The following is a 57,671-nucleotide window of genomic DNA, read 5'->3' on the forward strand; positions in this document are numbered from 1 at the left end:
CCTCCTCCTCTGCGCCCCGGCCCCACCCCACCCAACACACCCCCCCCCCACACCCCCCCCACGGACCGAAGTCACGAGCCGCGCTGTGCAACGGACCGAACTCACCAGCTCGGCGACGGCTACGCGGGACCTCCGTGGCGCGTGCTCAGCTCGCCACGGCGATCCGCCGTCGGGCCGCGGGCAGCCTGCTGACCAGACCGTGGCGCGGGCTGAACAGGTAGACGAGCAGGAACGCGGCCCCCTGGACGAGGACGACGAGCCCGCCCGAGGCGGCGTCGAGCCAGTAGCTGAGGTAGATACCCACCACCGAGCAGGCGGCCGACAGCACGGGGGCGATCACGAGCATGCGCCCGAACCGGTCGGTGAGCAGGTGCGCGGTGGCGCCGGGGATGATCAGCATCGCCACGACCAGGATCACACCGACCACCTGGAGGGCGACGACGGCGGTCAGCGCGAGGAGCCCGAGCAGCAGGGCACCGAGGAACCGGGGCGAGAGCCCTATGGCGTGGGCGTGCATGGGGTCGAACGCGTACAGCGTCAGGTCGCGGCGCTTGAGGACCAGGATCACGAAGGCGATCGTGGCCAGGACGGCGATCTGGACGAGGTCGGGGTTGGAGACGCCGAGGATGTTGCCGAAGATGATGTGGTTCAGGTCGGTGTTGCTCGGCGTGACCGAGATGAGGACGAGGCCGAGCGCGAAGAGGGTCGTGAACACGATCCCTATCGCGGCGTCCTCCTTGATCCGGCTCGTGCCGCGGATCGCGCCGATGAGGGCGACGGCGAGGAACCCGAACACGAGGGCCCCGAGCGCGAACGGCGCACCGAGCACGTAGGCGATCACCACACCGGGCAGGACGGCGTGGGAGACGGCGTCACCCATCAGCGACCAGCCGACCAGGACCAGCCAGCACGAGAGCAGCGCGCAGACGATCGCGGCGATCACCGTCGTCACGAGGGCGCGGACCATGAAGTCGAACTGCAGCGGCTCCAGCAGGAGGTCGAGGAGGCTCATGCGGATCCCTCCCGGTCGAAGTTCCTGTCGCGGTCCCTGTCAAGATCCCTGTCCGAGTCTCTGTCCGAATCTCTGTCGAGCACGTCCAGCCCGAACGCGCGGGCGAGGTTGTCCGGCCGTAGCGCCTCCGCGACCCCGCCGTGGAACAGGACCCGGTGCAGCAGGAGCACCGCCTCGTCCGCGAGCCGGGGGAGGGCGTGCAGGTCGTGGGTGGAGACCAGGACGGTCCGGCCGTCGTCGGCGAGCTCCCTGAGCAGCCGCACGATGGTGGCCTCCGAGCGTTTGTCGACGCCGGCGAAGGGTTCGTCCAGCAGCAGGATCCGGGCGTCCTGCGCGATGCCGCGGGCGACGAACGCACGCTTTCGCTGCCCGCCCGAGAGCTGCCCGATCTGCCGGTCGGCGTAGCCGGTGAGCTCCACCCGCTCGAGAGCCTCGGCGACGGCGGCGTGGTCGGCGTGCCGGGCCCGCCGGGTCGGGCCCTGGCGGCCGTAGCGGCCCATCATGACCACGTCCCGGACGGAGACCGGGAAGGCCCAGTCGACGTCCTCGCTCTGCGGCACGTACCCGACCAGGCCCTGCTTGCGGGCCGCGACCGGGGCGGCGCCGTCGATCAGGACGGTCCCGGTGTCGGGGCGGACCGTCCCCATGATCGCCTTGAACAGCGTCGACTTGCCCGACCCGTTCATGCCGACGAGCCCGGTCACCCGGCCGGGGGCGACGCCGAGGGACACGCCGTCAAGGGCCACCACCTCGCCGTAGCGGACGACGACGTCGGACACCTCGATGGCTGGAGTCTGGTTCGCAGTCGTCACGAGTCGCTCCCGGTGAGGGCGTCGACGATCGTCGTGGTGTCGTACCGGATCAGGTCGAGGTAGGTCGGCACCGGCCCGTCGGCCGCGGAGAGCGAGTCGACGTAGAGCGTGCCGCCGAACGCAGCGCCGGTCGCCTCCACCACCTGCTGCATGGGCTTGTCGGAGACCGTCGACTCGCAGAACACGGCCGGGACGTCGTTGGCCTGGACGAACTCGATGGCCGAGGTGATCTGCTGCGGGGTGGCCTGCTGCTCGGCGTTCACGGGCCAGATGTACTGCTCGGTCAGCCCGGCGTCGCGGGCGAGGTAGGAGAACGCGCCCTCGCAGGTCACCAGCGCCCGCTGGTTCTCAGGCAGCGCCGACAGCCCCGTGACGAGCTCGTCCTGCACCTTCTGCAGCTCCGCCTGGTACGCGGCGCCGTTGGCCTCGAAGTCGGCGGCGTGGGCCGGGTCGAGCTCGGCGAACGCGTCGACCATGTTGTCGACGTAGAGCTGGACGTTCACCGGGCTCATCCACGCGTGCGGGTTCGGCTTGCCCGCGTAGGCGTCCTCCGTGATGTCCAGCGGCTCCACGCCGTCGGACACGACGACGTGCGGCACGTCCACCGACTCCACGAACTGCCCGAACCACGACTCGAGGTTGAGCCCGTTGTCCAGGATCAGGTCGGCCTCGGACGCTTTCGCGATATCGCGCGGCGTCGGCTCGTACCCGTGGATCTCCGCACCGACCTTGGTGATCGACTCCACCCGTAGATGGTCGCCGGCCACGTTCTGCGCGACGTCCGCGAGCACGGTGAACGTGGTCAGTACCACCGGCCGGTCGTCGGACCCCGAACCCTGTGCCGAGGCCGCACAGCCTGACATGGCCCCCGCGGCCACGACCAGGGGGAGCGCGAGGCGGACGGCGGCGGCGCGGCGAGTGCTGGGCATGGCATGACCCTAAAAGTTCGGACACCCGAACACAAGCACGCGCAGGCCCAAACTTCTGCCGAATGTTGCTCTCCGCGCTCCTCGTGCCGACCTCCCGCCTGCCTCGCGCGAACGGTCCGGGCGGAAAGTTAGGTTAACCTCACAACGCCCGCGGGCACAGATCAGGCAGGCCCCGGGATCTCGCCCGAGCCGCGCACGATGAGGCGCGTCGGCACCACGACCTGCCGCGCGGCGCTGGTGTCGCCCTCCAGGTGCGCGAAGAGCCGCTCCGCCGCGAGGCGGCCGATGCGGTCCGGGTCCTGCGCGATGGTCGTCACCGCAGGCTTCATGAGGTCGCCCGTCTCGACATCGTCGAACCCGACCAGGGCGATGTCATTCTCCCGGCCGAGCTGCTGCAGGGCCCGGATGGTGCCGATCGTGATCAGGTTCTGGCTGGAGAAGATCGCGGTCGGCGGATCGGGGAGCGCGAGGAGCGTACGGACGACGGCGGTGGCGCTCGCGTCGTCGTGCAGGCCGAGCACCATCAGGGCGGGGTCTGCGTCGATCCCGGCCGTGGCGAGCTCGGTCAGGTAGCCCTCGCGGCGCAGGCGCGCCGTCTCGATGCGTTCGAGGTCGCCGAGGAACGCGATCCTCCGGTGCCCGTACGAGGCCAGGTGGCGGACGGCGTCGCGTGCGCCGTCGACGTTCCCCGTCACCACGCAGTCGGTCTCGATGCCGTGCGGCGTCCGGTCGACGCACACCAGCGGCGTCCCGCGGTCGACGTGCACCCGCAGGTACGACTGGTCGTCGCGGACCGGCGTGACGATGAACCCGTCGACCCGGCGCCGGGCGAGCGCGGTGACCGCCCGCAGCTCCGCGGCCGGGTCGTCCTCCAGGCTCGCCGCGAGCACCGCGTAGCCGTACTCGGTGGCCACGCGTTCGATCGCGCGGTGCACCTGCGCGGCGAACGGGTTGGCCACGCTGGAGACGAGGAGACCGAGGGTGCGGGAGCGGCCGTCGGACCGGCGCAGGTTGCCTGCCTGCAGGTCCGGCTCGTAGTGCAGGTCGGCCGCGGCGCGGTTGACGCGTTCGGCGGTCGCGGGGGAGACGTTGGGCTCGCCGTTGATGACCCGCGAGACCGTCTTGATGCCGACGCCGGCGACACGCGCCACGTCGCGCATGGTCGGCCGCCGGTGGCGCACCGTCGGCGAGGAATCGTCTGACACCGATGTCATATCTGGGCCGCTCCTTTGCGTTGTTGCCTTGACCCTACCGGGAGTTTCGGTTAGACATGGACCTGACAACGTTGTCGGGCAACCGGCCCCACGAAGGAGTTCGACGGTGAACACACTGACCAATGACCGACCCGCGCTGCGGCGCGGTATCGCGCTGACCGGCGCCATCGCACTCGGGGCGCTCGGCCTCACCGCGTGCGGCGACAGTGACAGCGGTGACAACGGTGTCGGCGTCTCGCTGATCGTCAAGACGACGACGAACCCGTTCTTCGTCGCGATGCAGGACGGCGCGGAGGCCGCCGCCGTCGACCACGACGTGAACCTGACCATGGCCGCGGGCAAGGCGGACGGCGACGAGGAGACCCAGATCCAGGCGATCGAGAACGCGATCGCCCGGGGTGACGCGGGCATCCTCATCACGCCGAACGGCCCGTCCGTCGTGGACGCGCTGAAGAAGGCGCGCGATGCGGGGCTGTACGTGATCGCCCTGGACACGCCGCCGGACCCCGCCGACGCCGTCGACATCACGTTCGCCACCGACAACCGCCAGGCCGGCGTGCTGATCGGCGAGTGGGCCGCCGCCCAGCTGGACGGCGAGAAGGCCACGATCGCCCTGCTCGACCTCTTCGACGACAAGGTCGTCTCGGTCGACTACGACCGCGACCAGGGGTTCCTCGAGGGCATGGGGATCGACGTCGCCGACCCGGCGGTCAACGGCGACGAGGCCCCCACCGGGACCTACAGCGGCGGCGACTACGAGATCGTGGGCAACGAGGCGAGCCAGGGAGCCGAGGACGGCGGGCGCACCGCGATGGAGAACCTGCTCACCAAGAACCCGGACGTCAACGTCGTCTACACGATCAACGAGCCGGCTGCCTACGGCGCGTACCAGGCCCTGGAAGCGGCGGGCCGCGAGAAGGACGTCGTCCTGGTCTCCGTCGACGGCGGCTGCGCGGGCGTCGACAACGTGAAGGAAGGCGTCATCGGCGCCACGAGCCAGCAGTACCCGGTGAAGATGGCCGAGCTGGGCGTCGAGGCGATCGCCGAGCTGGCCGAGTCGGGTACCAAGCCCGAGACCACCGAGGGGCTCGACTTCTTCGACACCGGCGTCGCGCTCGTGACGGACACACCCGCCGACGGCGTCGAGTCCATCGACTCGGCCGCCGCCGCCGACCTCTGCTGGGGCTGACGATGAGCACCTCCACCCTGCCCGCCGCCGCTCACGAACCGGCGCACGAAGCGGCCGCCCAGTTCCTCGACCGCCGGACCCCGCTCGAACGCGCACGCGGCGTGCTGCACCGCTACCCTGCGCTGAGCCCGGCGATCGTGCTCGTCGTGTCCGTGATCGTCTTCGGCCTGCTCAACGACCGGTTCTGGGCGCCGGCGAACCTGTCCCTGATCACGCAGCAGGTGGCGGTGGTGGGCACCCTCGCCGTCGCCCAGACGCTCGTGATCCTCACCGCGGGCATCGACCTGTCGGTCGGCGCGACGATGGTCCTCGCCTCCATGGTCATGGCCCAGATCACGACCGCGGCCGGGGCGTCGCCCGTGGTGGCGCTGCTGCTCGGGCTGGTCGTCGGCCTCGCCGCGGGCGGCCTCAACGGGCTGCTCGTGACCCGCTTCAAGCTGCCTCCGTTCATCGCCACGCTGGGCACGCTCAACATCTACCTCGCGGTCACGCTCCTGTACTCGCACGGGGCCACCGTGCGCGGCGGCGACATGCCCGCGGCCCTGACGTGGACGGGAACCACCTTCCCGGTGTTCGGCGTGCGGATCTCCACCGGCGTGATCCTCATGCTCGCCGCCTACCTCGTGGTGGCGTTCGTGCTCTCGCGCACCGCGTGGGGTACGCACGTCTACGCCGTCGGCGACGACCGTGACGCCGCCCGGCTGTCGGGCATCAGCGTCCACCGCGTGCTGGTCAGCGTGTACCTCGCCGCCGGGGCGATCCTGGCGCTCGCCGCCTGGATCCAGATCGGGCGGGCCAACGCCGCGAGCCCCAACGTCGGCATCGACATGAACCTCGACTCGATCACCGCCGTCGTCATCGGCGGGACGAGCCTGTTCGGCGGCCGGGGCACGGTCTGGGGCACCCTGCTCGGCGCGCTGATCGTCGGGGTGTTCCGCAACGGGCTGTCGCTCGCCGGGCTCGACGTGCTCTACCAGACCCTCGCCGTGGGCATCCTCGTGATCGTCGCGGTCTCCCTCGACCAGTGGATCAGGAAGGTGCGCAAGTGACGACCACCGACGCTGACGCGGCCCCCGACACGACAAGCACAGCGGCCGGCGGGCCGCCCGCGGACGAGCGGAAGCCCGTCCTCCAGGCCCGCGGCCTCGTCAAGACCTTCGGCCATGTGGTCGGGCTCGACGGCGTGGACATCGAGCTCTACCGCGGCGAGGTGCTCGCGATCATCGGCGACAACGGCGCCGGCAAGTCGACGCTCGTCAAGTGCCTGACCGGCGCCGAGGTCCCCGACCGGGGCGAGGTCCTCCTCGACGGCGAGCCGGTGCACTTCAAGCGGCCGCAGGACGCGCGGGCGGCCGGGATCGAGACCGTCTACCAGACGCTCGCCGTCGCCCCGTCGCTCGATGTCGCCGCGAACCTGTTCCTCGGCCGCGAGGTGCGGCGCAAGGGCCCGCTCGGCTCGGTGCTGCGCATGACCGACCGCGCGGGGATGCGGGACCGGGCCCGTCGTGAGCTGCGCGATCTCGGCATCTCGACGCTGCAGGACGTGACGGTTCCCGTCGAGAACCTGTCCGGCGGGCAGCGTCAGGCGGTCGCCGTCGCGCGGGCAGCGGCCTTCGGCTCGAAGGTCGTCGTCCTCGACGAGCCGACGGCGGCCCTCGGCGTCCGTGAGTCGGGTCAGGTGCTGGAGCTGGTGCGCACCCTGCGCGACAAGGGTGTGCCGGTGATCATCATCAGCCACAACATGCCGCAGGTCTTCGAGGTCGCGGACCGGATCCACATCCAGCGGCTCGGCAGGCGTGCGGCGACGATCACGCCGCAGTCGCACACGATGACCGAGGCGGTGGCGATCATGACGGGCGCCGCGGAGGGCTGACGGCGTGGCCCGGGGGCGGTGGCCGGACGTGCGGCCACCGCCCCCGGGCCACGCCCGTGCGGACCGGAGTCGTGGCTCACACCGCGGCGGTGTCCGTGGCCGGGACTTCCGTGGCGGGGATGTCCGTGGTCGTGGCGAGCTGACGGCCGGCCGCGAACTCGTCGGCCAGGCCCTGGAGGCGGGCGTCCGCCAGGGACACGGAGTCCGAGCCGAGCAGCTGGTGCAGCGGCGCGTCGCCGGTGGTCGCGACGGTGATGATCGCCGTAGCGGCCTTCGCGGGGTCGCCGAGCTGTGTCCCCGGCATGTCCAGGTGCTGCTCGACCATCTCGCGGACGGCGGGGTATGCGTCGCTGGTCGACGCGGGCAGGCCGAGCGAGACCGGGCGCAGGAAGTCCGTGCGCATGTAGCCCGGCTCGACGGTGTTCACCCGGATGCCGTAGCCCGCGACCTCCGTGGCCAGGGACTCCGAGATCGCCTCGAGGGCGAACTTGCCGGCGCCGTACAGGCCCCAGCCGGGGAACGGGACCAGCCCGACGATCGACGACACGTTGATGATGTGGCCGCTGCGGTTCGCACGGAAGCCCGGCAGCACAGCGCGCAGCACGTTCCAGACGCCGAAGACCTGGACGTCGAACATCGTGCGGGCGTCGGCGTCGGAGACCTCCTCGACGGCGGCGAGGTAGCCGTACCCGGCGTTGTTCACGACGACGTCAAGGGTGCCGAAGCGCTCGGTGGTGGCGGCGACCGCCTGCGCCACCTGGCTCTCGTCGGCGAGGTCGACCGTCAGGGGCAGCAGCCGGGACGTGTTGGTGCCCTCGAGGGCGCTGGTCAGACGCTCCGTGGAGCGGGTGGTCGCCGCGACGTTGTCGCCGCGCCGGAGCAGCTGCCGGACGAGCTCGAGCCCGAGGCCGCGCGAGGCGCCGGTGACGAACCAGGTGGCGGGTCGGTCGGTGGGGTAGGTCATGGTGATCTGGTCTCCTCAGGAGTCGGGTGGTGAATCGAGGCGGGATACGCCGGCTCGGTGTGCCGGCACCTCAAGACTCCGTCCGGGAAGGCCGCTCCAGGCCGTCATAGCTGGCCCCCCTCGTCCTGGACCGGCCGTGACCAGGACTCAGCGGTCCACCCAGGACAGGTGCGCCGGGGCGAGCCGGTGCCCAGAATGAAGGCATGTCGGAGAAGAACACGGAGCTGTCGGACTTCCTGCGCCGGGCGCGTGGACAGGTCGATGCGTCCCGGGCCGGCCTGCCCGCGGACGGCAGGGTGCGCCGGGTGCCGGGCCTGCGCCGCGAGGAGGTCGCGTTCCTGGCCGGCGTCTCCACCGACTACTACGCGCGGCTGGAACAGGGCCGGCGCATCGTGCCGTCGCCGTCGGTGGTCGACGCCATCGGCCGGGCGCTGGGCCTGGACGAGGCGGGACGCGCCCACCTCGCGGACCTGATCGGCCTCGGCACCGCGACGCCGTCACCGCGCACGCGTCCCGTCCAGCGGGTCCGCCCGGGCCTGTACCAGTTGCTCGACGCCCTGGCCGACGTACCGGTGCTGGTGCTGGGACGCCGCGCCGACGTGCTCGCGCAGAACCGGCTGGGCAAGGCGCTCTTCACCGACTTCGAGCGGTTCCCGGCCCCGCGGCGCAACTACGCGCGCTGGATGTTCCTCGACGACGGCGCGCGGTCGCTGTTCGTCGACTGGGAGGAGCAGGCGCGCGTCGCCGCGCAGAGCCTGCGGCTGGAGGCAGGGAACGACCCGGCGGACCGCGCGACGGCGGCGCTGGTCGCCGAGCTGCGGGAGTCCAGTGCCGAGTTCGACAGGTGGTGGGACGAGCACCGGGTCAACCAGCGCACGCACGGGTCCAAGCGGCTGCGGCATCCGCTGGTCGGCGACCTCACGGTCGGGTACGAGACCCTGCAGCTCCCGGGCGACCAGGACACGACGCTGTACGTCTACTCGACCGAGGCGGGCTCTCCGTCGCAGCGGGCACTGAGTCTTCTCGCGAGCTGGTCGCTGACGGGTGAGGATGCCTCGGGGGTCAACGCACCACGGCGGCAGTAGGCTTCCCGACCCGGCCGCGGGCCACTATCGCGGCGGCCGTCCCTGCGACGACGAACAGGGCGGCCAGACCCAGCCAACCCACCGTCCCGTGCTCGATCGCGGTGGCCGTCACGAGCGCGGGGGCGACCATCGACGCGACGGCGTAGCCGGTCTGGCTGAGGCCCTGGTACGCGCCGGCGTGCTGGGGGTCGGCGAGCTCGAACGCCATGCCCCAGCCGCCCGCCTCGCCGAGGATCTCGCCCAGGGAGTGGGCGAGCGCCGCGACCACCAGCAGGGCGCAGGCGGCGGCGAGGTTGCCGTACCCGGCCAGTGCGTACAGGACGCAGGCCGCCGCGAGCAGCCAGGACGCGCGCCGGACGGTGACTCCCGCGTGGCGGACGTCGTGCGTCCCCCGCGACGCGCGCACCTGCAGCGAGGCCACCACCACCGTGTTGAGGACGAGCAGCACCGCGACCATCGCCGTCGGGGCCTCTGTGGTGGCCACCCAGAGCGGGACGCCGACGGTCTGGAGACCGAAGTGCATGGCCACGACGGAGTTGCAGGCCACGGCGGCGACGTACCGGCGGTCCCGCCACGGCGAGGATCCGCGCTGCGGGCCCTGCTCGTCGGTGGGCTGCTCGGTGGCTGCGTGCTGGACCATCCTGGCGGCGAGCTCGGGGACCTGGCGGCCGAGCCGCGCGAGCGGCAGGGCGGCCAGGAGGAGCAGGACGCCGACGGCGAGCATCGCCGTCCGATAGGCGGCAGGGGTGTCCACCAGGAGGGCGGCCGCGGCGGCCACCGTGCCCAGACCGATGAACACGTTGGTGACCACGCGCATGCGGGCGCGGACCTCGACGCGCTCCGGCCCGGTGTACCACCGTGCGAGCATCGCCTGCTTGGACGAGCCGCTCGCCGAGCGCATACCGATGGCGAGGCACGCGACCAGGGTGAACACGACGGCGTCGGACGCGAAGGTGTAGGCGAGCATCGCCAGCCCGTTCAGGCCCGTGGCCCAGGCCTGGACGTGATGGGCGCCGACCCGGTCCGACAGCCACCCGGCCGTGTAGGCGGCCAGTACTCCCACACCACCCGCTATGCCCAAACCGAGGCCCACCGTCGTGGCGCCGAGCCCGATGACGCGCGTGAAGTACAGGGCGCTGACGGTGTAGAAGACGCCGCTGGACAGGGCGAACGCCATGGTGCTGAGGGTCAGGGAGCGCGCGACACGGTCGCTGGGGAAGAAGGTCTGCTGCACGCCCCTTTGTCCGCCGCGCGGGGTACCCGGATCAATTGATGTAGCGTCCGGCTACATGGAACGTCAGCGGTCCGGCGGACTGATCGAGTACGAGCTCGCCGGGATGGACGTCGCTGACGTGCGCTTCGCGGTGTCGCCGCTCACCGAGCTCACCCTGTCCCTGCGCACCTTCCGTGACCCCGGCCGCTACCCGGTGCACCTGCCCTGGCTCCAGCGCACCGAGCGGGCGCGTTCCGCGCTGGACCTGTCGCTGCTGCGGGCGCTGACCAACTCCGTGCTGTGGACGCCCGACTACCTCACGCCCCGGCCGTACAGCCCGCTCACCCGCATCGGGGACGAGCTCGCCGCCGTCGAGAACGTCCACCTCCCACGGATGCTCGACGACCTGCGCGCCGTCCACCCCGACGTGCTGCCCGCGCCGCTGCGCGGCAGCCCCGAGACGGTCCGCGATCGCATCGCGACGGCCCTGCGCACGTACTGGGACACCTGCTTCGAGCCCTGGTGGCCGCGCATGCGCGCGGTTCTCCAGGCCGACGTCGTCCACCGCGGGCAGGTCATCTCCGCCTACGGGACGGCGGCGATGTTCGCCGACCTCAGCGACCGCGTGCGGCTGGTCGACGGCGTCGTGCGCGTGCGCCTGGGCACCGACGCCCGGTTCCGGCGGCCCACCACCGGCGAAGGCCTCACTCTCGTGCCGACGCTGTTCACCCGCGGGGCGACAGCCCCGATCTCACCGGAGGAACCGCCCGTCGTCATGTACGGCGCGCGCGGCGTCGGGACGCTCTGGCAGGCCGAGCCCCGGCGCGCGCCCGCGGCGCTCGCGGGTCTGGTGGGTGCGCCGCGGGCCGGGCTGCTCACGGTCCTGGCGGCGCCGGCGTCGTCCACCGAGCTGGCGGGCCGGCTCGGGGTGACCACGTCCGCCGTCAACCAGCACCTGCGGGCGCTGCGCGATGCGGGCCTGCTCACCAGTGCGCGGCACGGGCGTTCGGTTCTGTACCTGCGCTCCGAGCTGGGCGACGCCCTGGTCGCAGGTGTCGGTGCTGGTGCAGGCGTCGGCGCGGACGGGGCGAGCTCTCGGGCCTGAGCCCGCTCACTGGAGACGTCTGAGGTCCTGCGCGATCTCGACGGTCAGCTCCACGGCCCGGGCGGCGAGCGGGGAGAGGGTGCGGTGGGCCCGGCGGAGCAGGTAGAGCTCGCGGTGCGCCACGGCCGGGCGCAGCTCGTGGATGCTCAGCGTCTCGTCGGTGGTCGCACCGGCGCCGTGGATGGCCAGCCAGGGGAGGATCGCCGAGCCCAGACCGGCGCGGGTCATCGAGAGCACGGCCTCGTTGCCGCCGGCCCGGAACATGTACTCGGGCCGGACGCCGCTCGCGGCGAGCGCCTCCTCGAGGGCCGGCTGCGCGCAGTCCGGCGGCCAGGCGACCATCGGCGCCCCGTCGAGCGCGGCGAGGTCCACGGGGCCGTCGGGAAAGCGCCCGCGGGCGGCCACGAGGAAGTACGGGTCGTCGAGAAGCTTGACGTACGCGACTCCGGCGTCGTCCTTGCGGACGTCGTAGAAGAGCAGGTCGACCCGTGCGAGGTCGGGGGAGTCGGACTCGTCCTCGGAGAGCCGGATCTCGCAGCCGGGGAACTCGTCGAGGAGCCTGCGGACCAGGACCGGGAGCAGGGTGTTGGACACGCTCTGGAAGGTGCCGATCGTGAGGCGGCCCTCGCCTGCCTTGAACCCTTCGACGGCGGCGTCCAGGGCGTCGGCCCTGGCGAGCAGCTCGGCGGCGTGCACCTGCACCACGCTGCCGAGCGGGGTGAGCTGGACCGGGCGCGGGCCACCCGGCCGGTCGAACACGCGGCCGCCGACGGCGCGCTCGAGGCCGGCGATGTGCTGGCTGACGGTCGACTGGGTGTATCCGAGCCGCGCGGCCGCTCGGCCGAACGACCCCTCGCCGATGACAAAGGCGAAGGTCGCGAGGTGCCGGAGCTCCACGTCGGTCATGGCAGCAAAGGTACATCGCCAGATGCGATCGCCACCATCGTATTTCATCGCTTTTCACGATGGCGGAGCGGTCCTAGCGTTACTGCCATGACCACACACATTCGATCTGCGTTCTGGATCCCGGTCTTCGACGAGCTGGCGGACCCGCGGGTGGTGGCACGGCTCGCGGCCGAGGCCGAGGAGGTCGGCTGGGACGGGTTATTCCTCTGGGACCACGTCGCGTGGGCCGCGCCCGTGCAGCAGGTGGGCGACCCGTGGATCGCCCTCGCCGCGGCGGCGACCGCTACCGAGTCGATACGGCTGGGGCCCATGGTCACGCCGGTCGCCCGCCGTCGGCCCGTGAAGCTGGCCAGGGAGACCGCCTCGCTGGACCAGCTCTCCGGCGGCAGGCTGACCCTCGGCGTCGGGCTGGGCAGCGACGTCTACGGCGCGGAGTTCGTCAGCACCGGGGAGGAGGTCGACGCGCGGGTCCGGGCGGAGCTGCTGGACGAGACGCTGGAGATCCTCACCGCTGCCTGGGCGGGGCTGCCCGTGCACCACCGCGGCAAGCACTACGTGGTCGACGACATCACCTTCCTGCCGACACCCGTGCAGGAGCAGCGGGTGCCGGTCTGGGTCGCGGGCTACGCGGGCCGCGTCAACCCGATGCGCCGCGCGGCGAGGTTCGACGGCTACTTCCCGATCGGCGTCCGGCACCCCGACCAGATAGCCGAGCTGCGCGAGACGATCAGCGGCCTCCGGGCGGACCCCTCGGCGCCCTACGACCTGGTGGTACCGGTCGCGCCCGGTGCGGACCCCGCCGGGTACGCCGCCGCCGGTGCCACCTGGTGCCTGACGGAGCTCGACCCGGAGGAGATGACTCTCGACCACGTACGGGGAGTCCTCCGGGACGGGCCTCCCACCACGTCGCGCAAGGAGGCGGTAGCACGATGAGCACCTTCGTACTGATCCACGGTGGCGGAGACGTCGGCTGGCACTTTCACCGGGTCGAGGCCGAGCTGCGAGCGCGCGGGCACGACGTCGTGGCTCCCGACCTTCCGGCCGACGACGACTCGAAGACCCTGGTGGACTACGCGGACGTCGTCGTGGAGGCCGTCGGCTCGAAGCGGGACGTGGTCGTCGTCGGCCACTCGTTCGGCGCGTTCACCGCACCGCTCGTCGCCGAGCGGCTGCGCGCGGATGCGCTGGTCCTGCTGGCCGGGATGGTCCCGACGCCGGGGGAGTCGCCGGACGACTGGTGGGCGAACACCGGCTACGGGAGCGCGGTGGCGGAGGCGGCCGAGCGGGACGGTGGCCTGACCGGCAGTGCGGACCCGTACGTGAGCTTCTATCACGACGTGCCGCGGGAGATCGCGGAGGAAGCGATGAGCAAGGAGCGTGCGCATCCGTCGAGCGCCGCGTCGGCGGCTCCGTGGCCCCTGGCCGCGTGGCCGGACGTGCCCACCCGGTTCCTGCTGTGCAGCGAGGACCGCTTCTTCCCGCCGGACTTCTTCCGCCGGCTGGTCGCCGACCGCCTGGGCATCGTGCCCGACGAGATCGCCGGCAGCCACTGCGTCGCGCTGGCCCGGCCCGTGGAGCTCGCGGACAGGCTGGAGGCGTACGCCGCCGTCGTGCCGGGATAGCGGGCGGATGCGGCGGATCGGGACGTTCTACCCCTGCAGTGCTCTATCCGCATCTATGCTCTCTCCATGCTGCGTGATCCGGACGAGGGCTCCGCGTTCGTGTTCGATCTGGTCGAGCACGACGAGCCTGACCCGGACCGTCCGCCTGCATCTCTCGGCGCGAACGGCACTGTCGATGTGGCGGCCCCCACTGCCTCGGACGGCGCCGACCTTGAGCCGGCCACGCCGCCCGCGCGCGAGCCGGGTGCCGGGTGGCGGACCGTCCTGACGGCTGCTGCGGTCCTGGCGATCGCGCTCGGGACGGGCATCGCCTCGGACGGCGTGCGGGACGCCGCGCGGATCGAGCGGATGCGCGACTTCGGCGGCGCTGTCGAGGACGTGTCGACGCCGCTGACAGAGCGGTGGGTGTGGGACGGGACCGTCGGCCTCGCCGACCTGGGCTGGGACGCAACCGAGGCGACAGTTCTCGGCGACGTGCTGGCGTTCCAGTCCGGCCGCGATCTGGTCGCGCTGGATCCCGCGACCGGCGAGGAAGCCTGGGTCGTCCCGCTCGGCGACGATCCGGCGTGCGGGCCGACAGGCGTCTCGCCCGAGCAGGGCATGCCGGCCCGTTCGGTATCGGTGATGGTGTGCCTGTACGGCGCCGCCGCGGACCGCGAGGCCGTGACCGTGCGGCCCGACGGCACGGTCTCCGCACCGCGGACGCTCAACCCCTCGGACACGCGCCGGTATGGGCCGGCCCGGCCAGGACCCGACGGAACCGTCCTGCGTGCGACGCGGATCGGGCCGGAGTCAGAGGTGGACCTGGGCGACGCCAGGTGCGAGGACACGGGGGAGTGCAGCGGGACCATCGCCGCCGGACGGGATATCGAGCTCCGGGCCGAGGGTGCCGTCACCGGAGAGGAGCTTTGGACCGTTACCGTCCCGTTCGAGGGGGCGGAGGCCTGGGAGTGCTGGAACGATTCCTGGGAGGGCCAGACGTCGGGCTTCGACGGGGAGGTCCACCCGGACGGGTTCGGCGGGCAGGTCACCGCCGACCTCGTCCGGCTGTACGGGTGCGGCGTCGCGGCCGCCGTCACCCCGGACGGATTGCTGCTGGATCCTGAGTCCGAGCCGGGGGAGGGTCACGTGGAAAGCCTTGTCCTGGGCGGCTACGCGTGGCTGGACCAGAGCGGTCCGGCGCGCACCGTCATCTATGACGATGACGGCGCCGTCATCGTCGACGTCTCCAGCTATGTGCGCGGCCCGGGTGTCGCGGACGGAGCGGGTCCGGACACCTTGCTCGGTACCGACGACATCGGAGGGCGCCTGCTCGCCTACGACGCGGACGGTGCCCCACGCTGGGACGTCGCGGCCCAGGCTCCCGAGCACTCGTTCCTCGCACAGGTGGGCCGGACCGCCGTCGTCACGGCGCAGGGCGAGGACGACGTGCGCGGGCTCGACGTCGACACGGGCACGGAACGGTGGCAGTGGGACACGGGGGCAGCAGGAGACTGGGTGCTCGAGACCTTCACCGACGGCCGGGCCGTACTGCTGCACCTGATCCAGGCCGATTCCGGCATCCCCCGGATGGTGTCGCTCGACGCGGCGTCCGGCGAGATTCTCTGGCAGGAGAGCGACGAGGCCGCCGCGGCCAGGCAGGACGTTGCCACGGCCGAGATGGACGAGAACGCGCCCGCCCCGATCCTCGTCGCGGTGGATGGGCACCTGCTCGAGGTCACCCGCACCGGCGTCCGGGGGTTCGGATGAACCAGGGTGCTGCTCAGGCCGCGGCACCCGTCGTGGACTGTGATCTGCGACGCAGGTGATGGCGCCCTGCGTTCTGGTCGGGCACGGGGCTGGAGTTGGGGTAGTATTTCCGTCGGCCCCAAAGGGCCAAAACCGGTAGTGTCGAGCATGCTCGAAACGACCGCGGGCTGTGGCGCAGCTTGGTAGCGCACTTGACTGGGGGTCAAGGGGTCGCAGGTTCAAATCCTGTCAGCCCGACAGATCGCCCCTCACCTGTTTACGCAGGTGAGGGGCGTTTTTCGTCGCTCAGGGACAGGCGCTCAGTGCACGTTGATCGCGTCCAGCCGGTGCGTCCCCCCGTTCAGGAACACGTTGACGCCCTGGACCGTGCCGACGAGCGCCTGGCACTCCTCCGTCAGCGTGGTCAGGTCGACCACTACCTCACCGGGCTCCTGCACCCAGCCGGCCTGGCCCGTCTCGCACCAGGTCCAGTCGGGACCGAGCTGGAGCGCCACCTTGGTGTCGAAGCCGGTGGTCCCTGCCACATCGAGGCGGAGCTCGGTGCGGCCGGTGAGATCGATGCCGCCGGGCCCGGACAACCAGGCGCCGTCGGTCCCGGCCTCGACGGTCAGGATGCCGCCGGACGCGGTAGCCGTCCCGTTCGACCAGCTGGGCACGGCCCAGCCCTGGTCCCCCGCCTCGAAGTCAGCGATCACGACCGGCTGAAGCGGCGACGGCAGCGCGTCGAACTGGAACAGCATCGCGGTGAGCGCTGACCGCTTCACGGAGTGGCCCACCCCGAACGACGTCGAGGACGGCGCCGGCACCACCCCGGTCTCCACCGCCCACGCGACGGCCTCGGCGGAGGCTGCCGGGACGTCGCTGTACACCGTGGTGACGTCCGTGGCGGGCGAGCCGTAGAGGCGCCAGAACGCCTCGGCGACGGCCAGCTTGGTGGCCCCGGCGCGGGGCGCGGCCGGGGTGGCGACGTCGCCCTCCGGGTCGTACGCCCGCAGGAGGGCAGCGAGCTCTCCCGCCTTGACGGCGCGCGTCGGGTAGAAGCGGCCGCCGCTGTCGCCCCAGCGCACGGCCTCGGCGAGACCCTCCTCTGCGAGCCACTCGATCGCCTCGTACTCGGCCATCGTGCGCGGTGTGTCGCGGAAGACGGGCGGCGGCGCGGTGCCGAGCACGGCCTTCAGGTCGTCGACGACGATCGCGCCGGAGGACGCACCGCCGTCGGTGGCGTTGACATAGACGTTGAACTGGCTGACGTTCTCGAGGTCCTCCTGCGTGATCCGACGGTCGGCGTTGCCGGTGTCCCAGGGCGCCGGGCGCCAGTCCGCGAACGGGATGGTCGCCACGTACGGGGCGTCGCCCGCGAGCGAGGGGTACGCCTCGTACGAGACGCCGCCGGCGACGAGCTGGAGCACGAGCTTGTTGCCCGACGCGTCAGGGTCCACCCAGAGCGAGAAGTCCCAGTTGCCCGACCAGTCGGCGCCGACCTGGCGGCCCACGCCGGTGTACGACTGGTTCGCGAAGTCGTAGGCGAGGCGCATCGCGTTGTCGCCCGACCCGACGGAGCCGCCCGTGGCCGCCCGCTCGAGCGTGATGGTGTTGGCGTTGTACTGCACGTACTCGGCGCGCAGCGCGGTGTCGTCACCGTAGCCCTCGAAGTCGTCCATCATGCCGGGCGGGAAGACGGGCTCGGGGCCGAGCACCACCGCCGACGGCACCGTCATCTCGCCCTCGGCTGTGACGACGCGGAGGATGAGGGCGCGGGTCGAGTTGCCGAGCTCGTCGGCGGGGATCGCCCACTCGCCGGTCCACCACAGCTCGCCCGCCGCGGGCGGGGTGAGCTCGACCTCGCCCGCGGCGCCGCCCACGGTCACGGAGGCGCGCTCGACGTCGACGCCGGAGATCGTGGCGCGGAGCGTCGTCGGCCCGGACGCGACGCGCGAGCCGTCCGACGGCGACGCGAGGTGCGCCACCGGAGCCGCGGCCACGGGCTCGGTGACGGCGTCGAAGGCGCCCTCCACCTCGTCCGCGAAGTACGTGTACGGGTCGGCGTGGAAGGCCTGGAAGTCGGGCAGCATCTCGCCCTCGGTCGGCGTCCACGGCGCGTTCGACCCGCCGAAGTTGGCCCACGTGAGCATCCACGCGCTCCGGGAGGCGCGCGGGTCGGCCTCGATCGCCGCCAGGAGGTCAGTGAACCAGGAGGTGTTGAGGTTCTCGCCGTCGGGCTTCATGCCACCTGTCGGGCCGGTCTCGGTGAAGGCGCTGACCTTGCCGCGCTCGTCGGCGAGGTCGGCGATCATGCCGAGGTCCGCCACGACGGTGGCGAGGCGGGCCGGCGACGCGCCCGAGTCGTCGTAGTAGTCGTAGCCGAGCACGTCGACGAAGTCGTCCCCCGGATAGGTACGCAGGTACGTCTCGGCGTCGCCGCCGAAGGTGCCGTTGGGAGACCAGGAGTAGAGCAGGTTGTCGACGCCCTTGACGTCGCGCAGGTACTCCACGGTGAACCGGAAGAGCTCCTTGAACTCGCCGGGCGTGCCGAACGCGGCGCCCCACCAGAACCACGAGCCGGTGTTCTCGTGCCAGGGCCGGAACACGATAGGGATGTGGTTCCCGTCGGCGTCGCGCGCGTTGTCGGCCGCCAGCGCCACGAGGTCGAGGTACGCGCGCAGCTCGGTGTTGTGGGTGCCGCCGGGGAGGACGGCGCGCAGCGTGTCGCCCGAGGTGTCGTAGAAGTCGCCGCCCGTGACCACGTTCTCCATGTGCATCGACAGGGTGCTGATGCCGCCGAGGTCGTGCGCCTCCCGGATGCCTTGTGCCAGGAGCAGGGCGTTCTCCTCGCGAGGCCCGCCGTAGACGCCGGGCGGGATGTTCCCCTCGATGACGAGGGTGTCGAAGCCGAAGACGGCCGGGTGGTCACCCGTCGCGGCCAGCACGTCCGACGAGACGCCGTCACGCGTGGTGAAGGTCTCGCCGACGTCGGTCGTGTGCTGGTGGCCGAACAGGATGCCCTGACCGCGCACGTCGCGCAGGTATGCGAAGAGGCTTCGGGTCTCGGCGGTCGCATCGGCGTCGACCAGGTCGACGACCGGGTCGGTGATCGGCACCGGCTCAGCCGCGGCGGTGGTCGCGAGCGGCACGCCGAGGCCGGTCACGGCGAGGGCGGCCACGGCGAGGGCGGCCAGCCCCGCGAGCAGCCTGCGTGCGGCCGGGCGAGGGGCACGTGCTCGGGCAGAAGGGCTCAACGCTGAACCTCCGGTCACCTCGCGGACAGGCGCGTCGGCGCCGGCCGCGACTGGGATGGGACCGGCCCAACGTAGCGCCGCGGGCTCGCTCGGGTCAGTGGCTGACGCAGGTCCGAATCGTTTAACTGATCGTTTCAGAATGACCTGTCCACCAAGCAGAACCGCTAACTGATCGCGACGGCCGAGAACGACGCGCCGATGCACCAGGCCTACCACCAGGTGACCTGGCCGGACGACGTCCCCGCCACCGTCATCGTGTCGGAGAAGACACCGTTCGACGGTTTGCCGAAGGACGCCCCTACGCTCACAACAACCCCACGGCGTTCTCGGATCCCACCGGACTGCGCGAAACCTGTGAGACCGGGTGGACCTGCCGCTGAAATCCTGGCGGCGACATCGCTCACGCCAAGCCCAAACAAGCCACCCGTCTGTGTCCACCGGGCCCCGTATGCTTCGCCGGCCGCTGGTGGGCGGGACTCCTTGCTGAGTCTGGACGACCTGGCCTGGTCAGCATGATGTGCGAGTCATCGATGCTCGTCCGTGCGGCGTATCGCGCTCATCGCGGCGGAGGGGAGTGGTTGGCCGATATAGGCGGTGAGCAGGATCATGAGCTGGGTGAGCCCGTCCTCGTCGATCCCGTTGCGACGTGCGAGATTCAGGTAGACGTCGAGCCGGTCGTCGATGATGTGGGACGTGACCAGGGCCGAGATGACGGCGATGCTGCGGTCGCGGTCGGTGAGCGCGTTGCCCTGCCAGCCGAGGCCGCCCGCGGCCTCGTAGGCCTCCGCGGTGTACTCCGGTCCGGCTCGTTCTGTCATGAGTCGTTGGGCCGTGGCCTCGTCGACGCCGAAGTTGAGTGCGAACCGGGCACGTCCGGCACGGGCGCGGACTGTGGACGGCGCGGCGTCGTGCCCGGTCTCGTTCATCATGCCTTGCTCGTGTGGTGGTCCCGCACGAGCAGGGGGATGCCGTCGTACCCTCGTGCATCGTGAGCGGGGACGATCTGCATGTGCTGCGCGAGCGTCGTCACCCGAGCGAGGTCCTGTCGGACCTGCGCTGAGTCGCTGTCAGCGAGCATGCGCATCAGCAGAGGCCGCTGTACGCCGCGTGTGATCCCGTCGAGCTGCCAGGCGAGGTCGCCGATGAAGGCGAAGCGCTGGTCCGGCCGCACCGTGACGAGGACCACGACGGAGCCGGTGGTGTGGCCGGGCGCGGGGACGATCACGACGGAGCCGTCTCCGTGCAGGTCGTGGCTGGCCGGGAACCCCAGGTGGGCCGGGCCGTCGAAGCTGTACCCGCGGAAGTCGTGACCGGCGGCGACCCGCCTGAACACCCGATCGCCGCGGTTGCGGTCCGCGTACCGCAGCTCCTCGTCGGTGACGAGGATCGGTACGTCGAGGGAGTCCAGCCCGCTGACGTGGTCCCAGTGGGAGTGGGTCAGGATCACCCCGGACAGCCGGGTGCGGTTGTAGCCGACGGCGTCCAGCTGCTCGCTGGCCGTCGAGCCGAGATGGTGCGGTGAGCGCCGGAACGAGGGCAGCATCCGGATGTGCTCCTCGGCTTGTGCGCCGAATCCCGCGTCGATGAGCACATCGCCCTCGGGATGCTGCACCAAGACCGCCGTGGCGGCGAACTGACGGCGTTCTCGGAACGACCCTCCCTGGAAGGCCAGGGCGGCAGGGGTCTCGTACGTGCCGGTGGGGAGCTGGAAGATCGCCATCCCCGGCGGTGGGGTGGCGGCCGCGAGGACTCGGGCGACCCCCATATCGTTGTTGGTCATGATGGCCAGTATTGAACCGACTGTACAACAGTGTCAACGGAGTTCAGCAACTCGTAGGATCGAGCCCATGACGAGCGAAACCGCAGAGGTGCTGGACCCGCGCGTCGCCCGGACGCGGCGTGACGTCGTCGAGGCAACCAGCACCTTGCTGCTCGAGGAAGGCTGGGACGCCGTCACGCACGCCGAGGTGGCTCGTCGTGCCAACTACTCCAAGGCCACCGTCTACGCACACTGGCCGACGCGACTCGACCTGATCCGCGCTTCGATCGAGCAGATCTGTGACGTGGCGGACCACCCGGTTCCGACCGGCGACCTGCGGGCCGACCTCCGTGCCGCGCTGGCGGACTTCGCCGACGACCTCACGAGCCGCCACCTCGACCGTCTCCTGGCGGGCGTCGTCGAGCGCGCGCGCGACAACGACGTCGTCGGCGCGCTGCGCACACGGCTGTACGAGACGGGGACCAGCGGGATGCGTGCCATCTTGGCGGCCCACGTCGCACAGCGCGACGTCGAGCCTGCTCTCGCGCTCCTGACGGGGGCCGTTCTCGTGCTGGTCACGTTCGAGGGCAGGCCGGCGACCACCGCGGTGCTGGACGACCTCATCGATCGGGTACTGGCCACTACGACGCCGCGAACGAGCTAGGAAGACAGCCGACGTCCGTGACGGCGTTCTGTTACATGAGCACCTCGTGCCGGGTTCACGGGGTGTCCATGATGATCGAGCTGGAGGCGACCGACATCAAGGTCAACCTCCTCTCGCCGGGGTTCGCGAACACCCCCCTGGTCAACTTCCAGGGGGCGGAGTCGGTCGAGGACGCCTGCCGTGAGGTGGTGCGCGTCGTACGCCTCGGGCCCGACGGACCGAACGGCACCTTCACGCTTTGGAACGGTGTGAACCTCTACTGGTGACCGGTGTCGAGCGGGCCGGACCGGAATCAGGCAACGTCGGTGGCCGCGAGGTGCGCGAGCCCCTCCGCCACAGAAGATGTTCCGCCGCGATCTCGAAGAGTGGTCGAGTCTGTTTTGGCGGTTGGTTGTGGCCCCCCGTGCGATGCCGCTGTCCTGGTCCATGTCGAGACGCCTTGCCAAGCGGTCGAGGGGTGTGCGCGAGTTTCTCCCGGTGTGCTGCACGGACTCCGCAACACAGGTCCCACTTTGATAACGAATCCATTACATCTATTTGGTTGACAATCATGTGGGCATCTGCCGGTCAGCGAACTCCCTGGATTCGGTCATCCGCGAGGCCTGTTTCGGTCTGGCTGGGTTAGGTGTTTCTCCAGCCGTGTCGCTCCTCGCGAGCCGTTTCGGGTGATCTTTCGAGTGAAGTTCCGGGTGAAAAGTGCCTAGATCCTGCGGCAGGCGGGTCGTACCGGTGCCCGGTGTGCGGCTAATGTGCGCGACGGCAGGGGTTCTGGGGCCGTTCCTGGGGCTCGACTTGATCGTTGAGCGGGGAGCGGTGATGGCTCAGGTGCCCATGGGGAGTCGGCCTTTGGTACGGGACGCGTTGGCGCGTCTCGTACACCGGGCTCGTCGCGTTGTTTCGGCCCGGCCTGCCCGCCCGCGTGGTGCAGCAATCTCGGTGGTGATGGTGCTGCTGGCTACTGCCGTGTTGGGCGAAGGCTCGGCAGTCGCGGCCGAGCAGCAAGATGTTCTGAACCTGGATGCTCCACCGGCGGTAACGGATGTTGCGGCGAACTGCGACGTGCAAGAAGCTGCGGACGTGCAGGCTGCCGGTGTGTTGGCGGACGCGTGTGGAACCTCGGTGACAGTGACCGACTCGCTGACGCCGTGGAGCACGGGCTTCGTCGACGGCGAGTCCGGGGCCGTGATCGTCTCCTCCAGCATGTCAGCGGTTCGGCAGGACTCGGACTGTGATGGCACGTGGGCGCCGGTGGACGTCGAGGTCGGAGCATCGCCCGTGGACGATGCCGCCGATCAAGAGTCGTCCGGGATGTTGCCGGTCACCGGAGGCGTCGAGCCGATCTGGCTCAACCCGGGTGGTGAGGCCGGTGACGGGCTGCCACTGGCGATGATCGGGCCCGAGGGCTCACGGGTGCGGATGTTCTCGCAATCGTTGTCGCTGGTCGAGGCGGCCGCGGCTGTGGTCCTTGAGGAGCGTGTCGAGTACGACTTCGGTCGCGGGGTAACGCTGGTTGTGTCGGTCAACCACGACGGCACGCACGTGACGCCGGTGGTTCGCCTGGCGGACCCGCAGGCGCTGGCTGACCTGACCGATGTGCTGCTCGCGGACTCGCCTGCGGCCGGCGCCGCGTCTACGGCTGCGGCATCCTCGACTGGTGCAGCAGAGTCCGCCGCAGCTGAGACAGCCGGTAGTGACTCGGGAGAGCTGGTTCTAGCGTTCCCGCTGGAGGTCTCCGACGGCCTGAGCGTCGTGCAGCGTGAGGTCGGGTTCGAGATCGTCGACGCGACCGGGGACGTGCGGTTCGAGTCCGGCGCCGCCGTCCAGTGGGACAGCGCCGGCGCCGACCAGCCTCAGGGCGTCGACCAGTTGCAAGCTGAGACCCGCACCGCAGCGATGGATGCCGGCACAGTGGCATCTGACGCCGACGACGGGACGACCGCAGCCGGTGACGGACCTGTGAACCGGGAGTCGGAGCCCCTGCCGGGGGACACCGTGACGCAGATGGACGTCCGGGTGACTGCTGAGGGCTCCAGGGACGTCGTCGAGGTGGTTCCTGATGCAGGAATGCTGACCGATCCCGCCACATCATGGCCGGTTCGGCTCGACCCACGCATCGGTGCAGACCGCCCGTTCCGGTACGGGATGGTGCAGAACTACTCGGGTTGGAAGAACACACCGCACGTCAACTTCGAGGCCTCCGAGGGGATGGGGTACTGCGACCCCAACCTTGATGCCCGGTGTGCGGGCGTCGTCAATGTGCAGCGCCTCTACTTCCAGTTCCAGAACCTGAACAACGGGTCGGGAAACTGGTTGGGACAGCTGGATGCCTCCGACGTGATCGGTGCAGGTTTTCGACCGGTGGGCGACCACCAGGTCGACTGCTCGAACCGGCAGGTGAACGCGCACATGACGGACATGATCGACGCGGGTCTGGTGTGGGACTCGCAGCCCGCGGTGTGGTCTCTGCAGGACTACCGGTCCGTGACACATCGGTCCGGGTGTACCGATCAGGTGGGGCGGATTCGTTTTGACGTGGTGTCGGCGGCGCGAGCGGCCGCTACGGCCGGGAACTCGTGGCTGACTTTCCGGGTCTCCGCCTCGAATGAGTCCTCAATGCTGTGGTGGAAGAGGTACCAGGGCTCCACGGCAACCTTGGAGATCGCGTACGACCGTGCGCCGAACCCGCCTGCGGCCTCGACGATGAAGCTTCGTCATGACCCCGGGGGCGCGACGGCGGTGGTGGCGTGCGAGACGGAGTGGGCAGACCGGCCACTGATCCGGTCGAACAAGCCGACCTTGTCTGCACGGGCCTCGGACCCGGACGGCACGAACGTCGAGATTGCCTTCCGGGTGCTGGGCGATGGGGGACAGACGTTGTGGACGTCGGGATGGAAGGGACCGGCGGGGCCGTCGACGGACGCCACCGCGATGCCTACTGGTCTGGCCAGGTCCGGCGAGTACCGGTGGCAGGCCGCCGTGCGGTCTGGCGGCCGGTACACGGGATGGGATGAGTCACCTGCGTGCCGGTTTGGGGTGGACGCTGTCGATCCGGCCGCCCCAGAGATCACGATCGGCAACTTCCCCGAGGGGCAGGTATCCGGCGCGTTCGGTGACTTGGCCTGGATCAAGATCTCGCCGAACGGGTCGAATGACGTGGTCCGCTACTACTGGGACTTCAACACCTCTGAACCGGACAACCAGTCGGACGTCGAGCCGGGGCAGTCGAAGTCCTTCTCCGTGTTGGTGCCACGCACGGGATACAACTATCTGGCAGCCCAGGCTCAGGATGCCTCGGGGCGGCGCAGCGCGGTGACGATTTACGAGTTCTTCGTGGGCAACCCGCATACGACGTCGTGGTGGCAGTTCAACGACACCGCCTGGGCGACGACGCGCCCGACGGCTGCGGGGAACAGCACCCCGGGGGCGGCGACCGTGACGGGGCCCTTGACACCGTCGAGCGGGGTGACCTGGGCGTGGGGATGGCAGGGGACAGGTGGGGTCTCTCCTCGTGGCGCGTCGGACGGGGTCCCCGACGGGGGGCTGGTGTTCAACAGTTCGACGGATATCGCCCGGACGGTCCATCCGGCGATGGCCACCGACAAGTCGTTCTCGTTCTCTGCGTTCATGCGCGCGGGGGACCGCGACCCGGACGGCGCGGTGGTGGACCTGGGCGGGTCGGCCGCGGGGGTCAGCCAGGAGGGTCGTCAGGTCACTGGGCCGCACCTGGGATTCTCGAAGTCACCGTTGTGCCCGGTGGATGACGAGGACATCGCGCCGGAGGAACGCAGGTGCTGGGCGTTCTGGATGACCACGGGCGAGGGCACCACGAACAACGTGATCGCCCGGACACCGCTACCGGTGGTGGCGGGGCAGTGGGTGAACGTGGTCGGCGTACACGACGCCTATACCGGGACCTTGCACGCCTATGCGTGCGTGGCCGGAAATCCGCGGGTGGTGCGTTCCGGGAAGCGCGAGACGGGCACGTCGGGCTGGGTGGATACGGCCTACGACGCGTCGTGGAACGCGGGCTCCGCGCTGCGGCTGGGATCCGGGATGAATGTCCTGGGCGACCCGACCTGGGGCTTCCACGGCGCTGTCGACGAGGTACGCGTGTATGCCGACCAGAAGCTCGGCCTGGGCGAGAACGCCGATATTCCGACCGAGATCTCGAAGATGTGCCAAGGAGGGGCCCTCGAGGGCCTGACACCCTGACCCGTTCGCAAGAAGAGTACGAGCAGCACACGGACGGGCTCGATGACCGACACCAGCACGAACAGCAGCCAGATGACGAGGACGGGCAGGGGCGATGAGGACCAGCAGCAGGCGAGGCACGGCCAGCAGGTGGATGCGGGTCGCGGCGATGGCCGCGATCGCGGCGTTGGTGTCCACGACCGCGGCGGGTCCCGCCTGGGCCGACGACGATGGCCTCACCCTCGAGGAGCGGCTGGGATGGTCGATCGCGGAACGAACCGCGCACGGCGAGAAGCTGCGTGCCGGTGACGACGACGCCACTGAGCCCGCGATCCCTGCCACCGACGTGACGGAGTCAGACCCGGAACCGCTGCCTGGTGAGGGCGAAGAGCCCACCGCGGGTGAAGCCGCGATGCTGGCAGCGCAGGCCGACGCGGCCCGGGCGGTAGCGGAGGGTCGGGTCGAGATGACGGTCTCCGACCCGGTCGTGCGAGCTGAGACCCAGCCGACGGCCGTAGCCGACGGCGTTGGCGCCGTGGGCGGGCTGTTCAGCCTGACTGGCATCCCCGAGGCGGGCAGGGAGGAGACGGCAGGCGCCAAGGAGCCCGCCAGTGACGGGAAGACGCCGGGGAGGCAGTCATCCCAAGGCGCTTCAGAAGCAGGGGACAAGGTGCGCGTGTCGGTGGACGTGACGCACCTGGCCGCCGGCGACCTGACCACCCGACTGGTCCCGGTCCAGCTGCCGGCATGTGCTCTCACTAGTCCGCAAGAGCCCGCCTGCCAGGCCGGTACACCGCTCGAGGACGTCGATCTGGTCACCAAGGATGGTCGGACAGTGCTGTCCGCCGCGGCCGACGCTCCCGAACCCGCCGCGCCGGCCGGCTCGACCGCAACACCCCAGGCCAGCGCCCGCGTGGCGGAGCGCACTGCCGCGACTGACACGTCGGTGGTAGCGCTGATGGCGGATGAGCAGGGCCCGAACGGAGACTGGGGAGCGACGAAGCTGGCTGCCGCCTCGGCGTGGGACGTGTCCGCGCAGACGGGCGCGTTCTCGTGGTCCTACCCGATGCGGACCCCGCCGGTCCCCGGCGGGCTGGTCCCAGACCTGGGCCTGTCCTACTCGTCCTCGTCGCTGGACGGGAGGGTCGCCTCGGGCAACGCGCAGGCCTCGATCGTGGGGGACGGTTGGGAGGCTGACCTCTCCGGGTACGTGGAGCGCAAGTACGTGCCCTGTGTCGACGACCAGGACCCGAAGAACGGGCAGGCAGCGAACAACGCGTCCCGTGACACGGGCGACCTGTGCTGGAAGACCAACAACCTCACGTTGTCCTTCAACGGGTCGGCGACCGAGCTCGTGCGTGACGGTGACACGAACACGTGGCGGGCCAAGAGCGACGACAACATCAGGGTCGCCCGGCACACTGGCGGTTGGGGTGGTGCGATCAACGACACCGAGTACTTCATCGTGACCACCAAGGACGGGACCAGGTACTACTTCGGACGCGGTAAGACCGAGTCGACTGGTGCCGACCTGGGCTCGGTCCAGCACGTGCCAGTATTCGGCAACCACCCAGGGGAACCGTGCAACGAGACGACCTACGCGGCCTCGCGGTGCGCCATGGGGTACCGGTGGAACCTGGACCACGTGATCGACCCAAGAGGCAACACGATCACCTACACCTACACCAAGGACGCGAACCGGTACGGGTACAACAACAACGCTGGGACGACACCATACGTGTCCGGGGCGCGGTTGATGAACATCGAGTACGGCACCCGGACCAGCGTGACCGGTGACGCTCCGGCGCGGGTGGAGCTCACCTACGCGCAGCGGTGCATCCCGACGTCGTCGTTCTCCTGCGACGTGGCCGATCGGACGGTCGAGAACGGCACGCACTGGCCCGACCTGCCGCTGGACCAGTTCTGCACCTCCACCTCGTCGTGCCCATCGGTGCAGTCACCGGTGTTCTACGACATCCACCGCCTGACGAAGGTAGCCACCTTCGTCCGCGCATCCACCGGGTTCGTGCCGGTGGACTCGTGGGCGCTGACCCAAGAACTGCCCGCGGTGGGCGCCACGATGCGCACGGTCTGGTTGTAAAAGATCGTGCATACCGGCCACGGTGCGAACACCAACGACAACGACGACGAGGCGATGCCGGCCGTGGAATTCGTCGGTACGGACCTCGTCAACAGGGCCTCCAGCGGCGACGACGAGAACTCCATGACGCGGCTGCGGATCATCGCCATCCGGACCGAGACCGGTGGCCGGATAGCGGTGGCCTACTCGAGCGCGGAGTGCGGCCCCTCGAGTCTGCCCGCCAATGCGTGGTCGAACACGAAGCGGTGCTTCCCGGTGTACTGGACACGCTCGGGCGCCGAGGAACCCGCGGTGGACTGGTTCCACCACTACCGCGTGGAGAAGATCACCGAGTCGGCCGGTACTGCGATCGGTGGCACCCCGGTGATGACTGATTATGTCTACACCGGCGGCCCGGCGTGGCACTACGACGACAACGAGCTCGTCGACCCGAAGAACCGCACCTGGGGTGAGCTGCGCGGTTACTCCCAGGTCGAGGTGATCGTCGGCGACCGCGGTAACACGGCCGCACCACCGCTGCGCACGCAGTACGACTACTTCCGGGGCATGCACGGTGACTACAACAACGCGGCCCTCTCGACCCGTAAATCGGTCAAGGTCGATATCTACGACGACTCCGAGCAGTACGCGGGGATGGTCCGCCGGGAGACCACTCTGAACGGGTCGGCGGTCGTGAAGGCGGTGACCTCGGCGCCGTGGTCGCGGCGAACCGCGACAGACCCGGAGGGCGTGGATGCATCCTCCTACTTCCTGCGCGTGGCAGCCCAGGAAACAGCAGTGCCCGCCCCGGCTGCCGCTGGCGGCGTGCGGACCTCGCGAGTGCAGACCGAGTACGACCCGGACTACGGGATGCCCACAGATGTCTCTGACCTGGGCAACACGGCAGTCACGGGCGACGAGCGCTGCACGGCGACGACCTACGCACGCAACCCGGGTGCGAACATGGTCGATCTGGTCGCCGGGGTGAAGGTCTATTCCGGAGCCTGCCTGGAGACAGGGGAGCCTGCCGCGGCGGACGTGATCTCTTACAACCGGACCTTCTACGACGAGGGCGCGTTCGGGGCGGCGCCCACCCGGGGCTTGGTCACGAAGACCGAGGTGCTTGACTCGTACAACGGCACAACGCCGGTGTATGTGCCGACCGCGCGAACGGAATACGAGGAGGCTGCGACGGGGTACGCGCGCGCTCTGGCGGTCACTGACGCGAAGGGCCGGGTCACCCGGACGGCGTACACCGACACGCTAGGCCTCACGACGCGCACGGTGGCCACCTCACCGGACCCGGACGGTTCGGGGCCGCTGGACCGGCACGTCACCACAACTGAGCTCCAGCCGGCGTGGGGGGTGCCGACCAAGGTCACTGACCCCGACGGGAAGATCACCACTGGCGTCTACGACCGGCTGGGCAGGCTGCGGCACGTATGGAAGCCAGGCCGGACCAGCACTCAGACCCCAGACCTCTCCTACACCTATGCCGTCGCGGCCTCTGGCCTGAACACCGTCACCAGCCTCACTCTGAACCACGACGGGTCGGTGCAGCACAAGAGCGTCGACGTGTACGACGGACTGCTGCGGCACATCCAGAACCAGAAGCCGTCGGCGGACGTCCGCAACCCGGGCCGGGTCATGACGGACACGATCTACGACTCGCGAGGGCTGGCGGTGATTACCAACGACGGGTGGCGCAACTCGTCCGCGCCGGCCGCGAGCCTGGCTGTGCCCACGTTCGCTGTCCCCGCACGCACCTACAGCAGCTTTGACGGGGCCGGGCGAGTCGTCGAGTCGACGTTCCACGTCGGCGAGGACGGCGCCCCAGACGAGCACGGCAACTACTCCCCGCAGTGGACCACGACCACCGGCTACGAGGGTGACCGCGTCCATGTGGACCCGCCAACCGGTGGTACGCCGACCACGACGATCAGCGACGTGCGGGGCAACACCACCGCACTGTGGCAGTACACCGGTCCGGCCCCGACCGGGACACACCACGTGACGTCCTACCGGTACGACGACGCCGACCAGCTTGTTGGTGTGAACGACCCAGCCGGCAACGAGTGGACCTACACGTACGACTTGCGGGGCCGCCAGACAAGCGCGACCGACCCGGACAAGGGAACGAGCTCCACCAATTACGACACGGTAGGGAATGTCGAGACCACGACCGACGGCCGTGGGCGGACCCTCGCCTACCAGTACGACGCACTGGGCCGCAAGACCTCCTTGCACGCCGAGACGACCACTGGAGCCGAAAGGGCGAGGTGGGTCTATGACACCCTCGCGGTCGGACAGCTGACCTCCGCCATCCGGATCACCAGTGCCGGGAACTACGTGACCGCGGTGACCGGATACACCAACCGGTACCAGCCGACCGGACAGTCGCTGACCCTGCCGAACGACAGCGCGCTCGGGGACCTGGCGGGGGACACCTTCACCACCGGATTCACCTACACGGTCGACGGACAGGTGCGCACCACGACCCTGCCGGCGGTCGGGACAAACCTTGCCGCCGAGACCATCGAGACGATGTTCGACGACGCCAACCAGCCCACAGCCCTCTACGGCGAGCTCGGGTCCCCGGTGTATCGGGCGAACTACTCGCCTTACGGTCCGCTGGAGCACCTGGACCAAGGAACGGCGTACACGTACACGACAGACCTGGGCTACGAGTACGGCACTCGGCGGTTGGCGCAGCGCGTGGTGACAAACGAGCAGACCAACAACTCCTCGACCACGGTGCAGAACGCGGCCTACGCGTGGGACGACGCGGGCAACCTGTCCAGCGTGAAGGACACCCCGCAGACCGGCGGTATCGACCGCCAGTGCTACAGGTACGACTGGGGCAACCGGCTCACCCACGCGTGGACCCCGTCGTCAGGCGACTGCGCCACCACACCAACTGTGGCGGGGCTGGGCGGCGTCGACCCGTACTGGACGACCTGGACCCACGACACGATCGGGAACCGGTTGACGGGCACCGGCCGTACCCCCAATGCGACGACGACTGCGACCTATGCCCACCCCGCTGCGGGTTTGGCGCGTCCGCACGCGACCACCGGAGTCACGTCGACTGCGACCGGAACCGGCACCAGCGGCAACGCGTCGTTCACGTACGACGCGGCGGGCAACACGACGGGGCGCAGCCTGAGCACCACCAGCAGCGCGGGCACCACGGCACGGGTGGTCCAGACACTGGCCTGGGACGTGGAGGGCGAGCTCGCGACGGTCGGCGCGGACATCAACGCTGATGGTGACACTGCCGATACCGGTGAGCCCACGGCAGGCGGTAGCTATGTGTACTCCACGGACGGAGACCGCCTGGTCCGAACTCAGGGCACCGGAACGGACAAGACTACGACCGTGTACCTGCCCGGCGGACAGGAAGCCACGATCAAGGCAGCCGGAGACGTGACTGGCACCCGGTACTACTCGTTCAACGGTGCCACGGTCGGCTCGAGGAACGGGCCCGCATTCGCCAACCTCACCACTATCATCCCTGACCAGCACGGCACACCCGGGCTGCAGACCAACGACATCTCCACCGCCGTGACCCGCAACCGGACCGACCCGTACGGCGCACCCCGCGGAACTACCACCCCGGGCGACACCGGCACCACCAAGGTCGGACAACCCGGAACCGGGCTACCGACCGGATGGGCCGGCGACCACGGGTACCTGGACAAGCCGGCGGACACGACCGGCCTGACCGCGATCGGCGCCCGCATGTACGACCCCATCCTCGGTGCGTTCGCCTCCGTCGACCCCGTCATGGACCTGGCCGACCCCCAGCAATGGCACGGGTACACCTACGCTCACAACAACCCCACGACGTTCTCCGACCCGACCGGCCTGCGCGAAACCTGTGAAGACGGGTATACCTGCCGGTATAATCCTGGCGGAGATATCGCCGACGCTCGACCCGACAAACCGCCTGTCGAGTCGAGCAGCGGAGAAGATGACGACGATGGTCTGGACCTGATCGACGAGCAGGCAGCGGAGGCGGAGGGATCGCGCCGAGCCGATGAAGCGGTCCGTGACGCCGAGAATCGTGCGAGCGCATATGAGGAACCAAGCAAAGCGGTATGGCGGGATACCTGGTTTGCATTCATCGACAACACCCGTTATATGCGACAGATCTTCCCTTACATTAGCCCGTTTATGACTTTCAGCGACTATTGTCACCAATATACATGTCTCGACGACGGTGATAATTTCTATAAGGATCCTGAGTTCTGGCTTGCTCTTACCAACACGGCCGGCGAGGAATTTACGGCCTTCTTTGGTGGTACTGTCGGCGTGGCCGTAGGTGGCTACTACGGCGCGGCCATTGGGGTCTATCTTGGCGGGGGTCCCGGCGCGCTGGCTGGCGGTATCGTGGGGGCTACAGTCGGGGCTGGCGTTGGCAGCGCCGGGGCGGGAGCTGGGGCCGCTTGGCTCAACGGGCAGGCCTCGCGCCGACTGAGAGAGGACGGCGTGATTGACTGATGGATATCTTGTCTGGAACATTTTTGAGCCCGTTCGGCTACTTCATGGTGGCCGCAGGAGTTATTTGTATGGCGACGCCCGTACTGTTCTTGGTGGAACAAGCGCGAGAGCGGTCGGGAAAGCGTCGATGGGGGCGGGTTTTTGCGGGTGGCCCCATCCCTGCGCGAGCTGTATTCCATGGATCTGTCGTCTTTGCCGCGGTGGGTTACATCGCCGTCGTTTTGGGACTCGTTGGAAGGTATGGTTTTAGAGACTCTCTTGGCTCCTTGCTGTTCTGGCCGGTGATCGTCATCGGCGTCGCCTTGGTTTGGGGCTGGGTGGAGAAGGAATTTGCGTGGCCCGGCTGGTTTGTTGCCAAAGAGGTCAAAGAAGTCCCAGGGGAATTCTTTGAGCGTCGGGAGCGCGGCCGTCGAGAAAAGGAAGAACTCATTGAACTAGGCCGCGAGGTGCTAAGACGGCAAGCGGCCGAAGATGGTAGCGCGGTGCCTGGAGCCGCGGCGAGCCAAGAGCCCGATGCTGATCGCGACCTGGACCATGGTCCCTCGGGGAACGGATCGGATTCCAGGAACGGCGAATCTGACCTGGGCAGCGACGGGCGTGCCCATCGTGGCTAGCAGGAACGCTTGAGCGGCAGTCGGGTCGCCAGCATCATCGTGACGCTAGTCAGAGGGGCGTTCTGGCGGCGCCCCGTATGCCCTGCGCAGCCGTAGGGATGCCCCTGACGGGTTTGGGTGACGTGCCAGCCGGGAGGGCGGGGCCGGCAAGTGTCGCATTCACAGGGGCGCCTTCACGCCTTGACTTGCCCGCGGGTCGATCGTCAGGGCGTCTGGGCAGATCAGCGCAATTTTCACGGGTTACACCATGCAGCCGGAGACACAGAGTAGTGCGTTCTACGGTAGCGATCCCCTATATGGCGGCAAATGACTTTGGAGACGATGCAGGAACACCAAAATTGGTGCGCCGCAAAACGATCGGCCGCATAACATCCCAGGCGACGGTCGACAAAATTGATCTCGAGTTTAACAAACGTTGGATCAAAAGCCAGGTGCGCAAGGTAATCGAATCATCGATATCGGAGAGTCGTCCGGGTATCCCCAGATTGCCTTCTATGAGACGGAGCTCCAACCGGGGTGTGGATGCGGAAAATACTCCAGAGGTGTCCAGCCATGATCCGGATCCGACGTCTGGCAGAGCGGCGATTCGGCGCACACCGTGTGAAGTGGAATACCGCCCAGCCGAATCTGGCGAAGGATGGCACAAGGTCACGCCTTATCCGGTGTTCGATCTAGAGAAAATCGTCGGGACCGGGGACGCCTCGACTATGGTCGCGGCCGCCGACGCTGAATGGGACGGGTCGGACGGGCAATGGGTGACAATCTATGCTCCTGGAGAGGGGCCATGAGCCGTGCTGTCGCGGTAGTGAGCCTTAAGTATGTCCTGTGCCGGTCCCTCGTTGTTGGCTAGCCGGGGCCAGGACCGAAGTGCGGCATCGGGGCGGCGGCCGGCTCAAATGCCGCTAACCAAGCCAACGGCGAGCTTGGTGATGTTTGGCGAAGGAATAGGTGGCTCGACTAATGTCATATGAAACGCTAGTGGACGGCTGGTTTTTTAAGGCTGCGATGTTCATTGGGTTCGGGGGTATCGCATGGATCTACTTGATAGGTCTGCCGCGCGAGCTGGCAAGAAATCGCCGGTCTGGCTGGAGGATGGACGTCCAGGCGGCCATCGAGAACCACGAGGGTGATGTGCCGCGGACCGCGGCCATGGTGCGATCCGTGTTCCCGAGTCTTTTGATCCTACCGATTTTCGCAATCCATTGTCTGATATGGGGGGTCCGCGGCTCCGAATATGTCGTATCGGATTGGACGTGGTGTATCTGCTTGCTGGCTGTCATTGGCGTATGGATCGTATTTGCTCGTGAGTTTGGCTGGCAAAAAATCTTGGTGCCCGAAGAATTGCGAACCGTTCCTGGATTGATGTTTGTTCGGATTGCTCGTTGGCGCGGCGGCGACGCCGCAACCGGCGAGTCCGATCGCTTGCCCGAAGGATCGGATGATCGGGGACGGAATGATTCCGTCAATGGTGCTGAAGGCCGTACGAATGGGCCAGACATGGGCGCACCCGGCGAGGAGGGACCGCGGTGAACCTAGTGGCTAGATCCTTGAGGGCTCGGGATCGGTGACGGTCGCCCAGTCCAATCTTTTCAAGCCGTGACCTGCCTGGACGGTGTCGTGGGCCGAAGATTCCGGACCAGATCTAGGACAGCGACAAGCGAGATCGCATTCAGTTCCGTCGCAGGCAGCTGGCTGGCTTCTGGCCCCTGACCCCTGGCGCGTGACGGTGCGAATGTGCGATCGGGAGACTGGCGTGTGTCGGTGCATCGCGTCGGATCCTCGCGCTGCTGACCAAAACTGCGGCGGCAAGCAGGCTGTGCCTCTCGATGGAACGCGGGGCGGCTGCCTAACGCCTGGTGTTCCTGGTCAAGAGTTCGGGGCGGGCGAGGGCGTCTCGTTTTTTGTGCTCACGACCCGTTCGAGGGCGCTGATATCCGAGTGCTGAAAGAGTTCCCCCTGCTTTGTCTTCATTGCTCTGCCTCGGGTAGTGCTGACGCCTGAGTTGGAGCGAATCGCCGCGGTCGACCTGCAAGTGATTGCGTGGGGTGAGTTGTACCGAATGGCGACGGACGCGGAGGAGCACCGGTTTGAGTAGTTTCGATGCCTTCCCACTATCGGAGACCTCGATAAAAGATGGTCCCGCCCCTCGCGAGCTTGTTTCAGTCCGTGGCACTCGCCAAGACCGTCGGCGCGGCCGACGGGGGGAGTCCCCGCCGACCGCACCGTGTCCAGCACCCTGCGCCGCTACGCCTCCCCACCCTCCGTGAACAGTCGCGGAAGGAAGTCGATGAGCGACTTCTGCCAGACGTCCCAGCTGTGCGGCCCCGGGACGATGGGGGCGAACTCGTGGTTCACCCCGCGGCTCTCCATGGCGGCGATCAGCTGCAGCGTCGCGCCGTACGTGAAGTCCTGCACGTCACCCGAGTAGACGCGCAGCAGCTTGGTGCCCTCGTTGATGGCCTCGACGTCCGCGGTGGCCGGCGGCGCACCGAACGCCGACATGGCGCCGATGTAGCCGAACTCGCCCGGGTGCGCCCAGAGCGTGCTGAGCGTGTGGCCCGAGCCCATCGAGAGACCCGCCAGGGCGCGCTGGTCGCCGTCGGAGCTGATGTTGAACTGCTCCTCGGCGGCCGGCACGATGCGCGTCGTGATCTCCGTGGGGAAGTCCACGCCGTTCCCGTTGGCCATGACGACCACCATCGGCACGATGTTGCCCCGCAGGTAGTGGTTGTCCAGGATGCGCTGGACGTATCCCACCTCGACCCAGTCGGTCCACGTCTGCCCGCCACCGTGCTGCAGGTAGAAGACCGGGTACTCCTCGGCGCGGTCCGCGTCGTAGCCCGGGGGCGTCCACACGTACGCCGAGCGCTGCGAGCCGCCGCCAGCGGTGCTCGGGTAACTCATGACGCTGACCTCGCCACGTGCCTCGGCCGGCACCTGGGCGGTGTACTGAGCGCGGATCGTGTCGCCGTCGGCGGTGAAGGTGCTCCACGTCGGCTCCGAGAAGACCTTCGTGGGGTTGCCGGCGTCCTTGAGGTCGACGCCGTCGACCACGAACTTGTAGTAGTAGGAGCCGCCCTCGACGGCCAGCGAGAGCCGCCACGAACCGTCGTCCTGCTGGACCATGTGGGTGCGCGGCCAGCTTCCGGCCGGGCCGAAGTTGCCCCAGACGGTGATGTTGTTCGCGTCGGCGAACTCGGGGCCGAGCTCGAAGGTGACGACGCTGTTCTCGTCGATCCACGGCGTCGGGGTCGTGCCCGCCGCCGGCAGCTCGTGCTTCACGAACGGCAGGTGGCCCTCGCTCGGGCCCTCGTCGTCGACCTCCTGGAAGAGACGCCCGGCGAAGTCGTGCAGGTTCTTCTGCCACGTGTCCCACGTGCCGCCGGTCCCAGGGTCCGACCCGTCCGACTGGAACTGAACGCCCGCCCTCGTCAGCCTGTCGGCCAGCGCGACCGTGTCGTTGTACGCGGGGTCGGTGACGTTGCCCGCGTACACGCGGACGACGTCGGTCGAGTGGTTGATCTGCTTGGCCTTGCCCCGCGAGATCGGCTTGTCGTAACCGGCCGAGAACGAGCCGACGTTCGCGAACTCTCGCGGCTTCGCGACCACGGCGTCCAGGGCCGCCTCTCCACCGCGGCCGATCCCGGCGATCGCGCGGTCCGACCCCTTGTGGGAGACGTTGAACGCGCGCTCGACGGCGGGCAGCAGCTCCTTCGTCACGCCGGCGGGACCGGGCGTGCCGGCGTCGCCCATGACGACCACCATCGGCTCGGCGTCCCCGTCGAGCGTGAGGTTGTCCATGATCTGGCCGAGCCGGCCCAGCTCCACCCACTCGCGGTAGCTCTGCCCCTCGTCCTGCAGCAGGTACAGCACCGGGTACTCCTGTGCGCGATCCGCGTCGTAGCCCGGGGGCGTCCACACGAGCGCTTCCTTGTCGCGCTTCGGCCCCTTGCCGTACTCGAGCGTCTCGAGCTCGCCGCCGCCGTCCACGTCGTCGAGCCACTCGGCACCCGGACCGGGAACGAACATGGTGCTGTAGGTGGGCTTCGACGTCACCTCCTGGGGCGCGTCGGGGTTGCGGAACGCCACCGCGTCCTGGTTCGCGGCCGGGCGCGCGGCGTACTGGTAGTAGTACAGGCCGGGCTCGAGGGGGCCGAGCGTGGCGGTCAGGTTCGACCCGCTGGCTCCCATGTTGAGGTCGGTCCACGCCTTGCCCGGGCCGAAGTTCCCCTGCACCGCGACGGGACCTTCCCCGATGCCGGTCGCCTCGGTCACCGCCGCGCGGGGCACCGTGAAGCGGTAGACGTCCGAGATCGGGTTGTTCGGCACCTCGCTCACCCACGGGTCGGCACTCACCGCCTGCGCGGCAGCGGACGGCGCCACGAGCAACGCCCCGGCCGCCACCGCGCTCGCGGCGGCAGCAGCGAGCGTCTGTCGTCCTCGTCGGACCAGGTGGGCTGGCCTTGGTCGAGATTCCATCGTCATTGACTTGCCTCTCGTTCGAAATCGATATCGGCGACACGAGGACCGGCTCCACGCCGTGCCTCGCGCATGACCGGCACCCGTGCGGGCACCGCTGTCACGTTTGTGTCGAGTCCGGGACCGCGTCCGACCGACCGATCGGTCCGGACACGGCGCCGTCGTCGTAGGGGTCAGACGCGTTCCAGCCGGAGCATCGACCAGGACACGGGCGGCAGGTCGACGTGGGCGTGGTCGTCGGCGACCTTCGCGCTCGTGTTGGTGCGCGGCAGCACCGAGGTCGCGTCGTCGGCAGTGGCCGACCAGGTGTGGTCGGGGTTGGAGAGGGTGACCGCGTCCGCGACCCGGAGTCCCGGGAAGCCGCGCAGGTCCACCCCGAGCGCCACGTCGTCGGTGAGCGACCGGTTCACCGCGAACACCACGACGCCACCCGTCTCGGGGTCGTGCGTGGCGACGGCGTCGATCGCCGGGACCGGACCGAACTTGGCCGTCTCCTGCACGGGCGCGTCCACGGCGAGGCGCAGCACCTCGCCCGCCGCGTGCTGGGCGGTGAGCGCGAAGGGGTGGAACGTCGTCTGCCGCCAGGACCGTCCGCCCGGCTCGGTCATGATCGGCGCGATGACGTTGACGAGCTGCGCGAGCGAGGCCGCGTGCACGCGGTCGGTGTGGCGCAGCAGCGAGATGAGCAGGTTGCCGACCACGACGGCGTCGGCGACGTTGTAGCGGTCCTCGAGCAGCACCGGCGCCACCGGCCAGTCGTCGCCCGACGGCGGGCGGGACTCCGCGCGCTTCTGGTACCAGACGTTCCACTCGTCGAACGAGACGTGGATCCGCTTGGTGTGCTTGCCCGCCGCGCGGACGGCGTCGGCGGTGGCTGCCACCGAGTCGACGAAGTGGTCCATGTTCACCGCGGAGGCCAGGAACGACGCGAGGTCGCCGTCCTCCTCCCAGTAGTAGGCGTGCGCCGAGATGTGGTCCACGTGCTCGTACGCCTCGGTCAGGACCGTGTGCTCCCACTCGCCGAACGTGGGCATCTGGGAACCCGACGAGCCGCACGCCACGAGCTCGATGTCCGGGTCGATCATCCGCATGGCGCGGGCGGTCTCGGCCGCGAGGCGGCCGTACTCGTGGGCGGTCTTGTGACCGATCTGCCACGGGCCGTCCATCTCGTTGCCCAGGCACCACATCTTGATGCGATACGGCTCCTCCGCGCCGTTCGCCCTACGGAGGTCGCTCCACCTGGTGCCGCCGGGCACGTTGCAGTACTCGAGCAGGTCGAGGGCTTCCTGCACGCCGCGCGTGCCGAGGTTGACGGCCATCATGGGCTCGACGCCGGTCCGGGCGCACCAGCGCATGAACTCGTCCACGCCCACGAGGTTCGGGTCGGTCGAGTGCCACGCGAGGTCCAGGCGGCGGGGGCGCTGCTCGACGGGACCGATGCCGTCCTCCCAGCGATACCCCGAGACGAAGTTTCCGCCGGGGTAGCGCACCGTCGAGACGCCCAGCTCGCGGGTGAGCTCGACGACGTCGCCACGGAACCCGTCGGCGTCGGCGGTCGGGTGGCCGGGGTCGTGCAGACCCGTGTACACGCTGCGGCCCAGGTGCTCGACGAACGAGCCGAACGTGCGGGGGCGCACCGGTCCGACGACGAACGCCGGGTCGATGGTGACGGAAGCGGACAGCATGAGCGATGTACTCCTCGATGGTTCGTGCGGCGGTCGGTTCGTGGGGCAGCCGTGAGGGCACGGCGCACGCAGGCGGGGCGGCCGCCGTGGCAGTGGATGCCGCGACCGCCCCGCCTGTGCGTTCAGTAAGTCAGGGCCTTACTGCCCCAGCTGGTTCTGCAGGTCGGCCTGCGTCTGGTCCAGTGCCTCCTGGGCCGACGTGCCGTTCTCGTAGATCTCGTTGAGCGTGACCGTGCGGAACGTGTCGTCGACGGTCGGCCAGTTCGGGTCGCTGAACGACTGGAAGTGCCCGATGCCGTCCTTCACCTCGTTGAGCACGTCGAACAGGTTGGTCTGGAAGTACTTGTTGAACTTGTTCTCCGGGTTCTTGGTGACTTCCTCGTCCTCCCAGACCGCCATGTTCACGGGGTCGAAGCCGAGCACCTCCCAGACGGCGACGTTCGCCTCGGGGGAGAGCTTGGCGAACGCCAGCCACTCGGCGGCCAGGTCCTTGTTCGGCGAGACGGCGGGGACCGCCGCGCCGGTGCCGCCACCACCGATGGTCTGCACGACGGCGTCGTCGGTGACCGGCGCCGGGGCGATGGCCACCTTGCCGGCGAGGTCGGGCATGTAGTCGACGAACCGGGACGTGTACCAGGCCGGGTAGACGATCGCGGCGTAGTCGCCGTCGTTGATGGCGCCGTACGCCTCCTCGGAGTCGGGGCTCCCGCCGGGGATGGTGGAGATGGCACCGGCGTCCTGCATGTCCTTCATCATCGAGAGGGTCTCGACGACCTCGGGGCTGTTCACCTGCACGTTGCCGGCGTCGTCGAAGAACTGCCCGCCGAGCTGCGCCGTGATGAGCGGCTCAAGGAACATGACGCTCGTGCTGGCGACGCCGAACGCCTTGCCGGTCTCCTCGTTGTACTTGACCCCGGCCTCCTTGAAGTCGTCCCAGGTCTTGATGGACGTGTAGTCGATGCCCGCGCCCTCGAGCGCCTCGGTGTTGTAGAACGTGGTGAAGGCGCCCACGTGGGTCGGGAACCCGTAGATCGTGCCGTCCTTGCTGTACAGGTCGAGGCGCGCCTGGACGACGTCGTCCTTGTACGGGGCCGCGTACTCGGTCAGGTCGAGCAGCGGTGGGTTCTCGCCCTTGACGAAGTTGGCGAACTTGTTGACCTCGATGTCGACCACGTCCGGCAGGCCCTCACCGGAGTTCACGGCGAGCTGCAGCTTGTTGTGCATGTCGTCGTAGGGGTAGACGGTGACCTCGAGCTTGATCTCCTTGTCGGGGTTGGCCTCGTTCCACTGCTCGGCCATCTCCTCGTAGTACGTGGCGTGCACGTCGGCGAAGGTCCACATGTTCAACGTGGTCGAACCGTCGGCGTTCTTGACGGGTGCTTCCGGCTGGCCGCCGCCGCTGCACGCGGCGAGCGCCGTGACCGCGAGCGCCGCGATCAGCGTGGACACCTTCGTCCGTAGCCTGGTCATGATTTCTCCGTTCTGTCTTGGGAAGAGCAGGGAAGGGTCAGCCTTTGACCGCTCCCGCGGTGATTCCTTCGATGAAGAACCGCTGGAATGCGAGGAAAAGAATGAGGATCGGGATCAGCGAGAAGAAGGCCCCGATGATGAGCAGCTCGTAGTTGTTGCCGTACGGCGTCAGCAGGGTGTTGAGGCCGATCGGGAGCGTGAACTTCTCGGGGCTGCGCAGCACCAGCAGCGGCCAGAGGAAGTTGTTCCAGCAGAGCATCCCGTTGAGGATCGCCATGGCGGCCATCGCCGGCTTGGTGATGGGCAGCACCAGGCGGAAGAAGATGCCGAACTCGCTGACGCCGTCCATCCGGCCGGCCTCGATGATCTCCTTCGGTATCCCCAGGAAGTACTGGCGGAAGAAGAAGATCGTCACGGCCGCCGCCAGGAAGGGGAGCGCGATCACGGTGTACGTGTCGGCCAGGCCCATGTCGTTGACCTGGACGTACAGGGGCAGCATGAGCATCTCGAACGGCACGGTCATGACGAGCAGCACCATGATGAACCACAGGGTCTTGGTCCTGAACTCGTACATCGCGAAGCCGTAGGCCACGAACGAGCTCACCAGGAGCGTTCCGGCCACCTGCGCCACCGTGAGGATCAGGGTGTTGGCGAACCACCGGAAGTACGGCCCGGAGTCCGTGAACAGCAGGACGTAGTTGTCCAGGCTGAGCGAGCCGAGGTCGACGTCGAACGTCATGCCGCGCCGGATCACCTCGTTGCCGTCCTGGAACGTGCCCACGAAGATCGCCAGGAGCGGGACCAGGGAGATCAGCGCCATCACGATGAGGAAGGCGCTCTGGATCCATGCCGCCGTGGACGGTGCGGAGGACCGGCGGGCGGGGGTTCGCCGGCGGGTGTCGGTCGACGGGCTGAGGGTGGTCGGCTGAACGGCCATCAGACGGCCTCCTTCTTGAAGGTGCCGCTGGCGACGAGGTAGGAGATGTTGATCGCCATGATCACGACGAGCAGCACGACGCCGACGGCAGAGGCGAAGCCGAGGTCGTTCTCCTCGATGCCCTTGCGGTAGAGGTAGCCCACGACCGTGAGGCCTTGGTTGTTGGGGGAGTTGTTGCCGGCGTAGAGCATGAAGCTCTCGAGGAACATCGACAGGCCGCCGTAGACGCTGATCGTGACGACGTAGACGATGGTCGGCCGGATGTTCGGGATCGTGATGTGGATGAACTGGCGGAGCTTGCTGGCGCCGTCGATCGAGGCCGCCTCGTAGTACTCGGTCGGGATCGCCTGCATGCCGGCGAGGAAATACATCATGTTGACGCCGGTCCACCGCCACAGCGCGATGGCGAGCAGGGCCACCAGACCCGTGACGTCGCCGCGCAGCCAGCGGACCGGGCCGAACCCGAAGAAGTCGGCGACCTGGTTCATGATCGCGGTGTCGGACTCCGCGAAGATGAGCCGGAAGACGATGCCGGCCACCACGACGGAGGTCAGCGCCGGCACGAACATCGACGCCTTGAAGAACGCCTTGATGCGGGCGCTGCCGATGTTCGAGTTGATCAGGGCTGCCAGCGCCAGCGGGATCGGGATGAGGAGCACCAGGGTCAGCACCATGTAGCGCAGGCTGTTGAACAGCGCCTGCCAGAAGATGCGGTCCCGCCAGAGCCGGTCGTAGTTGTCGAGCCCGATGAACGTCGCCTGCCCGTAGAGCACCTCCTGGGTGCTCATCACGAACGACCGCCCCAGTGGAATGACCCAGAAGACGGCGAGGGTCACGAGGAACGGCAGGATGAACAGGTAGGGCGCGAGTTTCTTGGAGTACAGGAGCTGCTTCACGGGGTTCTGGATCCTCCTTGATCAGAGCCTTGGGTGATACCTGCGCGACGGGGCGGGGCCGTGGATCGCGGGGTGTCATGATGGGCAACGTGGTGAAGATGAGCGATGTGGCACTCGAAGCCGGTGTCTCGAAGATGACGGTCTCGAACGTCATCAACGGACGGCCGGGAGCGAGCGAGGACACCCGTGCCCGCGTGCTGGAGGCGGTGGCCCGGCTGGGCTACCGGGTGAACGCGACGGCGCGTCAGCTCCGGGCCGGCCGCAGCGGCGCGATCGGCCTGCTGGTCCCGCACCTCGACGGGCCCTACTACCCCCACCTCGCGGCGCGCCTGGACACGCTCGCGCAGTCGAGGGGCTACCACGTCATCATCGAGCGCACCGGCGCGAGCAGGGAGGGCGAGCTCGCCGCCATCTCCGCGGAGCGGGTGCGGCCGTACAGCGGCGTGGTGTTCAGCCCGGTCCAGATCGATGCGGCGGACGTGCGCCGTGCCGGCGTCGAGGTTCCGGTGGTCCTGCTCGGCGAGCGGCGGCTCGGCGGCGAGTTCGACCACGTCATGATGGACAACGTGGGTGGCGCCGAGCTCGCCACGTCGTACCTGCTCGAGCGCGGTGCGCGGCGCATCGCCCTGATCGGCGGCCGACCGGAGACAGGCATCGACAGCATGCCGACCCTGCGCAGCCGTGGCTATCGCAGTGCGCACGCCAAGGCCGGTGTGCCGGTCGACGAACGGCTCGTCGTCGACGGCGCGTCGTTCACCACGAAGGACGGCTACGAGGCGGTCATCCGGCTGCATCGCGACGGCGTCTCGTTCGACGGTGCCTTCGCGCTGACCGACGCCGCGGCGATGGGTGCCCTGCGCGCGCTGGCCGACATCGGGCTGCGCGTCCCGGACGACGTCCAGGTCGTCGGCTTCGACAACGACGCGGAGGGCGAGTACTTCGTCCCTCGGCTGACCACCATGGACCCGGGCAACGACTCGATGGCCGAGCGTGTCATGGAGCTGCTCCTGCGCCGTGTCGAGGCCGCCGCGTCGGACGCGGGGGAGCTGGAGGACGTGGTGGAGTCGGTGATGTCGGCTCGGATCGTGGTCCGTGAGTCGACGCTCGCTCAGGTACCCGGGTAGACGTGGGTCGGTCACAGCTTCTCTTCCTCGAGTAGCCCGTCACTGTCATGACGTTTATCGATAAAGTAGAGGGCATCTCGGAGGGTGTCAACGCTCGCCGCCCGGATTGGTGCGGGTGAGATCGGCCGACGGCGCCTTCCGGGTATGCCTCGCCCGAGTTGCTTGTTTACCGGTAAAGCAGCCGTTACGCGCGAACGGTCGCCGACGACCTGACCGCGGCGGCGGCACCGATGGCCGCAGGGAGCACGAGCAGTGCACCGCAGAACACCAGCACCACGGCGAGGAACACCGACGCCACGACGGCGGTGCCACGCTGCCGTCCGCGCAGCAGTCCGACACCGGCCAGGGTGCCGGTGAGGGTCACCGCCGCGAGCAGTGCCGACGTGGCGCGGACCAGTCCGTCGAGCGTGACGACACCGCCGAGGACCGGGACGGCGACGACCAGGCAGCAGGCGGCGAGGAACGCCAGGCTGCGGCGTGGCTCTCGACCCGGCGTCGTCCGGCCCACGAGCAGGCGCGGCAGCGCCCGGTCCCGCCCGAGCGTGGCGCCCAGCCGGGCACCGCTGGCCAGGTAGGCGTTGATGGCCCCGAAGGTCAGCAGCAGCGCCGCGGCGGTGGCCAGCACGGTCCCGGTGGGGCCGAACGCCCGCTGGAGGAGGGTGAGCAGCGGCGCCGGGTCGCTCCCGGCGGAAGCGCCAAGGACGCCGAGCGTGACGAGCGCCAGCCCCAGGTAGAGCGCGATCACGAGGGCAAGGGTGAGTGCTGTCGCACGTCGCAGACCACGGACGGGGTCCGCGAAGTCCGCCGAGAGGTGGGTCACCGCCTCCCAGCCGGCGAACGCGAAGAACAGCACCGTGGCGGCGGTGCCGACGCCGCCCCACCCGTGGGGCGCGAACGGTGTGAACGCCTCGGAGCGCACGCCACCGAGCGAGACCGTGACGGTCACGACCAGGAGAGTCACCATCACGAAGGAGGTCAGGACCTGGACCCGCCCGGTCGCGTGGAGCCCGACCATGTTCAGGACGAACGACGCCACGAGCAGGCCGAAGCCCACCCCCATGGCGAACCCGGGACCCGCACCCAGGGCGGCAGCGATGTAGTGCCCGCCCATCAGCGCGGCGGCCGTGACACCGAGCGGCACCGCCGCCAGGAACCACCAGCTGACCGCCGCGGCGATCCGTCCGCCGAAGGCGATCGCCGCGAAGTGCGCCACGCCTCCGCCGTCGGGATGGGTGCCACCGAGCACCGCGAAGGTCGCCGCGACGGGGATGCTGGCGAGGAGCAGCAGCGCCCACGCCAGCAAGGACGCGGGCCCCGCGGCGTCAGCGGCCAGCGTGGGCAGCGCCAGCGCCCCCGGCCCGAGGACCGCGCCGAGCAGCATGACGGAACCCGTCGCGACGCCGAGCCCCTGGGCGGGGTGCGTGTCCGGGCGAACGTTCTCTTCCATGTACCGTCCTCTGCCGGATGGCCGTCCTCAGCCCGATGGCCAAGAATTCGGCGCGAGCCTAGGCACAAGGACGTATGCGTGGGGTTCCAGCCGAACTTCATTCGGTACGGCCGATAGGATCCCGACCATGGACGAACTTGATTCGGCGATCGTGCAGGAGCTCCAGCGCGATGCGCGGCAGACCAACCGGGACCTGGCCCGTCACCTCGGCATCGCACCCTCGACCTGCCTGGAACGGGTACGGCTCCTGCGCGCCCGCGGCGTCATCCGCGGGTATCACGCCGAGATCGACCCGGCAGCGCTCAACCGCAGGGTCGAGGCGTTCGTCTCCATCCGGCTGCGCCCGCTCAACCGCGATGTGATCGACTCGTTCAAGGCCGCACTGATCAAGCTGCCCGAGGTCGTCGCCGTCTACGTCCTCGCCGGAGACGAGGACCTTCTCGCCCACGTGACCGCCCGGGACCTCGACCACCTGCACGCGTTCCTCATCGACCGCCTCAGCCAGCCACGGGAGGTCGTCACCTTCCGGAGTCAGATCGTCTTCCAGAGCGCACAGAAGCGGGTACACCAGCGACTGCCCGAGGAATAGTCCGCCCAGAGCCGCGCGGGCCGCTCACCGGGCGCTCCGCCGTGGGGGCGGAGGAAATCTCCCGCGCCCACGGCGGTTCCCACCATGTCGGGGCCCGGAGCTCGAACCCTAGGTTCGAGGACATGGAGATCAGACCCGCTTCGCTCGTGATCCCGCCCGCGGCCAGCCCGGGAAGGGATTGAGATGACCATCGCTCTTGGCTCTCCAGCCCCCGTCGAGAGGCCGACCCCTGCCCGTATCGGAGGGGCCGCGATCGGGGCGCTGGGCGTCCTCGCCCTCGCTCTCGGCACCCTGCAGACGGTGGTGGACCCGGCGCGTCCCCTGCTGGAGCGCGAGCTGGGTGTCGACTCGGCCGCGGCCGCGCTGATCGCCAGCACGCTGCTGATCACCGGCGCGATCGTCGCGCCCATCGCGGGCAAGCTCGGCGACCGCTACGGCGGGAAGCGGGTGCTGCTCGTGCTGATGGCGCTGGTCTCGGCAGGCGGCGTGATATCGAGCCTCGCGCCGAACCTGCCGGTACTGCTGGCCGGCCAGACGCTGCAGGGCGCGATGGTGGGCGTACTGCCCCTCTCGTTCATCCTGGTGCGCAAGAACTTTCCGAAGGGGCAGACACAGGTGGCCGTCGGGGTGGTCAGCGCGCTGTTCACCGCCGGCGGCATCGTCGGGACACTCGTCGCCGGGCCGCTGGCCGAGGGCCTGTCCTGGCACTGGATCTTCGCGGCGCCGACGATCGTGATCGTCGCGGCGACGGCGGTCGTCCTCCGGGTCATGCCGAACGATCCGCCGGGCGAACAGGGCACCACCATCGACTGGGCGGGTGTGGCCCTGCTGAGCGCCACCTTGGTCGCGCTCATGCTGGCACTCCTCGTGGTGACCGGCGGCGGCATCCCTCCGCTCGCGGTGGGTGGCATCGTGCTCGTCGTCGCCGCGCTCGCCGCGGCCTGGGTGGCCGTCGAACGCCGGGCCGTCTCGCCGATGGTCGAGCTGCGCATGCTGACGGCGCCCGCCATGTGGAGCGCGGCCGTGCTCACCATCGCCATCGCCGCCGTCTCCGCGATGCTGCAGACCTACGTCCCCAAGCTGTTCGAGGTGTCGGGCGACGGCTACGGCCTGGGGCTCGACACCACCGACATCGGGCTGTTCATGATGCCGGCCTCCATCGCCGGCGTGCTGGCGGGCTCGGTCGGCGGGCTCGCCGTGCAGCGCTATGGCGCACGGGCCGTGGCCACAACGGGCGCCGTGGCGACCGCGGGCATCCTCGTCGCCGTCGCGGCGCTGCACGACACGGTGTGGCAGCTCGTCGTCGCCCGGGCGCTCGCCGCCTTCGTCGGTGGCCTGATCACCACCGCGCTGCTCGCCAGCACCGCCACCGCCGTGGCCGCCAAGGACACCGGCATCGCCACCAGCCTCCTCGTCGTGATCCGCCTGATCGGTGCCGTCGCGGGCGGCCAGGTCGCCGGCTCGGTCCTCGACGCGGGCAACGACCCGGCCTCCGGCCTGCCCGCCGAGTCGGCCTTCGTCACCGGATTCCTCGTCGCCGCCCTCGTGGCCGCATCGTCCCTGCTCGTCGTCCGCCACCTGAAGAAGGAAGTCCAGTCATGACATCTCGGTCCGGCACCTCCCGCCCCCACACGTCCCGGCGCACCGTCCTGATCGCCGGAGCCAGCCTCGCCGGCCCCACGCTGGCGTACTGGCTGCACCGGTACGGGTTCGCCGTCACGGTGGTCGAGAAGGCTCACGCACCTCGCGGGGGCGGCTACCCGATCGACGTCCGCGGCACCGCGGTCGAGGTGGTCCGGCGGATGGGCATCCTGCCGCGGCTGCAGGCCGCGCACATCGACACCGGACGGTTCACCTTCCTCGATGCCGACGGTGCCGAGGTGGCCACCCTCCATCCCCATGCGGTCGCCGGGAGCGTCGAGGGGCAGGACCTCGAGGTCGCGCGCGGGGACCTGACCGCCGCGCTGTACGAGACCGTCCGGGACGCCGTGGAGCTCGTGTTCGACGACTCCATCGACCGCCTCGACGAGCACGGGCACGGGGTCGACGTCACCTTCCGCAGCGGCAGGCAGCGCACGTTCGACGTGGTGGTCGGCGCCGACGGCATGCACTCTGGCACCCGGAAGGCCCTGCTCGGGCCGGAGGAGCAGTTCCACCGGTACCTCGGCTACGCCTTCGCCGTGTTCACCATGCCCAACACCCTCGGCCTGTCGCGCGAGCTCGTGATGTGGAACACCCCGGGCCGGGCCGCCGCCCTGTACGCCACCGGGGACACCACCGACGACCTGCACGCCTTCCTGAACTTCCACCAGCCGGAGCGGCCGCTCGATGTCGTGCGAGAGGGCCTGCGGGACCCGGACGCCCAGCGAGACCTGGTCGCCGGCGCCTTCGCCGGTGCGGGCTGGGAGGTCCCGGGCATCGTCGAGGCCATGCACCGCGCGGACGACCTGTTCTTCGACACGGCGGGTCAGATCCGGATGCCGAGCTGGTCGAGCGGCCGGGTGGCGTTCGTCGGCGACGCCGCCTACGCGCCGTCGTTCCTGACCGGGCAGGGTTCCAGCCTGGCGCTGGTGGGCGCCTACATGCTCGCCAGGTCGCTGGCCATGCACGGGGACCACGTCGAGGCCTTCGCCGCCTACGAGCGGGACACCCGCGAGTTCGTCACGATGAACCAGGCACTGGTCGACAAGGGTGGCGCCCGGCTGTTCCCCACGACCGCCGAGGCGCTGGAACGACGCAACGCCATGCTGCGTGAGCTGGTCGCCATGCCGGCCACGACGCCGCAGCCCGCCCACTCGGCCCTCGTGCTCCCCAAGCCTGCGCCGACGGCGTGAGCCCGGTCCGGACCCCGGAAGAAAACCCGGAGGAAATCCCTACCGCTCCCGGGGGAACCCACCCTGTCCTGGCAGGGCGGCCCCGAGGCAGGCTGGCAACATGAAGACCATGACCCTCGACCCGCGAGCGCGGCGGTCCGGGCAGAGCCCCGGCTGGACGCACCTGCTCGGCGCGCCGTCGTCCTCCGTCACGTGGCGCTCGTACGGCTACCTGTGGCTCATGCTGCTCCTGGGGCCGTTCGCCCTCGCCTACGTGCTGGTCACCGTGGCGGTCACGGCCGGGGCCGCCGTGACGGTCGTCGGGCTGTTCGTCGCAGGAGGGCTCGTGGTGGGCGGGCGGTGGTGGGGCGCCACCTACCGCCGTCTGGCAGGCCGCCTGCTCGGCACGCACGTCGCGGCGCCGGTGCCCCGACGGACGCGGCAGGGCTTCTGGCCGCGGCTCGGGGGAGCGCTCGGCGACCCGGCGGGCTGGCGAGCGCTGCTGTTCATGCTCGCGGCCCTGCCGGTGACGCTCGCCGGGTTCGTCGTGAGCACCGCGTGTCTCGTGCTCGGGCTCGGCAGCGTGACCTACTGGTCCTGGTTCTGGTCGCTGCCTCCCGAGCTGGCCATGGACAGCTCGTGGCACAACCCGGCCGGCCTCGCCCTCGTCGCGCTGGGCGGCCTGGTGATGCTGGTCCTGTGGCCGCTGGCCCAGTCGGGTTTCGTCGCCCTGCTGAAGCTGCTGACCAGGGTGCTGCTCGGACCGACGGCCGCCAGCCTGCGGGTCGCCGAGCTGGAGCGCTCCCGGGCGGGCACGGTGGAGGACGCCGATGCCCGGCTGCGCCGCATCGAGCGAGACCTGCACGACGGTACCCAGGCACGCCTCGTCGCCGTCGGTATGCAGCTCGGCGAGGCACGTGAGCAGCTGGTCTCCGGCGAGACGGACACGGTGGGCGAGCTCCTCGAGGTGGCGCACGCCTCGACCAAGGACGCCCTGGCCGAGCTCCGCGAGCTGGCCCGGGGCATCCACCCGCCGGCGCTGGACAGCGGCCTCGCGGTCGCCCTGGAGACGCTCGCCGCACGCGCGCCGCTACCGGTCACGGCGGACATCGACCCGGCGGTCGAGGCGGGCGGCCGCCTCGCACCGGCGATCGAGTCGATCGTCTACTTCTCGATCGCCGAGCTGGTCACCAACGCGGCCAAGCACGCGCGCGCGTCACGGGTCCACGTGCGGGTCGAGGTCGTCGCCGACGGCGGGAGCGGCGTCCTGCACATCCAGGTGCGGGACGACGGCGGCGGGGGAGCGGCTGTCGTCGCCCCCGACGGGTCCGGGCTGCGGTCGGGCCTCGCGGGGCTCGCCGAGCGCGTCGGGTCGGTCGACGGCACGTTCGACCTGTCCAGCCCCGTCGGCGGGCCGACCGTCGTGACCATGACGCTCCCTGCGGCGCGGGCCGCCGCGGCAGGTGTGCGCCGCACGGGTGCCGGTGGCCGCGCATGACCGGGCCGGACACGACGCCGTCGGGCGGACTGCGGGTGGTGCTCGCCGAGGACTCCGGGATCCTGCGCGACGGGCTCGTCGCCCTGCTGACGCGGCGGGGGCACGAGGTGACGGCCGTGCCGGACGGCGAGAGCCTGGAGCGTGAGGTCCTTCGCCTCGCGAGCGAGTCGTCCGTGCCCGACGTCGTGGTGGCGGACATCCGGATGCCACCGACGTTCACCGACGAGGGTCTGCGCACCGTGGTCGCGTTACGGGAGCAGCTTCCCGGGCTCCCCGTGCTGCTCTTCTCGCAGTACGTGGAGACCAGGTACGCCGGTGTGCTGCTCCAGGGTGACGCACGTGGCGTGGGGTACCTGCTCAAGGACCGTGTCGTCGACGTGGGGGAGTTCACCCAGGCGCTCGCGCGCGTGGCCCGGGGCGAGACCGTGCTGGACCCGGAGGTGGTCTCCCAGCTCATGGGCGCCTCCGACCCGGACGCCGGCCGGGTGCGGCTGACCGACAGGGAACGCCAGGTGCTCGACCTCATCGCGCAGGGCCGGTCGAACGGCGGCATCGCGGAGCAGCTGTTCCTCTCCCAGGGCGCTGTGGAGAAGAACGTCGCCGCGATCTTCCAGAAGCTCGACCTGCCGTACGACGCGGCGGACAACCGCCGGGTGCTCGCCGTGCTGCGTTACCTCGGGACCTGAGGTATCACGTGCCTTCGACGACGGCCCGCAGCTGCGAGCGCGCAGTGACCCCCAGACGGGGGAAGCTGCGGTAGAGATGGGAGCCCACGGTGCGGGGGGAGATGAAGAGCCTCTCCCCGATCTCGCGGTTGGTCAGACCGCGGGCGGCGAGCCTGATGATCTGTTGCTGCTGCGGCGAGAGGTCGGCCAGTGCACCGCTCGTCGACGCGCCCTGGTCGACGCCTGCGGCCCGTGACTCCGTTCGTGCCCGCTCGGTCCATGGATCGGCGCCCAGGCGCTGGAAGGTCTCCAGCGCTTCGGCCAGCGGCGCCCTGGCCTCGGCCACACGTCGGCGACGACGAAGCCACTCCGCGAGGTCGAGCAACGCCTGCGCCCGTTCGAACGGCCAGTGCTCGGTGAACGGGTCGTCCAGGGCGGCCCGGAAGTGCGGCTCCGCGCTCCCGGGATCCGCCAGCAGACCGCGAGCCCTGTGGAGGAGCGCACGGAGCCGAGGTGAGACACGGTCGCCCAGGTCCTGCGCCGCTGTCTCGACGATCTCGGCGGCCCCCTGCCCATGACCGCTGCGCACCGCGGCCGCCGCGAGGTCGGCGAGGGCGGCGTACGAGGCGTGGTAGTGCACGGGCCCGTCGTCCTCGGTGAAGGTCGTGCGCAGCTGGTGGTAAGCGGTCTCGTGGTCGCCCTCGGCGGACGCGGCGGCGGCAAGGGCGCGTCGGACGTACACGAACACCGAACGGCTCTCCAGGGGATCGACGAGCGCGATGGCGCGCGCCGCCTGGGCCCGGGCGCCGAGGACGTCGCCCTGGAGCGCGAGCACCATGGCGTCCACCGCTGTCGCGCAGGCCACGGCATGGTCGAGCCCGGCCGCAATCCCTGTCGTGATGATGCGCGCGCTGACCTCCCGCGCCCGGTCCCACCGCCCGCGCTCCAGGTAGGCCCAGGCCGCCGCGCCCCCCAGGCCGTTCGGAAGGGTGGTTCCCGCGTGCACGGCGTCCAGGGCAAGGTCGAACGTGTCGACCGCCTCCGGCGTCTCGTCCAGGAGCCACGCCGCGATGCCGAGGTACGTCAGCTGCTCCGGTCGGGTCCGTCTCTCGGCGGCGAGCCGCGCGCCCAGCATCCGCAGATCCGCGCGCCTGTCGTGCGTCGGATCACAGACGATCCGCACCCAGGCCCGCAGCCAGTCCTGACCGGCGTGCTCGGGGATGCTCCGCAGCACGTCGTGGATCGCGTGCCGCTCGGCCGCCCTTCCTGAGTAGAACCGGGCCACGGCGGCGTCCGCGAGGATGTTCAGCGCGCTGTCGGGCTGTTCCGTCGCGAACTGGCCGGCCGCCCGCATCAGTCGAGCGAACGCTGTGGTGTGGCGGGCGGTCAGTACCGTCAGCCGGCTCACCTGGACGGTAGCTGCGGCCATGAGCGAGGTATCCCCGGTCCGGGTGTGCACCGCCTGCGCCAGGTGCTCCACCCAGGCGAGATCGCCGGTCAGCACCGCGCTCCTGGCCGCCTCGACAAGCAGTCGGACGCCGTGCCCGGCGTGCGGGGTGAGCTCCGCCGCGCGGTGCAGGGCTTTGCCCGCGGCCGCGGGGCCCCCGCGCCGGCGGGCCTGCTCGGCGGACCGCTCGAGCAGCCCCGAGATCGCGGCGTCCTGTCCCGTGCAGGATGCCGCGAGGTGCCAGGCCTGCCGGTCCGGCTCGTCGGGCAGCATCTCCGCGAGAGCCTGGTGGGCTGCGCGCCGATCGTCCGGAGCGGCGGTCTGATAGATCGCGGAGCGGACGAGAGGGTGACGGAACCGCACGCGCCGGCCCATGCGAACGATCAGCCCTGCCCGGTCCGCGGGCTCCCAGGCGTCGAGCGCGGTGCCCGGCGGTATCGGTGCGGGGATGATCGCCGCGTCGACCGGGTCCATCGCCGCCAGGCGCAGCAGTGCTTGCCGGGTGACGTGCGGCAGCCCAGCCGCTCCCGCGCCGAACACGCGTGCCAGCTCGTCGGTGAGGGGGAGCGGACCCGCCGAGGTCTGGTGGCCTGCCGCGTCCAGAGCGGCGGCCCTGGACAGCTCGGTGAGCGCGAGCGGATTGCCGGCAGCTTGCTCGACGACGTCGGCGCTGAGCCGCGCCGTTGGCCGTGTCGGCAGACCCTCGAGGAGGCGCGATGCCTCGGCGTCGTCGAGCGGTTCGAGGACCGTGACCGGCACGTCACGCCCTGCACCCCTGACCGCATGTCCGGTCTCGGCGGCCATCAGCAGCGTGACGGCCTCACCGCCCAGCCGTCGTGCCGCGAAGGCGAGGGTGTCGAGCGAGACCTGGTCGCACCGGTGCGCGTCGTCCACGAGGAGCAGGACCGGCTGCCGGGCGGCCAGGTCGGACAGCAGGTCGAGCAACGCGTTACCCGTCACCATGACGTCCGGGCTCGCCGTGCCCGTACCGGTGCCTGTTCCCAGGGCCGAGCGCAGCGCAGCCCCCTGCCGCCCGGGCAGCACGTCGATCCGGTCCGTGACCGGGCGGAGCAGCTGGTGCAGCGCGGAGAAGGCCAGCGTCCGCTCGGACTCGCTGCCCTGAGCGCGCAGCACGGCGGATCCGCGCGACTCGGCGTGGCGAGCCAGGGCGTCCAGCAGCGTGGTCCTGCCCATCCCGGCGTCACCCACGAGCAGCTGAACGGTGCCCGCGCTGCCGGGCTCCTCGACCGTGCGAAGAAGTCGGGCGACGCCGTCCGCCCTGGTCGACGTCGTGCTCCGTGAGCTCGTGAGCCGGGCGAGGTCCCAGACCTGGTCCCGACGGACGTCCTGCGGCTCCATGGCGTCTCCTGAACTTGCGGGGGCCGACGGTCATCCTACGAGCCCGGTGGTCCGCGGCGTCGACCTGCAGGTGCAGTCGACTGACGGATACCGGGGGAGCGGCCCGGATTCCTAGGGTCGCGGAGCAGGCTTCCGCAGAGACAAGGACCTTCATGTCGCAGATCACCCTCGGGGACGTCACCATCACCCGGGTCCTGGAGTACTTCGGCCCCGTCGAGATGACTCCCGAGACGTTCTTCCCGGACAGCTCCAAGGAGGTGTGGGACGGCGCTCCCTGGCTGGCACCGCACTTCGTGGACCCCGCGACCAACATCGTGAACTCGGCGATCCAGACCTGGCTGTTGCGCAGCGGCGGCAGGACGATCCTCGTCGACACCGGCGTCGGCAACCACAAGGAGCGTCCGTACTCTCCGGTCTGGAGCCACCTGGAGACGGACTTCCTGCACAACCTCGCTCGCGCCGGCGTCCGGCCCGAGGACGTCGACGTCGTGATCAACACGCATCTCCATGTCGACCACGTCGGCTGGAACACGTACCTGGACGGCCGGAGCTGGGTCCCCACCTTTCCCCACGCCACCTACCTGATGCCGAAGGACGACTTCGACTTCTGGAACCCGGCCAACAACTACCGGCCCGTTCTCGGCCGCGGCAACCAGAACGTGTTCGAGGACAGCATCGCTCCGGTGCACCAGGCCGGCCAGGTACTGCTCTGGGAGGACAGCTACCAGATCGACGAGCACCTGCGCCTCGACGCGGCTCCCGGCCACACACCTGGGTCGTCCACGCTCACGCTGACGTCGGGTACCGACCGCGCCGTCTTCGTCGGCGACATGCTGCACAACCCCGTGCAGCTTCTCGACCCCGACTCCAACAGCTGCTTCTGCGAGGATCCGGCGCTCGCCCGTGCGACGCGGCGCAAGGTGCTCGGCTGGGCAGCGGACAACAACGCGCTGGTCATCCCGGCGCACCTCGGCGGCCATGGCGCCGCGGAGGTCTCCCGCGACGGCAGCGCCTTCGCGGTGAAGAGCTGGGCGCCGTTCTCCCTGTACCCGACCGAGCCGTCCTGACCCCCGTGAAGAGGCAGCAGATGAACAGCGATACCGACGTCGTCGTCACCACGGACCGTGGAGCCGTTCGCGGTACCCGCGGGGACGCCGCGGCCGTGTTCCTCGGCGTCCCGTACGCCGCCGCACCCCGCGGCGCGGGGCGGTTCGCGCCGCCGCAGGAGCGTGCGCCGTGGGACGACGTCCGCGACGCCACCCGGCCCGGCCCCACGGCACCTCAGGCCGAACGTCGCCTCGGCAGCATCGACATGTCGCCGTACTTCGGCACCGGCTGGGGTCACGGCGACGACTACCTGACCGTCAACGTCTGGACGCCCCCTGGCATGACGGGCGGCCTTCCGGTCATGGTGTTCGTCCACGGGGGCGGGTTCGTCGCCGGGTCGACGAACGCCGCCCTCTATGACGGTTCCGCCTTCGCCCGGGACGGCGTCGTCCTGGTGACGGTCAACTACCGGCTCGGCATCGCCGGATTCCTCGACGTCCCGGGAGCCCCGGCGAACCGCGGTCTGCTCGACGTCGTCGCAGCCCTGGACTGGGTCCGGCGGAACATCACGGCGTTCGGGGGAGACCCGCGCAACGTCACCCTGTTCGGGCAGTCGGCCGGGGCGACGATCGTCGGCGGAGTCCTCGCGCACCGTCCGGCGTCGGGACTCTTCCGTCGCGCGATAGTCCAGAGCGGGAGCGGGCTCGGCGCCTTCACCACCGAGCAGGCCGCCCGGGTCACCAAGGCGGCGACCGAGGCTCTCGGGATCGAACCCCGAGTCGATCAGTTCGCGCGGCTCTCGGACGCACAGCTCGTCGAGGCCGCGTCCCGGCTCGGCGGTATCGACCTGCGGACCGAGACCCACTACGACCCGCTGATCGGGCTGAGCCCGTTCAGCCTGGTCCTGGACGAGCAACCCGCCGTGTCGGTCGCCGCGGGAGCCTCCGCCGACGTCGACCTGCTCATCGGCACCAACACGGAGGAGGGCCACCTCTACCTGGTCCCGGTCGACAAGTTCGCGTCCTCGGACGCGGCGGACGTCACTCGCGCCGCGACTGCGTCCCACCCCAGCCCGGTGGAGCTCGTCGAGAGCTATCGCTCGTCCAGGCCCCGTGCGACCTCCGGTGAGCTGCGGTCCGCGATCATGGGTGACGCCCTGTTCGGTGCCGGCAGCTGGGCGCTCGCCGACGCGCACACCGCGCAAGCGCCGTCGTCCACGTTCGCCTACGAGTTCGGGTGGCGTTCCGAAGCGCTCGACGGCCAGCTGGGCGCCACGCACGCGATCGAGCTGCCGTTCGTCTTCGACACTGCCGATCTGCCGGTTCTGAACGGGCCGCACGCGATGCTCGGCCCCCGGCGCCCTCCGACCGGGCTCGCCACGCGGATGCACCAGGCCTGGGTGCGGTTCGCCCGCACCGGTGACCCGGGGTGGGCCCGGTACGACGACCGGCGCCGATCCACCGTGCACATCGACGCGGAGTGGGCGGTGGTGGAGGACCCGCGTGGCGAGGAACGTCAGGCCTGGTCCGTCGACCGCCGTCCGCGGGGGTGACCTCGTCGCCGGCCGCAGCCGGAACGGATCCTCCCTCGGCCATGGTTGACACCTTAACAAAGTTCAGGCAGCCTGGGCTCACGGGGAACTGAACTTAGTTAAGGAAGTCCGAGGAACGGGAGCGCGTGATGCGGCAACGAGCATTGGTCGTCGGGCTGGGGATCGCGGGCATGTCGGCGGCGATCGGGCTGCGGGCGGCCGGCTGGGAGACGGTGGTCGTCGAACGGGCGCCCGAACGGCGGCAGGGCGGGTCCTTCGTGGGTCTGCTGCCGGACGGCAGGCGGGCGGCGGTCGATCTGGGCATCGCCGACGACCTGCACACCCGCAACCCCGCCGACGGCGGACGCGCCTGGGAGCTGGACCGGCGCGGGAACCGCGCGCCGGGGCTGGGGTTCCTGCACCAGCCCGGGCGGCCCGCCGCGGTGGTCCGCGGTGACATCGAGGCAGCGCTCTGGCAGGGTCTCGGCCGGGCGGGCGCCGGTGCGCGGATCGACGTGCGGTTCGCCACCCGGCCCGTCGAGATCGGCGACGAGGGCGCCGGCGTCCAGGTGCTGCTCCGGGACGGCGGGACCGGTGAGGACTACCGCGAGGAGTACGACCTCGTCGTCGGCGCGGACGGCTTGCGGTCCGACGTGCGCCGCCTGGCCTTTGGTCCGCATGCGCGGTACGTCCGCGACTGGGGCGCGATGATCTGCGCCTTCCAGCTTCCGGGCCAGGTGCCGGGCTACGGCGACCAGGACAGCATCATCAGCGCCCGTGCGGGGCGTGCGGCCTGGGTGTTCGGCTTCGCCGACCGGGCGCCCACCGCCCTGCTGACCTACCGCACGACGGACGTCTCCGGGCAGTTCGCGGGGGACCGGATCGAACGGCTGCGTTCCGCCTACTCCGGTATGGACGATCCGGTCGTGCGGTACGTCCTGGACGAGCTCGAACGCGCGCCCGAGTTCCTGTTCGACTCGGTCCACCAGGTCAGGATGCCGCGGTGGAGCACGGGCCGGGTGGTGCTGGTGGGCGATGCGGCCTGGTGCCTGAACCTCTACTCGGGCATGGGCGCCACGAGTGCGCTCCGGGGCGGCGCGGAGCTGGGCAAGGCGTTGCGGAACGCGTCGGACGACGTCCGCGCCGCGCTGACCGCCTGGGAGTCGGCACTGCGTCCGTCGATCCTGAGGCATCAGCGCATCGCGCACCTCAAGCAGCAGATGTTCGTCCCGTCGGGCCGGGGGACCGAGGCGGTGCGCTCGTTCGTCCTGAGGCTCGGTGGTGCGGCCCGCAGGCGGCAGATGGCCAGGGGGCTCAGTGCGACGTCATCGATCGAACATCGCGACTAATCTATTGATTATCGAGCGATCATCATCGATAATCGCTGCATGAGTCGCATAGTCTTCAACATGCTCACGCTGCTGATCTTCAGCGGCATCGCCATCGCCCTGTTCGCCCAGGCCGTGATCCTGCCCGGGATCGCCGCCGACGAGGTCAGGCACTTTCCTCCGTACGAGCCCTACCGTGTCCCGCTCCTGGCCGCCGGGATCGCCTTCATCGCCTGCGCGCAGGTGTCGCTCGCGGCCCTCTGGATGCTCGTGTTCCGCGCCCAGGCGGGCACCTTCTTCCGGCCGGGCACGCAGCGGTGGGTGGTCACGATCGGCGCGGCGGTCGGCGTCGCGACACTGCTCACCGCCGGCTTCTTCCTGTACGTGACGTTCGTGGGGATCCGGATGCCCGACGACATGGGGGACCTGGGGCTGTGGATGGCGAGCGGCCTGGGATGTTTCGTCGGTGTCGCACTGCTCGGCGTCGTGTTCGTGACCCATCGGCTCGTCCAGCGGGCGACGGACGCACAGACCGAGCTGGACGGCGTGCTCTGATGGCGATCGTCGTCGAGATCGATGTGCTCCTGGCGAAGCGGAAGATGTCGGTCGGCGACTTCGCCGACGCGATCGGCCTGA

The 57,671-nt window shown here is 69.8% G+C and carries 44 protein-coding genes and 1 tRNA gene (1 of these 45 running past the window's edge); 28 read left to right on the top strand and 17 right to left on the bottom strand.

The annotated features are described in order from the left end of the window. Positions 1-145: 145 nt before the first annotated feature. The 4 genes from AB0I32_RS18005 to AB0I32_RS18020 form a co-directional block, all read right to left on the bottom strand. Positions 146-1,012, bottom strand: coding sequence for a metal ABC transporter permease (locus AB0I32_RS18005; RefSeq protein WP_357508403.1), 867 nt, complete (start codon positions 1,010-1,012; stop codon positions 146-148). Then, a complete protein-coding gene (locus AB0I32_RS18010; RefSeq protein WP_357508405.1) occupies positions 1,009-1,824 on the bottom strand; it encodes a metal ABC transporter ATP-binding protein in 816 nt (271 codons plus the stop codon). The genes AB0I32_RS18005 and AB0I32_RS18010 overlap by 4 nt, the downstream gene beginning before the upstream one ends. Further along, positions 1,821-2,687 carry a metal ABC transporter substrate-binding protein gene (locus AB0I32_RS18015; RefSeq protein WP_357508573.1) on the bottom strand — a complete coding sequence of 289 codons (867 nt, stop codon included), beginning with the start codon at positions 2,685-2,687 and terminating at the stop codon, positions 1,821-1,823. Before AB0I32_RS18015 ends, AB0I32_RS18010 begins: the two co-directional genes overlap by 4 nt. Before the next feature lie 227 nt (positions 2,688-2,914). Further along, on the bottom strand, positions 2,915-3,967 hold the full coding sequence (locus AB0I32_RS18020; protein WP_357508407.1) for a LacI family DNA-binding transcriptional regulator: 1,053 nt from the start codon (positions 3,965-3,967) through the stop codon (positions 2,915-2,917). Positions 3,968-4,082: 115 nt separating this feature from the next. Between AB0I32_RS18020 and AB0I32_RS18025 the strand changes: the two genes are divergently transcribed. From AB0I32_RS18025 to AB0I32_RS18035, 3 genes are all read left to right on the top strand, one after another. Continuing rightward, on the top strand, positions 4,083-5,156 hold the full coding sequence (locus AB0I32_RS18025) for a substrate-binding domain-containing protein (protein ID WP_357508575.1): 1,074 nt from the start codon (positions 4,083-4,085) through the stop codon (positions 5,154-5,156). Positions 5,157-5,158: 2 nt separating this feature from the next. Then, positions 5,159-6,205, top strand: coding sequence for an ABC transporter permease (locus AB0I32_RS18030; RefSeq protein ID WP_357508409.1), 1,047 nt, complete (start codon positions 5,159-5,161; stop codon positions 6,203-6,205). Between the two features lie 116 nt (positions 6,206-6,321). Further along, complete coding sequence (locus tag AB0I32_RS18035; protein ID WP_357508577.1) at positions 6,322-7,029, top strand: ATP-binding cassette domain-containing protein; 708 nt, start codon at positions 6,322-6,324, stop codon at positions 7,027-7,029. 76 nt (positions 7,030-7,105) lie between these two features. On the opposite strand, the gene AB0I32_RS18040 is transcribed toward AB0I32_RS18035, so the two are convergent. Continuing rightward, complete coding sequence (locus AB0I32_RS18040) at positions 7,106-7,993, bottom strand: SDR family NAD(P)-dependent oxidoreductase (RefSeq protein WP_357508411.1); 888 nt, start codon at positions 7,991-7,993, stop codon at positions 7,106-7,108. 203 nt (positions 7,994-8,196) lie between these two features. Between AB0I32_RS18040 and AB0I32_RS18045 the strand changes: the two genes are divergently transcribed. After that, entirely contained in the window at positions 8,197-9,078 is an 882-nt protein-coding gene (locus AB0I32_RS18045) for a helix-turn-helix transcriptional regulator (protein WP_357508413.1), read from the top strand. Here the strand turns inward: AB0I32_RS18045 and AB0I32_RS18050 are convergent. Next, positions 9,056-10,312, bottom strand: coding sequence for an MFS transporter (locus AB0I32_RS18050; RefSeq protein ID WP_357508415.1), 1,257 nt, complete (start codon positions 10,310-10,312; stop codon positions 9,056-9,058). The genes AB0I32_RS18045 and AB0I32_RS18050 overlap by 23 nt on opposite strands. A gap of 55 nt (positions 10,313-10,367) precedes the next feature. On the opposite strand from AB0I32_RS18050, the gene AB0I32_RS18055 reads away from it, so the two are divergent. Beyond that, positions 10,368-11,396 (top strand): DUF5937 family protein, encoded by a 1,029-nt coding sequence (locus AB0I32_RS18055; RefSeq protein WP_357508417.1) that lies wholly within the window; start codon positions 10,368-10,370, stop codon positions 11,394-11,396. A gap of 6 nt (positions 11,397-11,402) precedes the next feature. Here the strand turns inward: AB0I32_RS18055 and AB0I32_RS18060 are convergent, their stop codons facing one another. Then, positions 11,403-12,302: a LysR family transcriptional regulator gene (locus AB0I32_RS18060; protein ID WP_357508419.1), complete on the bottom strand. Its 900-nt coding sequence runs from the start codon at positions 12,300-12,302 to the stop codon at positions 11,403-11,405. 87 nt (positions 12,303-12,389) lie between these two features. Here AB0I32_RS18060 and AB0I32_RS18065 point away from each other — a divergent pair, with 87 nt between their 5' ends. From AB0I32_RS18065 to AB0I32_RS18080, 4 genes are all read left to right on the top strand, one after another. Beyond that, complete coding sequence (locus AB0I32_RS18065) at positions 12,390-13,235, top strand: LLM class flavin-dependent oxidoreductase (protein ID WP_357508421.1); 846 nt, start codon at positions 12,390-12,392, stop codon at positions 13,233-13,235. Beyond that, positions 13,232-13,924: an alpha/beta hydrolase gene (locus tag AB0I32_RS18070; RefSeq protein WP_357508423.1), complete on the top strand. Its 693-nt coding sequence runs from the start codon at positions 13,232-13,234 to the stop codon at positions 13,922-13,924. Before AB0I32_RS18065 ends, AB0I32_RS18070 begins: the two co-directional genes overlap by 4 nt. 66 nt (positions 13,925-13,990) lie before the next feature. Continuing rightward, a complete protein-coding gene (locus AB0I32_RS18075) occupies positions 13,991-15,673 on the top strand; it encodes a PQQ-binding-like beta-propeller repeat protein (RefSeq protein ID WP_357508425.1) in 1,683 nt (560 codons plus the stop codon). Positions 15,674-15,836: 163 nt separating this feature from the next. Then, a tRNA-Pro gene (locus AB0I32_RS18080) sits at positions 15,837-15,910 on the top strand. 62 nt (positions 15,911-15,972) lie between these two features. Here AB0I32_RS18080 and AB0I32_RS18085 read toward each other — a convergent pair. From AB0I32_RS18085 to AB0I32_RS18095, 3 genes are all read right to left on the bottom strand, one after another. Continuing rightward, entirely contained in the window at positions 15,973-18,909 is a 2,937-nt protein-coding gene (locus AB0I32_RS18085; RefSeq protein WP_357508427.1) for a glycosyl hydrolase, read from the bottom strand. A 524-nt stretch (positions 18,910-19,433) separates the two neighbouring features. Next, positions 19,434-19,838, bottom strand: a complete 405-nt coding sequence (locus tag AB0I32_RS18090; RefSeq protein ID WP_357508429.1) for a carboxymuconolactone decarboxylase family protein — start codon at positions 19,836-19,838, stop codon at positions 19,434-19,436. Beyond that, positions 19,835-20,689: an MBL fold metallo-hydrolase gene (locus AB0I32_RS18095; protein WP_357508431.1), complete on the bottom strand. Its 855-nt coding sequence runs from the start codon at positions 20,687-20,689 to the stop codon at positions 19,835-19,837. The genes AB0I32_RS18090 and AB0I32_RS18095 overlap by 4 nt, the downstream gene beginning before the upstream one ends. A 67-nt stretch (positions 20,690-20,756) precedes the next feature. On the opposite strand from AB0I32_RS18095, the gene AB0I32_RS18100 reads away from it, so the two are divergent. From AB0I32_RS18100 to AB0I32_RS18135, 8 genes are all read left to right on the top strand, one after another. Continuing rightward, positions 20,757-21,332 (top strand): TetR/AcrR family transcriptional regulator, encoded by a 576-nt coding sequence (locus AB0I32_RS18100; RefSeq protein ID WP_357508433.1) that lies wholly within the window; start codon positions 20,757-20,759, stop codon positions 21,330-21,332. A gap of 68 nt (positions 21,333-21,400) precedes the next feature. After that, positions 21,401-21,598: a hypothetical protein gene (locus tag AB0I32_RS18105; RefSeq protein WP_357508435.1), complete on the top strand. Its 198-nt coding sequence runs from the start codon at positions 21,401-21,403 to the stop codon at positions 21,596-21,598. 676 nt (positions 21,599-22,274) lie between these two features. Further along, positions 22,275-25,544, top strand: a complete 3,270-nt coding sequence (locus AB0I32_RS18110; protein ID WP_357508437.1) for a hypothetical protein — start codon at positions 22,275-22,277, stop codon at positions 25,542-25,544. Positions 25,545-25,638: 94 nt separating this feature from the next. Continuing rightward, positions 25,639-27,624, top strand: a complete 1,986-nt coding sequence (locus AB0I32_RS18115; protein WP_357508439.1) for a hypothetical protein — start codon at positions 25,639-25,641, stop codon at positions 27,622-27,624. Positions 27,625-27,630: 6 nt separating this feature from the next. Further along, the gene (locus tag AB0I32_RS18120; protein WP_357508441.1) at positions 27,631-32,106 is read left to right on the top strand and encodes an RHS repeat-associated core domain-containing protein; all 4,476 of its coding nucleotides are present in this window, start codon (positions 27,631-27,633) and stop codon (positions 32,104-32,106) included. Further along, the gene (locus AB0I32_RS18125; RefSeq protein ID WP_357508443.1) at positions 32,106-32,720 is read left to right on the top strand and encodes a hypothetical protein; all 615 of its coding nucleotides are present in this window, start codon (positions 32,106-32,108) and stop codon (positions 32,718-32,720) included. The genes AB0I32_RS18120 and AB0I32_RS18125 overlap by 1 nt, the downstream gene beginning before the upstream one ends. A gap of 296 nt (positions 32,721-33,016) precedes the next feature. Continuing rightward, complete coding sequence (locus tag AB0I32_RS18130) at positions 33,017-33,508, top strand: hypothetical protein (protein ID WP_357508445.1); 492 nt, start codon at positions 33,017-33,019, stop codon at positions 33,506-33,508. Positions 33,509-33,698: 190 nt separating this feature from the next. Then, a complete protein-coding gene (locus AB0I32_RS18135) occupies positions 33,699-34,250 on the top strand; it encodes a hypothetical protein (RefSeq protein ID WP_357508447.1) in 552 nt (183 codons plus the stop codon). Positions 34,251-34,964: 714 nt separating this feature from the next. On the opposite strand, the gene AB0I32_RS18140 is transcribed toward AB0I32_RS18135, so the two are convergent. The 5 genes from AB0I32_RS18140 to AB0I32_RS18160 all read right to left on the bottom strand — a co-directional run bounded on the left by AB0I32_RS18140 (position 34,965) and on the right by AB0I32_RS18160 (position 42,187). Continuing rightward, entirely contained in the window at positions 34,965-37,199 is a 2,235-nt protein-coding gene (locus AB0I32_RS18140) for an alpha/beta hydrolase-fold protein (RefSeq protein ID WP_357508449.1), read from the bottom strand. A 173-nt stretch (positions 37,200-37,372) separates the two neighbouring features. Beyond that, on the bottom strand, positions 37,373-38,884 hold the full coding sequence (locus AB0I32_RS18145) for an alpha-N-arabinofuranosidase (RefSeq protein WP_357508451.1): 1,512 nt from the start codon (positions 38,882-38,884) through the stop codon (positions 37,373-37,375). Between the two features lie 138 nt (positions 38,885-39,022). Then, complete coding sequence (locus AB0I32_RS18150; protein WP_357508453.1) at positions 39,023-40,354, bottom strand: sugar ABC transporter substrate-binding protein; 1,332 nt, start codon at positions 40,352-40,354, stop codon at positions 39,023-39,025. A gap of 37 nt (positions 40,355-40,391) precedes the next feature. Next, the gene (locus AB0I32_RS18155) at positions 40,392-41,291 is read right to left on the bottom strand and encodes a carbohydrate ABC transporter permease (protein ID WP_357508455.1); all 900 of its coding nucleotides are present in this window, start codon (positions 41,289-41,291) and stop codon (positions 40,392-40,394) included. Continuing rightward, positions 41,291-42,187, bottom strand: coding sequence for a sugar ABC transporter permease (locus AB0I32_RS18160; RefSeq protein WP_357508457.1), 897 nt, complete (start codon positions 42,185-42,187; stop codon positions 41,291-41,293). The genes AB0I32_RS18155 and AB0I32_RS18160 overlap by 1 nt, the downstream gene beginning before the upstream one ends. 98 nt (positions 42,188-42,285) lie before the next feature. Here AB0I32_RS18160 and AB0I32_RS18165 point away from each other — a divergent pair, with 98 nt between their 5' ends. Then, positions 42,286-43,311, top strand: coding sequence for a LacI family DNA-binding transcriptional regulator (locus tag AB0I32_RS18165; protein WP_357508459.1), 1,026 nt, complete (start codon positions 42,286-42,288; stop codon positions 43,309-43,311). 184 nt (positions 43,312-43,495) lie between these two features. Here the strand turns inward: AB0I32_RS18165 and AB0I32_RS18170 are convergent, their stop codons facing one another. Continuing rightward, the gene (locus AB0I32_RS18170) at positions 43,496-44,758 is read right to left on the bottom strand and encodes an amino acid permease (RefSeq protein ID WP_357508461.1); all 1,263 of its coding nucleotides are present in this window, start codon (positions 44,756-44,758) and stop codon (positions 43,496-43,498) included. A 127-nt stretch (positions 44,759-44,885) separates the two neighbouring features. Here AB0I32_RS18170 and AB0I32_RS18175 point away from each other — a divergent pair, with 127 nt between their 5' ends. The 5 genes from AB0I32_RS18175 (at position 44,886) to AB0I32_RS18195 (ending at position 50,344) form a co-directional block, all read left to right on the top strand. After that, a complete protein-coding gene (locus AB0I32_RS18175; RefSeq protein WP_357508463.1) occupies positions 44,886-45,347 on the top strand; it encodes an Lrp/AsnC family transcriptional regulator in 462 nt (153 codons plus the stop codon). Between the two features lie 183 nt (positions 45,348-45,530). Then, complete coding sequence (locus AB0I32_RS18180) at positions 45,531-46,949, top strand: MFS transporter (protein ID WP_357508466.1); 1,419 nt, start codon at positions 45,531-45,533, stop codon at positions 46,947-46,949. Then, a complete protein-coding gene (locus tag AB0I32_RS18185; protein WP_357508468.1) occupies positions 46,946-48,181 on the top strand; it encodes an FAD-dependent monooxygenase in 1,236 nt (411 codons plus the stop codon). The genes AB0I32_RS18180 and AB0I32_RS18185 overlap by 4 nt, the downstream gene beginning before the upstream one ends. Before the next feature lie 100 nt (positions 48,182-48,281). Next, positions 48,282-49,658, top strand: a complete 1,377-nt coding sequence (locus AB0I32_RS18190) for a sensor domain-containing protein (RefSeq protein WP_357508469.1) — start codon at positions 48,282-48,284, stop codon at positions 49,656-49,658. Beyond that, positions 49,655-50,344, top strand: coding sequence for a response regulator transcription factor (locus AB0I32_RS18195; RefSeq protein ID WP_357508471.1), 690 nt, complete (start codon positions 49,655-49,657; stop codon positions 50,342-50,344). Before AB0I32_RS18190 ends, AB0I32_RS18195 begins: the two co-directional genes overlap by 4 nt. A gap of 4 nt (positions 50,345-50,348) precedes the next feature. On the opposite strand, the gene AB0I32_RS18200 is transcribed toward AB0I32_RS18195, so the two are convergent. After that, entirely contained in the window at positions 50,349-53,129 is a 2,781-nt protein-coding gene (locus tag AB0I32_RS18200) for an AAA family ATPase (RefSeq protein ID WP_357508473.1), read from the bottom strand. A gap of 152 nt (positions 53,130-53,281) precedes the next feature. Between AB0I32_RS18200 and AB0I32_RS18205 the strand changes: the two genes are divergently transcribed. From AB0I32_RS18205 to AB0I32_RS18225, 5 genes are all read left to right on the top strand, one after another. After that, on the top strand, positions 53,282-54,196 hold the full coding sequence (locus AB0I32_RS18205; RefSeq protein ID WP_357508475.1) for an MBL fold metallo-hydrolase: 915 nt from the start codon (positions 53,282-53,284) through the stop codon (positions 54,194-54,196). Between the two features lie 20 nt (positions 54,197-54,216). Next, a complete protein-coding gene (locus AB0I32_RS18210) occupies positions 54,217-55,728 on the top strand; it encodes a carboxylesterase family protein (RefSeq protein ID WP_357508477.1) in 1,512 nt (503 codons plus the stop codon). 128 nt (positions 55,729-55,856) lie between these two features. Continuing rightward, complete coding sequence (locus tag AB0I32_RS18215) at positions 55,857-57,056, top strand: FAD-dependent monooxygenase (protein WP_357508479.1); 1,200 nt, start codon at positions 55,857-55,859, stop codon at positions 57,054-57,056. A 39-nt stretch (positions 57,057-57,095) separates the two neighbouring features. After that, on the top strand, positions 57,096-57,590 hold the full coding sequence (locus AB0I32_RS18220) for a DUF2975 domain-containing protein (protein ID WP_357508481.1): 495 nt from the start codon (positions 57,096-57,098) through the stop codon (positions 57,588-57,590). Continuing rightward, a protein-coding gene (locus AB0I32_RS18225) for a helix-turn-helix transcriptional regulator (protein WP_357508483.1) crosses the window boundary here: on the top strand, positions 57,590-57,671 show its start. It continues 176 nt past the right edge of the window; the window shows 82 of its 258 coding nt (coding positions 1-82); it begins with the start codon at positions 57,590-57,592; its stop codon lies beyond the right edge, outside the window. The genes AB0I32_RS18220 and AB0I32_RS18225 overlap by 1 nt, the downstream gene beginning before the upstream one ends.

This window comes from Promicromonospora sp. NPDC050249 (assembly GCF_040656015.1).
GTDB lineage: Bacteria > Actinomycetota > Actinomycetes > Actinomycetales > Cellulomonadaceae > Promicromonospora.

Excerpts from the sequence above, each read along its gene's own strand:
- AB0I32_RS18005 (WP_357508403.1), bottom strand. The coding sequence starts at position 1,012 with ATGAGCCTCCTCGACCTCCTGCTGGAGCCGCTGCAGTTCGACTTCATG.
- AB0I32_RS18015 (WP_357508573.1), bottom strand. The coding sequence starts at position 2,687 with ATGTCAGGCTGTGCGGCCTCGGCACAGGGTTCGGGGTCCGACGACCGG.
- AB0I32_RS18020 (WP_357508407.1), bottom strand. The coding sequence starts at position 3,967 with ATGACATCGGTGTCAGACGATTCCTCGCCGACGGTGCGCCACCGGCGG.
- AB0I32_RS18030 (WP_357508409.1), top strand. The coding sequence starts at position 5,159 with ATGAGCACCTCCACCCTGCCCGCCGCCGCTCACGAACCGGCGCACGAA.
- AB0I32_RS18040 (WP_357508411.1), bottom strand. The coding sequence starts at position 7,993 with ATGACCTACCCCACCGACCGACCCGCCACCTGGTTCGTCACCGGCGCC.
- AB0I32_RS18045 (WP_357508413.1), top strand. The coding sequence starts at position 8,197 with ATGTCGGAGAAGAACACGGAGCTGTCGGACTTCCTGCGCCGGGCGCGT.
- AB0I32_RS18055 (WP_357508417.1), top strand. The coding sequence starts at position 10,368 with ATGGAACGTCAGCGGTCCGGCGGACTGATCGAGTACGAGCTCGCCGGG.
- AB0I32_RS18060 (WP_357508419.1), bottom strand. The coding sequence starts at position 12,302 with ATGACCGACGTGGAGCTCCGGCACCTCGCGACCTTCGCCTTTGTCATC.
- AB0I32_RS18065 (WP_357508421.1), top strand. The coding sequence starts at position 12,390 with ATGACCACACACATTCGATCTGCGTTCTGGATCCCGGTCTTCGACGAG.
- AB0I32_RS18070 (WP_357508423.1), top strand. The coding sequence starts at position 13,232 with ATGAGCACCTTCGTACTGATCCACGGTGGCGGAGACGTCGGCTGGCAC.
- AB0I32_RS18075 (WP_357508425.1), top strand. The coding sequence starts at position 13,991 with ATGCTGCGTGATCCGGACGAGGGCTCCGCGTTCGTGTTCGATCTGGTC.
- AB0I32_RS18090 (WP_357508429.1), bottom strand. The coding sequence starts at position 19,838 with ATGATGAACGAGACCGGGCACGACGCCGCGCCGTCCACAGTCCGCGCC.
- AB0I32_RS18095 (WP_357508431.1), bottom strand. The coding sequence starts at position 20,689 with ATGACCAACAACGATATGGGGGTCGCCCGAGTCCTCGCGGCCGCCACC.
- AB0I32_RS18100 (WP_357508433.1), top strand. The coding sequence starts at position 20,757 with ATGACGAGCGAAACCGCAGAGGTGCTGGACCCGCGCGTCGCCCGGACG.
- AB0I32_RS18105 (WP_357508435.1), top strand. The coding sequence starts at position 21,401 with ATGATGATCGAGCTGGAGGCGACCGACATCAAGGTCAACCTCCTCTCG.
- AB0I32_RS18110 (WP_357508437.1), top strand. The coding sequence starts at position 22,275 with ATGGTGCTGCTGGCTACTGCCGTGTTGGGCGAAGGCTCGGCAGTCGCG.
- AB0I32_RS18115 (WP_357508439.1), top strand. The coding sequence starts at position 25,639 with ATGAGGACCAGCAGCAGGCGAGGCACGGCCAGCAGGTGGATGCGGGTC.
- AB0I32_RS18125 (WP_357508443.1), top strand. The coding sequence starts at position 32,106 with ATGGATATCTTGTCTGGAACATTTTTGAGCCCGTTCGGCTACTTCATG.
- AB0I32_RS18130 (WP_357508445.1), top strand. The coding sequence starts at position 33,017 with ATGGCGGCAAATGACTTTGGAGACGATGCAGGAACACCAAAATTGGTG.
- AB0I32_RS18140 (WP_357508449.1), bottom strand. The coding sequence starts at position 37,199 with ATGGAATCTCGACCAAGGCCAGCCCACCTGGTCCGACGAGGACGACAG.
- AB0I32_RS18145 (WP_357508451.1), bottom strand. The coding sequence starts at position 38,884 with ATGCTGTCCGCTTCCGTCACCATCGACCCGGCGTTCGTCGTCGGACCG.
- AB0I32_RS18150 (WP_357508453.1), bottom strand. The coding sequence starts at position 40,354 with ATGACCAGGCTACGGACGAAGGTGTCCACGCTGATCGCGGCGCTCGCG.
- AB0I32_RS18155 (WP_357508455.1), bottom strand. The coding sequence starts at position 41,291 with ATGGCCGTTCAGCCGACCACCCTCAGCCCGTCGACCGACACCCGCCGG.
- AB0I32_RS18165 (WP_357508459.1), top strand. The coding sequence starts at position 42,286 with ATGAGCGATGTGGCACTCGAAGCCGGTGTCTCGAAGATGACGGTCTCG.
- AB0I32_RS18170 (WP_357508461.1), bottom strand. The coding sequence starts at position 44,758 with ATGGAAGAGAACGTTCGCCCGGACACGCACCCCGCCCAGGGGCTCGGC.
- AB0I32_RS18175 (WP_357508463.1), top strand. The coding sequence starts at position 44,886 with ATGGACGAACTTGATTCGGCGATCGTGCAGGAGCTCCAGCGCGATGCG.
- AB0I32_RS18180 (WP_357508466.1), top strand. The coding sequence starts at position 45,531 with ATGACCATCGCTCTTGGCTCTCCAGCCCCCGTCGAGAGGCCGACCCCT.
- AB0I32_RS18185 (WP_357508468.1), top strand. The coding sequence starts at position 46,946 with ATGACATCTCGGTCCGGCACCTCCCGCCCCCACACGTCCCGGCGCACC.
- AB0I32_RS18190 (WP_357508469.1), top strand. The coding sequence starts at position 48,282 with ATGAAGACCATGACCCTCGACCCGCGAGCGCGGCGGTCCGGGCAGAGC.
- AB0I32_RS18195 (WP_357508471.1), top strand. The coding sequence starts at position 49,655 with ATGACCGGGCCGGACACGACGCCGTCGGGCGGACTGCGGGTGGTGCTC.
- AB0I32_RS18200 (WP_357508473.1), bottom strand. The coding sequence starts at position 53,129 with ATGGAGCCGCAGGACGTCCGTCGGGACCAGGTCTGGGACCTCGCCCGG.
- AB0I32_RS18205 (WP_357508475.1), top strand. The coding sequence starts at position 53,282 with ATGTCGCAGATCACCCTCGGGGACGTCACCATCACCCGGGTCCTGGAG.
- AB0I32_RS18210 (WP_357508477.1), top strand. The coding sequence starts at position 54,217 with ATGAACAGCGATACCGACGTCGTCGTCACCACGGACCGTGGAGCCGTT.
- AB0I32_RS18215 (WP_357508479.1), top strand. The coding sequence starts at position 55,857 with ATGCGGCAACGAGCATTGGTCGTCGGGCTGGGGATCGCGGGCATGTCG.
- AB0I32_RS18220 (WP_357508481.1), top strand. The coding sequence starts at position 57,096 with ATGAGTCGCATAGTCTTCAACATGCTCACGCTGCTGATCTTCAGCGGC.